This is a genomic window from Halanaerobium sp. DL-01 (genome assembly GCF_003338615.1).
Taxonomy (GTDB): Bacteria; Bacillota; Halanaerobiia; order Halanaerobiales; family Halanaerobiaceae; genus QPJE01.
The window spans coordinates 1-54296 of sequence record NZ_QPJN01000016.1; the positions used below are offsets into that span (position 1 = coordinate 1).

Consider the following 54296-nt stretch of genomic DNA (forward strand, 5'->3'; position numbering starts at 1 on the left):
TTATTCTGGAACAGGGGATTTTGAGCGAAGAAGAGCTTGAGGAAATTCTAAATCCATTTGAAATGACAGAACCAGGTATTGCTGGGAAAAATCTCCTAAACTGTGAGGAATCCGAATTATAATGGAAAATATAATTACTTAATAAATAAAAATTGAATTTTAAATTATTTGAAAATAGTTAATTTTCCTGAAAGAACCAATTTTTTTAAAGTAAATTTAATAATAAGAGTAAATGTTCAGCATAAATATTATTGAAGAAAGGAGTAATATTGAAATGCAAAAAGAAAAAACTTTATGGCAAAAGTATCGCTCAATTCCATTAGTTTACAGAATTGCAGTATCTTTTATTCTAGGTTCTATAATGGGACTTATTTTTGGAGAAGCAATGGTTTCCATAAAATTTTTAGGAGATATTTTTATCAAATTACTTAAAATGATTGTTATTCCAATTATATTTTTTACTTTAATAATGGGAATGAAGAAATTAAGTCCTTCTAGACTTGGTAGAATTGGTATTCAAACTGTTTTATTTTATAGTTTGACTACAGCTATAGCTATATTAATTGGATTGTTTATGGCAAATCTTATTGATCCAGGTATTGGTTTAACTCTTAAAACCAGTGCTGAGATATCGGCTGAAAAAGCTCCTGGTTTTCAGCATGTTATTATGAATATTTTCCCAGATAATGTTGTAGGAGCAATGGCGGAAGGAAATGTATTACAGACAATATTTTTTGCAATTATTTTTGGAATAGCTTTGGCTATAGTAAAAGAAAGTGGAAAAGCTAAAATTAAAAAAATTGCTGAATTATTATTTGATCTTGTGGAAACAATTTCAGAAGTAATGTTCAAAATAGTATGGGGAATTATGGAATATGGGGTATTAGGTATATTTGCTTTAATGGCTGGAGTTTTTGGGGAATCAGGATTAAATGTAATTATTCCCTTTGCAAAATTAATTTTTTCTTTACTATTAGCTGTAATAGTTCATATTTCAATTACATATCTTTTAATAATAGTAATAGGCTTTTTAAGAAAATCACCACTATCTTTTTTAAATGGTTCCAAAAATACAATGCTGACTGCTTTGAGTATTCGTTCTAGTAGTGGAACTTTGCCTGTGACAATGAATGATGCTGAAAATAATTTAAAAATTGATGAATCTGTTTATAGTTTTACACTTCCTTTGGGTGCAACAATTAATATGGATGGTACAGCAATGTATCAAGGTGTAGCAGCTATATTTGCTGCCAATTTAATCGGGCAGGCATTAACAATAGGAGAACAGATGACCATTGTTTTAACAGCAACCCTGGCGAGTATTGGTACTGCAGGTGTGCCTGGTAGTGGTTTAATTATGCTAACTATGGTTTTAACACAGTTAGGCCTTCCATTAGAGGTTGTTGGTTTTGTGGCAGGAATAGATCCTATTTTAGATAGAATAAGGACTATGAATAATGTAACAGGAGATCTTGCAGTAACTTCTCTTGTAGCAAAACTAAATGATGCTATTGATTTAGATAGTGGAACCTGGATTTAGTAATTAATTGTATTGTTTCTGATAAGTTCAGTAAATTTCAAAATACTTTTGTAGTCCTGGGAATTGATGCAGCTGTTGGTTTTTTTGGTTGAGACGTTTTCTTCTATAAATAGCAAGCTAATGCTTCTTCTTTTATCTATAATTTTATCGGTTTTACCATTATATTTTTGATCTGATATTATTAATCTATTAATCTTTCAGAATTGTAATAGTCAATGAAATTTTCTATATTTTCTTTAGCTTCATAAAATTTCTGATAGATTTCTTTTCTATAGACATTCTTATACACTGGATGCAGATTGCAGATTCAATAAAACGTTTTTTTCCATTGATAAAATTGGTTTGCATAAATTCCATGTAATGAAAGCTGTAAATTAAGATGTTGATCAGGTAAGATGCAATGAACAGAATAAGCAGTTTGATAATAAAGAACTCAAAAGACAATGCACATCTGTCTTAAATACAAGAAGAATTTAATTAAAGGGCAGAAAAAGAAACTAAAATCACTATCCGAAATGAATTTAAAAACAATGAGAGCCTATAATCTTAGATTATTTCTGCAGAAATTCTGGAATATAGATGATCTCACAATAGCAGCAAGTTATCTGAAGAAATAATAACTCTGGGCGATTTGCAGCCAGCTGGAACCAATGGTTGAGATAGGCTGATTTATCTATAGACACTGGCAGGGGATAATAAACGATATTGAAAGCCGAATCAATAATGGTATATTAGAGGGTTTAAACAGTATTGTTTAGACCAGAAAGAGAAAAGCCAGAGGGTTCAGGAATTTTAATAATTTCATGACAGCTATATATTTACAGTGTGGTAAACTTGAATTTGATTTATTTAAAGCATTTATTTAATATTAAAATTCAGGCTGACTTGAGGGTGTATTTAAATTTTACGTTACCACTAATGTTAATATATACCATTTAGGTTATCCACACTAAACAGTTAAGAGCCTATTTCCTCATTAAGCAGGCTTTTTTTATATTCAATTTTTTTCTGCTTCAATAAATTCTATCAGCTTTCTGTAAAAACTAATATCTTTAGAATCCATTTCTTTAAGGTAATCCACCAGCTGTTCCAGCTCTTTATTGTCAGTTATTTCTTTCAGCAGGGATTTTTCTTTAACAGCATTTTTTTCATTAAAATCCAGCAGTGTGTCAATACTGCACTGTAATGTATCAGAAATTTTTTTGAGAATTTCATAAGAAGGCTCCTGATTTTTGCTCTCATAACCGGCCACAGTTGATCTTTTTATTCCCACCAGCTCTGCCAATTCTTTTTGTGTTAAACCGCGTTTTTTTCTCATTTTTTTTAGGTTTTTACCAAAAGACATAAAAACACCTCTGATTTTGTCGAAGGATTAAATAAAAAAGAAAATTTATGTAATTTGACTTGACAAAGTTCTGAATTGACACTATAATATAATTAAAATGTGGTAATTAAGAACAAAATTGTTGTAATACTAAACTGCAGCAGTAGATAAAAAAATAGATTAAAGACTATAAAAGGACAGAGTTCTTCCCCGAACTCTTAAAATTAAGAAAGGAGGGATTAAGTTTAAATAATTAAAATGTGGGGTAACAGATTACAGCTGCCACTGTTCTGTTAGTCAAACACTCTCTGACAAATTATATCATATTAATTAGTTTGTGTAAATTTATCACTGTTACTTTTGCCAGAAGTATCAGAATATTGTTACATACTGAAAATTATAATTTAAGAACTAGGGCTCTGGGCCGGGAGATATATTTCCCCGGCCTTTTTACATGTATAAGTAATAAGTTTGGGTTAATAAAGTTTAGAAATAGAAAAGGGTGTTTTTATGTGCAAAAAAATGAAAGCTGTTGTCAAGGATAAACCTGGAAAAGGTGCTGTATTAAAGGAGGTTGATATTCCGAATTGTGGTCCTGAACAGGTTTTAGTAGAAGTGGAAAGTACTTCAATATGTGGAACAGATCTTCATATTTATGAATGGAATAATTGGGCACAGCAAAACATTAAAGTACCACAGATAATGGGACATGAACTTGCAGGTAAAGTTATAGAAAAAGGTGAAAGAGTTGAAAATGTAGAGATTGGGGACTTTATATCAGCAGAAACACATATTCCATGTGGACATTGTTATCAGTGCAAAACAGGTAAAAGACATATATGTAATGATATGAAAATTTTAGGAGTACACACAGATGGTGTATTTGCTAAATATGCAGTTATAAATAAAGTCGATGTGTGGGAAAATGATGATTCTATTCCTCCTGAATTTGCTTCTCTGCAGGAACCGATGGGAAATGCTATAGATACTATAAGTGCTGGCAATGTAGCCGGAAAAAATATTTTAATTACCGGAGCAGGACCGGTAGGTCTGCTTGCCATAGCTGTTGCCAGAGCATTTGGAGCAGCCATTATTATAGTGAGTGAAATTAATGATTACAGAAAAGAACTTGCGGAAAAAATGGGAGCTGATATTGTTGTTGATCCTACCAGCAGTAATTTAGAAAATGTAGTTATGGATAATACTAATGGAATAGGGGTTGATTTTGCAGCAGAGATGTCCGGAAATGAGAATGCTTTAAAGCACTCACTGAAATCAATTACTCCCGGTGGAAGTATGGCTGTATTAGGTCTGCCGGACGGCAGTGTTGATTTAAATTTAACCGATGATGTAGTTTTTAAAGGTATAGATCTGCACGGTATAACCGGCAGAAAAATGTTTAATACATGGTATACCGCAAAACGTCTGCTGAAAGAAGAACTTGTTGATCTCAGTCCTTTGATTACTCATACCTTTTCATTAGAAGATTTTGAAAAGGGTATGAAGCTAATGGAAGAAGGAAACTGTGGTAAAATAATTTTGAAACCCTGAGGAGGAATTTTTATGAATACCGAATTTCAAAGAGAATTACAAAATAGAATTTCAGATTTAAAAAAAGAAGGACTATATAATAAAATAAAAACTTTAGAGAGTCCACAGGGAGCATGGCTGGAAATTAACGGAGAAGAAGTTTTAAATTTCAGTTCGAATAATTATCTGGGACTGGCAAATCACAAAGAAATTGTTAAAGTTGCTCAGGATGCTCTCAATAAATTTGGAATTGGTCCCGGTGCTGTAAGGAGTATTGCTGGAACTATGACACTGCACAATGAACTCGAAAAAAAGCTTGCAGAGTTTAAAAAAACAGAGGCTGTTTTAACTTTTCAATCCGGTTTTAATGCCAATTTAGCTGTAATACCTGCACTTGTTGGCAGAGAAGATACTATAATTAGTGATGAATTAAATCATGCCAGTATAATTGATGGAACCCGTCTTTCTGGTGCTGAAGTAAAAGTCTATAACCACGTAGATATGAAATCATTGGAAGAGGTTCTGCAGTCAGATTGTAAGGGGAGAAAATTAATTGTGACAGATGGTGTTTTCAGCATGGATGGAGACATTGCTCCACTGGCAGATATCGTTGAGTTAGGTAAAAAATATAATGCTTTAGTTATGGTTGATGATGCTCATGGTGAAGGTGTTTTAGGGTCTCACGGACGCGGTATTGTTGATCACTTTAATCTTCATGGAGAAGTGGATATTGAAGTAGGAACTTTTTCTAAAGCAATTGGAACAGTTGGTGGATGTGTTGCTGGAAGTAAAGTACTTAAAGAGTATTTAAAACAGCAGGGAAGACCATTCTTGTTTAGTTCTGCAGTTACACCACCAGATATAGCAGCAACAATTAAAGCAGTAGAAATTTTGCAGAGAGATGATAAATTAGTCAGTAAACTCTGGGAAAATGGTGATAAATTTAAAGAAAAATTAAAAGAAGCTGGTTTTGATGTAGGCCACAGCGAAACTCCTATTACACCGGTTATGATAGGTGATGCAAAAACTGCTCAGGAATTGAGTGACAGACTATTTGAAGAAAAAATATTTGCACAGTCGATCGGTTACCCAACTGTACCGAAAGGGAAAGCAAGAATAAGGGTTATGATTTCAGCTGTTCACAGCAGTGATGATCTGGAATATGCTGTAGAAAAGTTCAAAAAGGTAGGTAAAGAAATGGATTTAATTTAGATAAAATTAATTCTAAAAAATTTTATAATCAACAAATTTAAAACTCCTTTCTTATTGAAGTAGAAAATTCAATAAGAAAGGGGTACTTAAATAATAGAAAAGAAAGAAAATTCTAAAATAACATATATAATAGTTAGTTAGAAACATTTTATTTATATTTTAATAAACTAGAAGCTTCCTTTTCTATTTTAGTTAATTAAAATACAGTAAAATCAAAATATTTTAAGGGGTGTCTAATTAATGAAAAAATTAGGTTTGGTTCCCAGGTTATTGATAGGTATTATAATAGGTATAATAATTGGTATGATTTTTCCTACCTGGATGTCTAGACTGATTTACACATTTACTCATATTTTTGGAGAATTTTTAAATTATATTGTTCCCTTTGTAATTTTAGCATTTATTATTCCTGGAATTGCAGAACTTGGTGATAAAGCAGGTAAACTTTTAGGTTCCACAGTTTTAATTGCTTATGGGTCTACTATTACTGCAGGTACAATTGCTTATTTAATTGCAAGCAGAATAGTACCTGCTATTGTAAAAAGTGCTTCTGTTGCTAATCCTGAAGAAGGGGGATTGGAGCCATATTTAAAATTGGAAATTCCACCATTACTTGGTGTGATGACAGCACTTGTAACTGCTTTTATAATTGGTCTGGGTATAAATTATATTAGATCTCAAAAAAATCTTCAAAACCTGTATGGATTTATGAATGAATTTAGAGAGATAATAGTATTAGTTATTGAAAAAGTAATTATACCATTTTTACCATTTCATATTGCCGGTGTATTTGCAAATATGGCACATTCCGGGACTGCATTTCAAACCCTTAGTGTCTTTGGTAGGGTATTTGCCTTAATTATAGCAATGCATCTTGGTTATTTGGTACTACTGTTCTCAATTGCTGGTGGATTTTCTGGTAAAAATCCATTTACAAGTTTAAAAAATATGATTCCAGCTTATACGACTGCTATTGGTACTATGTCGAGTGCAGCAACAATCCCAGTAACTTTAAAAAGTGCGAAAAAGAATAATATTAGTGAACGAGTTGCTGATTTTGTTATTCCCTTAGGTGCTACAGTTCATTTAGCAGGAAGTACAATTACATTAACAACCTGTGCCATTGCAGTAGTATTAATCCAGGGGGGAACACCAGTATTTGGACATTTCTTTCATTTTATAGTTCTACTTGGTGTAACGATGATTGCTGCACCTGGAGTTCCTGGTGGGGCAGTAATGGCTGCTTTAGGCCTTCTAACCTCCATTCTTGGCTTTGGTGAAGGTGCAACTGCGTTAATGATTGGACTTTATCTGGCTCAGGATAGTTTTGGAACAGCATGTAATGTTACTGGTGATGGAGCAATTGCTATAATAGTTGATTCACTGCGGAAAAAAAGTAGAGAAGGGGTAAATGCAGCGTAATGCAAAAAAGGTTGATTTAGATAATTCGTAGTATTAGTGTTTTTTAGAATATATAATACCAGGACATTTGTCCTAAATATAAATTTTTAATTTAGTTAGAATCATTTTTTAAAATTTTAAGGTTCATATGGTCAAAATAAGGAGATGAAATTTATGCATAATTTAAAAAAGGTTGATCCGGAAATGGTTGATATAATTGCTGAAGAAAAAAATCGTCAGGCTAAAAATATTGAACTTATTGCATCCGAAAATTTTGTTAGTGAAGCTGTAATGGAAGCAGCTGGTTCTATATTAACTAATAAATATGCAGAAGGATATCCTCATAAAAGATATTACGGCGGCTGTGAAGTAATAGATAAAGCAGAAGAACTGGCAATAAAAAGAGCAAAAGAACTCTATAATGCAGAACATGCAAATGTGCAGCCTCATTCAGGATCTCAGGCAAATCAGGCTGTTTATTTATCACATGTTCCAGTTGGTGGAACTATTCTGGCTATGGATTTAACTCACGGTGGACATTTATCTCATGGGAGTCCAGTTAATATATCCGGTAAATACTTTAACTTTGTCCATTATGGAGTAACAAAAGAAGAAGAAATTATAGATTATGATCAGGTCCAATCTTTAGCAGTAGAACATAAACCAAAATTAATTGTTGCTGGCGCAAGTGCATATCCGCGTGTGATTGATTTTAAAAAATTCAAAGATATTGCTGATTCAGTTGGAGCATTATTTATGGTAGATATGGCACATATTGCTGGTCTGGTAGCTGTTGGACTGCATCCTAATCCAGTAGAAGAGGCTGATTTTGTGACAACCACAACTCACAAGACACTTAGAGGTACCAGAGGAGGAATGATTCTCTGCAAAAAAGAATATGCAAAAGATATTGATAAGGCAATTTTCCCGGGCCTGCAGGGTGGTCCTCTAATGCACATAATAGCAGCAAAAGCAGTTGGTTTTAAAGAAGCACTGACAGATGAATTTATGGATTACCAGCAGCAGATTATTGATAATGCACAAACTTTAGCTCATGAATTAAAATCACATGGTATGCGGCTGGTTTCTGGTGGAACTGATAATCACCTTATGCTTGTGGATTTAACCAATATGAATATAACAGGTAAGGAAGCAGAAGAGGCGCTGGATAAAATTGGAATTACAGTTAACAAAAATACAATTCCCTTTGAGACAAGGAGTCCATTTGTAACAAGTGGAATCAGAATAGGTACACCTGCAGTTACTACCAGGGGTATGAAAGAAAAAGATATGAAAAAAATAGCTGAATTTATATTTGAAGCATTAAAAGCTTCAGATGATGAAAAAACTCTTAAAGAACTAAAAAATAAGGTACATAAATTTTCTGAACAATTTATCAACTAATTAAAATTAAATACTTAACATTCAGGCCGGGATATCCCAACAGAACAATAGTACCGGGTACAAATGAAATTTTTCACTTGTACCCGGTACTATTTCCTTTTTATGTACCCGGTACCTATCTTTTTTTTCTAAAAATACAGCAGGATTATTTTAACAAATGTAGAATTATACCATAATTGTACTAAAATAATTTTTTTAGGAGGTCAGCAGATGAGCAGAAAAGAATTAGGCAGGAACATATTTTTAAAAATGTCACTATTTATTTTTATTTCATTAATTGTTTTTTCTTTTACTATCTGTACTGCAGTAGAAGGTAAATCTAATAATACAGTGATGGGTGGTTCAGAATTTATTCAGGCTGTAGTGGATAATAATATTGATCAGATTAAAAATTATGTGGAGCAGGGAGGAGACCCAAATCTAAAGCTAACATATCAGGGAAAGGAAACCTATCCCCTCATTATGGCTGTAAGGACAGATAATATTGATCTGGTCAAACTGCTGCTTAATAATGGTGCAGATATTTCTATTACCAATTCTAAGGGACAAAATGCCTACCAGATAGCACAGAACTCCGAGGTGAATCCACTGCTGTTGGCAGAGTTATATAAAGCTAAAAGCAGGTGGGAAGAAGAAACTGGAGAGACTTTAACTGCTGATACTGGTAATTCTGATAAAAATGGACAATCTAACAGCAGTGCTAAAAATGAAACTAAAAAAATTGCAGTTACAAAAAAAATCAGAGATGAAAGAAAAAAAGAAGAGAATAAAATTATCGAAATTGTTACCAAAGAGAAAACTAAGATTTTCACCTATACTAGTGGTGAATCATTCACAAAAAGGATGGGCGGTTTTAATGATGCTATTTTCAGTCAGAATGGAAAAACTCTTGTCTTAGTTGAAAGTTATGATAAAGGTCACAGAACAGTCAATGGGAATAGGCAGTCAAGAGATTATCACAAATTCAGTCTTTATCGGCTCAAAAACGGAGTATATAAATTTATTGACAGTTTAAATTTTAATACTTTTGTAGATACAGGCGGCCGATCCTATAGAGAGAATTATAATATGGCATTATCTCCTGATGGAAGTCTAATAGCTATACACAGAGAAAATAATATTTATTTATATCAGGGGGATAATTTCAATTTTATTTCTACTTTACCAATATCAAACTCTGATGAAGGATATTATATCGCAATAAGCCCTGATAATAAATATATTTCGGGAATTTATAGTTCTCGCTCAGATGATGTTTATTATAATAAGTGGTCAATCAGCCGGAAAAGTAAAGTTGTTACTAGAGAAAGGATTAATTTAATTAAAAATAATGCTTCAGGAAGATATATATATAAAGGTCTTGATTATTCTCCTGATGGCCGTTATTTAATAATAAAAGGGTATTTATATGCAGACCCTGGAGATTATTATACGGTGGCACTGATTGATGCAGAAAGTTTAGAGGTAATAAATGATTTTAATGCCGCCCAAAAAAATGATGTAACAGCAGATTATGTATTTGACCTATATTTCGATGGGGTTGGCAAATATGCATTTCTGCACACCTATGACAGCCATAAATTATTTAATTTGAAAGAAAAAAGAATTGAAGATCTAAATTTTGAAGAGAGAATTAAGTTTTATGCAAGTGAAGATTTAGTTGACGGAAAATTTTATAAAAACTGGCTGGTAGGACTTTACAGTAGAAATGCTTTTTATGAGGTACTGCTGACCGAAAGTGATTCTGCTGAATATGCAAAAAAAGCAGTGAAAAATAAAAAACTAACATTTGATGAGAAGATTTATGGAATAAGCTATTTATATGATACTGATGAATGGGTGATCGCTGCCAGAGATGGGCTCCATTATATTGAAGCAGAAGATCAGGAAGAATATGAAGCAGCAAAACAGGCAGAAGCTGAAAAAGAAGCTCTGGCAGCAGAGCGAGATAAAAAGCTGGCAAAAATGGTGGCAGAAAGACAGAAAAAAAGAGAAAAAGCAGAAGCATTATACAAAGAAAGTCTTGAACTTATCAATGTTGGCTTTGTTGATCAGGGTTATAATAAATATATAGAGGCTGTTAAGACCGATCCTTTAACAGCCCGAAATATGGCCAGACTTGATCAGCTTTATAATATGCTGGGGACTATAGAAGTTTATCAGCTGGCAGAAATTTTCCGCTATCAAAAAGAAGTTATTTTAAATCAGGAGAAAACAGCCAAACTCGGATTTATTCCTGAGCTGAAAAATAATCAGTGGAAGATCAAATCAGTTACTGCAGGTACTCCAGCTGAAGAGGCCGGAATGGAAGTTGGTGACCACATATTATTATTTGATGAGCAGTATCCAGAAAATCAGGAGGAATTATTCTGGCTTTTAGAAGAAAAATCTCCCGGTGATCAAATTGGATTAACATTTATAAGTGCTGATGCAGAAGGTGATTATAAAGAAGATGCTTATTTTAGACTTGTAGAAGGATATAGAGAAAATTCAGCAGTGGCAAAGCTGACAAATAGGATATTTGACTATGGACTGCTTGCTTTTAGAAGTGGACACAACCATTTGACCAGAAAAAGTATTGAAGAGCTGGAAAAACTGGCGGAAAAATATCCAGCTGATTTTTATCCACAGCTAAAAGAAGTAAATAAAGACTCAATTATTATTTTGGAAGCTCTGCTTAAAACATCAGCTGACAGCAGCAGTGCCTACAATTATATGCTGGAAAAATTGGATGGAAGAAAGCTGAATGAAGTACTGCAGGGATATTTTAAATTTTCTATTACAGCAGAAATAATGGCACCACTTTATGCAGATAGAGTTAAATTGTCATATTTTACAGGTGTTCCGCAGGAAGAACTGCCGGAAGTAGAAATGTGGCCACAGCAGAAATTGAATTTTGTTGATTTGAACGGCAGCTTCATACAGGGCCAGGCAGCAGACCCGTATAAAAAATAGTGCAGGAGGCTTTACCGTATCTTTTGGAAGGAACAGCTGCATATCAGTCTCAGATTTACAGAGGTGCAATTCAGTCTGTAGGAGGATCACAGATGAAGGCTGTCCTTTCTCTTGGTATGACAAAATGGGAGGGAATAAGGCATATTATTCTGCCACAGGCTCTGAGGAAAGTTATTTCGGCCTTTTATTTCCACTTTACATCAGCTTTTTTTCTGGGTACAGTTCGCTGATATTCAACATCAGGATAACCGATTATCATAACTGTCACGAGCACTTTGTTTTCTTTAAGGTTGAGAAAATCTTTAATTTCCTGATTATCTTCTGCAGCTGTTACAGAAAAGCCGCTGAATACGACTCCCAAATTTAGTGCATTTGCCATCAATTCCATGTTTCCGGATGCAAGTGCAGCATTTACCGGAGATTCTGCAGAAACTGCTATCACGGCCGGAGCATTGAAAAACAGGTTTTGACCCTCCTCGGGGCAAGCCCCCGAGGATTCCTGCTTCTTAGAAGTAGTAATCCACCATCTCCACAGGCTTAAAATCCTGTTAGCCCAACAGTATATCCTCTAACTTGCCTTTTGTATTTTTAAACCTTCATCTAAGATGTTTTTGCTAGCATTAATATCTCTATCGTGTACTTTTCCACATTCAGGACACTTCCACTTTCTAATATTTTGCCTTTAACTTTTTGAGATTTACTGAATTTAACCCATCCCAATTTAGGCAGCTTAATCTTATTATCCTTTATTTCAATATTGGTAGTTCCACTTTTTCGAATAAACTTATTAGTTCGATAAGAATTTTTAATATTCTTTTTAGATTTAAACTGGGGAAAATTATATTTGCCGCTAAAAAAATTATTAAAAGCTTTATCTAAATCTTTAAGAGCATTTTGTAAAGCAAAATTTATCTGGCTCTTTAAGCCACATTAATTCTCTTTTTAATTGTGTTAGCTGCTTAGAATATTCAGTATATGTTTTATATTTATCTTCTTTAGCTTTTGCAAGAAAATGGTTATATACATACCTTGTACAACCAACTGATTTATTTATTAATATTTTTTGTTTTTTATTAGGATATAGCCTGAACTTATATCCTTTTTCTCTTATAATTTTTTTGCTTGTCATGCTTTCACCTCCTCACTAATATTACGTTACGTCAAATCTAATAGTTTTTTTAAAAATATTAATAGTTATCATAATTGTCAGGTTAGGAATCTGCATAAAATGAAGGAATCGCCTCCTCTGAGCTAGTAAATAGTAATTGAGAAGTCACAACCTTCTACACCTAGAAAGGAAGTGTTACCTTCCATCTTCACCTCCCTGACTTCTTCACTGTGTATTTTCAAAAGCAAAATTAAAGCTATCTGATACTACCCCGTATGGGTATATAGTATTTACATTAAACATATTATTTGATTTATTGTTTGTCAAGAAATTTTCACGAATGTGAACTTTCCTTTGTCAGTTTTAATAATTTTTACCCATTATTCCTATGAGGTATATTTAAGAATAAAAATTTTTCTCCCGTCTTCCAATTTGTAGGATACTGAGTTAAGATATATAATAAACTAAGGCAGCATTCAAGGGAAAATTTATTCAAAAGATTACAGGGAGGTTAAGTTCGAATTTTTAGCTGATGATATGGATGTTAAAATCTTTCGCGCTGAAAAACTTCTCTTTGACAGATCTATCAGGGAGAAGTTTTTTGAACTGCAGCAGCTTAACTGCTTTGTATTTATTAAATTTAAATAAAAAGGTGGGATTTATGTGAAATCTATTGATTTAATTGAAGATCTTTCCAATGCAAATGGTATTTCTGGATTTGAAGATGAGGTTCTTGAGGTGATCAGGGATTATGTCGGAGATGACCTTATGGTTAAAGAAGACAAGCTGAGAAATCTTTATCTGTATCATAAAAACTTTGATAAAACAAAGCCGGTGCTGATGCTGGATGGACACTCAGATGAAATAGGATTTATGGTCAAATCGATCAACAAAAATGGTACTCTTAAATTTATTACAATCGGCGGCTGGTATTCGCAGAATGTGCTGGCACATAAGGTTAGAATCAGAAATAAAGATGGGAAATATGTTAAAGGTATTGTAGCATCAAAACCACCTCATTTTATGACAGATGAAGAAAAAAATAAGGTTATTAAAATTAATGAGATGGTAATTGATATTGGAGCTGTAAACAGGGAAGAAGTTTTGAGAGATTACCGGATAGAAGCCGGTGCTCCCATTATCCCCGATGTTGAGTTTGAATATGATGAAGATAGAGAAATTATGACAGGTAAAGCTTTTGACAACAGGCTGGGTACCGCCTGTGTGGTTGAAATAATGAAAGAGTTAAAAGATGATCAGCTGGATATAAATATTGTTGGTGCACTATCGGCTCAGGAAGAAGTTGGTACAAGGGGAGCAGAAATTACGGCGCGAACTGTTAAACCAGATCTGGCAGTTGTTTTTGAAGGTACACCGGCTGATGATACATTTAAGGATGAATATGATGCTCAGGCAAAATTAAAAAGTGGTCCACAGATAAGGCATATAGATGTTTCTGTTATAGCAAGTCCGAGATTTACAAAATTTGCCCGCCGGACAGCTAAAAAAAATGATATACCTTTTCAGGATGCAGTGAGGGTTGGTGGAGGTAATGATGGAGGCAAAATAGCTTTAAGCAGTTCCGGAATACCAACTATTATTATAGGAGTACCGGCTAGGTATGCCCACACCCATTACGGGATTTCCTCTTTTGAAGATTACAAAAATACTGTCAGGTGGAGTACGGAGATCATTAAAGCTTTAAATAGAGATGTTATTAGTTCTTTTTAGATTTTTTCCGTGAAAAATCATTTCAATATATCAAAATTAAATATTTAGTCTTAATTTAAATAAAAAGCACCTATAATTGCATGCTTATGTTAGGAAATTTATTTAGAGAATCTGGAGTAATGATTTCCATTTTTGGTTAATTAAATGATTTTAGTAGTATGTAAATCATTTTTGTTTTAGATAATTATGCAGCTGAAGGAGGTGTTGATATGTAAAAAATATTTTATAAGAATTGTTCAGTATATAAGAAAAATGTTCAAAAAGATTTTACAGTACTTAAATTATTTAAGGGGGAAAATATATGAAAGCTTTAGAAGGAATTAGAGTAGTAGACCTTGGCCATGTTCTAGCAGCTCCGTTTTGTACAATGATTCTGGCTGATTTAGGAGCAGAAGTTATAAAGGTTGAGCCACCTTTTGGTGATGATTCAAGAGAATTTGGACCATTTGCTGAAAAAGGTGATGAAATTCAGAGTGGATATTTTATAAGTGTTAACCGTAATAAAAAGAGTACTTGTATTAATTTAAAGACTGAAGAAGGTAAAAAAATACTTACTGAACTGATCAAAAAATCAGATGTTGTAGTGGAAAACTTTCGTCCAACAACTATGAAAAAATTAGGTTTTTCCTATGAAGATATGAAAGAAATTAAGTCAGATATTATTTATTGTTCAATATGTGGTTTTGGACATGACGCTTTACCAGAATATGCTACAAAACCAGCTTATGACATGGTAGCCCAGGCATATAGTGGACTAATGAGTATTACTGGTCCAGTAGGAGGACCTCCCTGTAGAGTTGGATCTTCTGTTGGAGATATTTTTGCAGGACACCAGGGAGCTATAGGAATACTGGCAGCTTTACAATACAGAGAAAAGACCGGTGAAGGTCAACATGTCGATATATCTATGGTAGATGGATTAGTTTCTGTTCTTGAAAATGCTGTAGTTCGCTATACTATAAATGGTGAAATTCCAGGTCCATTAGGTGGAGCTCATCCCACTATTGTTCCTTTCCAATCTTTTGAAACAAAAGATGACTGGATAATTACTCCTATTGGTAACGATAAATTGTGGAAGGACTTCTGTAAGGCAATTGATAAAGAAGAATTAACAGATCATCCTAAATTTAAAACAAATCGTCTCAGAACAGAAAATAAGGATGAACTCATTCCAATTCTTGCAGAAGTTATGAAATCTAAAACTACCAAGGAATGGATTGACATTTTTGAAGAATATGGTTTACCATATTCACCACTAAATACAGTTGATAAAGTAGTTGAAGATGACAATATTAATTATCGGGGTATGATGAAAGAGGTAGAACAACCTGGAATTGGTAAAGTGAAGATTGCTGGTTCTCCATTGAAATTATCTAAGACTCCTGGAGAAGTAAGATCACATGCTCCAAAACTTGGCGAAAATACAGAAGAGGTTTTGAGTAAGTTGTTGAATTACAGTAATGAAGAAATTGAAAATCTTAAAAATAATGAAGTTGTTAAATAATTAAGTAGTTCAATAAATATAATCTGAGGGGGCAGTAATGCCCCCTCGGAAAAAGGAGGATCTTAAATGGAAATATTGGGAATGGGTTATGTGGCCTTGTTTATGTTAATTGGTTCATTTTTAGGTAGAATTTTAGGTCAGTTAATAGGTGTTGGCGGAGATGTCGGTGGTGTTGGTATTGCTATGCTTTTAATGGTGGTTACTACAAATTATTTAAAATCAAAAGGTAGACCACTCCATAAAAATACTGAACGGGGAGTTAAATTTCTCAGTGCTATTTACATTCCTGTAATTGTAGCCATGGCTGCACGCTTAAATGTTGTAGGTGCTCTTAGAGGAGGATTTGTTGCCTTGTTAGCAGGAGGAGTAGCAACTATAGGTGCCATGTTTTTAGTACCTTTAATTTCAAAATTGAGAAAAACAAATGATTAGAGAGGAGTGATAATAAATGTTTCAAGCAGCTTTAGAATCCTTTATGGGGGCAGATCATCTTATAATTGCAATTGCCTTAGTAGCTTTTATTATGTTAATTACTAAAAAAATATCTAAAATGTTAGGAGAAGAAAGAATTGCTTCTGCTTTGGCCATTATTACGGGTTTAATACTGGCATATATAGGAGGAAGAACAACAGGCGGTGATAGTGGTCTGGCTGATGTATATATTTTTGGAGGAGCAAGTGGATTAGGTGTGGGTTTGCTTGGAGGTAGTATGATTAGAGATTATACTATTATTTCAACAGCTTATGGTGTAAAAACTGAAAATTTAAAAAAAGCGGGTCCGATTGGAGTCATCTCTCTTTTTATTGGTGTTATATTTTCATTTATAGTTGGTGCCCTAATAGCCAGAATTCTAGGATATACAAATCCAGCTGAAATAACTACAATAGGTGCTGGAGCAGTAACATTTATAGTTGGACCTGTAACAGGAACATCTCTAGGAGTAAGTTCAGATATAATTGCTTTATCGGTAGCAGCAGGTCTTGTAAAGTCTATTTTGACTATGATAATAACTCCATTTATTGCTGATTTGATTAACCTAGATAATCCCACTGCTGCTATGGTATATGGAGCTTTAATTGGAACAACGAGTGGTGTAGCTGGTGGATTGGCTGCAACAGATAAAGAACTTGTTCCTTATGGGGCGATGACTGCAACATTTTATACAGGTCTAGGAACTTTGTTAGTACCCTCAGTAGGCTTTCTTCTTATGAGAATGTTATTTGCTTAGCTATTTAAATAGGGCAATTTTAAATTATTATCCTGGGTCACTTTTAGATTATCATATATATAAATTTTGTGTAAAAGACCAGATAAATGTAGTAGAGGAGTAGAGAGGTGTAAAAAAGACGTAGATTGTTTTTGTGATTTAAAAATGATAAATAATATTCTCAATATGTAAAAGCTCCCTCATTATGCGGGAGCTTTCTTTTTAGTTAAAATTGATATACACCTGTTTGCGACAGTATGGTGGCACAGTAATGTGTTATATTAATATTAGGTAAAAACTTCTTGTTTTTAAGAAGGTTTATTCTGATAAATCGAGAATTTTAATAAATAGAAAATAAAAGTATTTTAAGTATATGGCGACTTTGTGTGACTTTAATCGACAGAATATTTAGAATGAGGTGGTTTAAAATGCAGAGTAATTTCTCTTTTTTAAAGACTAAGTGGTCAAATTTAGCAGAAATAGCTGAACTGGCAGAAGAAAACTTATATCAGGACCCAAATACTACAATTGTCAAATTAAGGATGTTTACAGAACAGATTGTAGATTATATATATGCCTATGATAATTTAGAAGAACCTGAAGAAAACAGTTTTTTTAATAAATTAAAATTACTGGAAAGAGAAGAATTAATTCAAGGAGAAATTGAAGATGTATTCCATACTTTAAGAATTGAAGGTAATAAAGGTGTACATGAGTCTTTAGATTCGACTGAAACTGCTAAAACCCTGCTTTCTTTAAGCCATAAACTTGCTGTCTGGTTTATGCAGCTTTATGGAGACTGGAATTACGAAGCAGAAGAATTTAAACTTCCCGAAAAAAATGATGAGCAAAAAACAGACTTAACAGCACTTGAAAATAAATATGATAGTCTGATTGAAGAACTACAGCAAGAAATAGATGATTTAAAGAAAAGTCAGAACAGTCAGGAAATAGAAGGCAGAAAAGAAAAAAGTAGAGAAATAAGCAGCAATTTAGTATTTAATGCTGATGAAAATAATATTATTAAAATTAATAAAGATAACAGCATTGAAATTAGTTCAGAATATAAGTTTATAACTACAGATACTATTGAAGATAAAACACCAGCTTATAAAGACTCCTGGGATGCTGTAAGAAGAGCTTTTAGCGGCAGACAGTGTCTTGCCTACTGGCGTTATCCGCTTTTTTCTAAACGAGGCGAAAAACATAAAGAACCTGATATTACAATAATTGATAAAGATTTAGGTGTTGTAGTCTTAGAAATAATTGATATTAAATTAGATGAACTGACTAATGCTCAGTATGAGCGCTGGGATTTTAAAAATGGCAGCAGCCAGGAAGTGATCTATAAAGTTGAAGATAACTTATATGAACTAAAGGGTCTTTATCAGGGTAATAGAAACCTAAGAAGAATTAAAGAGAGTTCTGCAGTGATTTTACCTGAGATAACTAAAGAGCAATGGTTAGAACAAGACTTTGATGATAAAAAAATTATTTTTAAAGATCAATTAACACCGAAGAAATTTTTGAATAGAATTGAAGAAATTGATACTTTAGCAGGAAATGAAAAGTTGAGCAGTGAAGCCTGGAATGATATCTTAATGATATTAACAGGTCAGATTACTCACAGTGTTCAAAGTTCTACAGATATTAATTCCACTAATGAATCGGATAAATTGAAAAAGCGCAGTCAGATAAAACAGAAAATTAAAGAGGATCTTTATGAAGTAGATATGCAGCAGGAGGTAATTGGTAAAACAATACCACCCGGTCCCCAGCGGATTAGAGGAATTGCTGGTTCAGGTAAAACTGTACTTTTAGCTCAAAAAGCTGCTCATATGCATTTGAAACATCCTGACTGGAAAATAGCTTTAGTATTTTTTACCCGCAGCCTATATGATAGCGTCATCGAAGAGGTAAATAAATGGCTTAAAAGATTTAGTAATGGCAAGGTTGAATATGATCCAAATAATAATAATTTACAAGTATTACACGCCTGGGGAGCTAAGGATCAGCCAGGATTTTATAGAGAATTGTGTAAGGCTCATGGTAAAAAACCATTAAGTGCTAGAAGAAAAAAATTAGTAGATGGAGCCCCAAATGAAAAGTTAGTTCATGCCTGCAAATATTTGTTGGAAGATGTTGCTGAAATAAAAGAAATTTATGATGCAGTTTTAATAGATGAAGCTCAGGATTTAGTAGTTGATAATGAAGAAATAAAATATGAGAATAAACAGCCATTTTACTGGCTTGCTTATCAGAGCTTAAAAACAATCGATAAAGATAAGGATAAACGTCTGATCTGGGCTTATGATGAAGCACAGAGTCTGAATTCACTAAATATACCTACTGCACCACAGCTATTTGGGGATGATCCGCATTTTAAAAGATTGGTCAGTGGTTTTCATCCCGGTGGAATTAGAAAAAGTGAAATTATGAATAAATGCTACAGGACTCCTGGCCCAATTTTAACTGCAGCTCATGCAATAGGAATGGGGCTTTTAAGAAAAGACGGAATGCTTAGAGGCTATACAACTCAGGAAGACTGGGAAAATATAGGTTATGAAATAAAGGAAGGGAGCTTTAATCCAGTAGGACAGAAGGTAGTCTTACATCGTCCTAAAGAAATGACTCCCAACCGGGTACCGGAATTATGGCCGGATGATATTATAAAATTTAACAGCTATAATACTCGTAAGGAAGAGCTTAACAATTTAGTGGAAAAAATAAAATATAATATTGAAGTCGATGGCCTCTCACCAAGTAGAGATATTTTAGTTATTGCTTTAGGAGAGAGTAGAGAAGCATATAATCTAAAAGTCAGAGCTGCTAAAAGGCTCAATAAAGAAGGATTTGATATTTATATTCCTAAAGCACTGAAAAATAATATTTTTTATCCCAAATTTCCTAATGAAGATAGAAATAAATTTTGGAATGAGGGTGGAGTTACCTTTACAACTACTTACAGAGCCAAGGGTAATGAAGCTTATATGGTCTATGTAATTGGTCTGGATAAAATTGCAGAAGATGAAAGTAATTTTGCCTTAAGAAACCAATTGTTTGTAGCTCTAAGCAGAACTAAAGGCTGGTTAGAAGTTAGTGGCATTGGTGATTTCCCGATGTATGATGAATTTAGAAAAGTTATTAAAAGTGGCAATACTTTTGAATTTAACTTTCAGAGGCCGCTATTAGAAAAGAATGAAAAGAAAAAAGAAGCAAGACAAATAAAAATTAATGATATAGTTGAACTAAACGATGGAGAAAGAGCAAAAGTAATTGAAAGGAATGATAAACAGCTGATAGTTAAAGTATCTCAAGATGAGACTAGAGTTATAAAAAATAATGAATGCAAGTTTATAAAAGAAGGTAAAAAAGTTTATTAAATAATTATATTGGAGAGATGATATATGCAGGATATTGTAAAAAATGGATTAAATCTTTTTAAATATTTAGAAGAAGTCATTCGATTGAGTTATAAGGTAACCTATAATGTTGATAACTACAACAACCTTTTATTATACGAATATCAGTTTCAGTCTGAAGAATTTATTACTATAGAAAAAGAAACAGAATTATCTCCTCCAGTAATAACAATTAAGAGGCCAGATGAGCCAGAGAGACCGGAAATACCAGAAATATTAAAAGGATGGATTGAATTTGAAGAAAATGATAAATACATTCTGCCAACTAAAATAAATAAAAAATCTGTTGTTAATGAAACTGGAGAGGAAGAAGAGATATATTTTTCTGATGAGGATCAAAGAATTGAAAGCTATCAGAAGTATGTAAATAAATTAGAAAATTGGTTAGAAGAAATTGAGCCGGTTTTAAAAATCAGAGATATTTATAATAAGTTATTCCAGGAAAGAAAAGCTCTGGATTATCAGGATAATATTGAGTTTGTAGTTGGTTATGGTTTAATGCAGTGGCAGAAAGATAATTCATTCCTCAATTATCCAGTTATTACCCACAATATGACTATTAATTATGATGGTAAATCAAATGAAATAAAAATTACATATCCAGATGATGTAAGCTGGATGTTACAGGACGAGCAACTTTCAGAATTTACATCTATGTCAGAAAGAGAAAGTATAAAAAAGGTCTTCAATGAATTAGTGAGTTCAGATCCTACTGAAGAGGGATTTCTTGATTTATTATATTTTTTAAAAGGACTGGCTCCAGGTGCGGAAGTCAAAAAAATAGATAAATTAGATTCAGCTAAGATTAGTCAGGATTTAAAAATTTTTGACGGCTGGCTTTTATTTACCCGCAAAAAAACAATTGTTGAACAGATAAAGGATATTGATGAATTTAAAAAGGAAATAAAAAATGCTTCAGCTATTGATAATCCAATTTTAGAACAAATTTTAACTCCACCGGAAGATAAAAAAATTGATCACAGTCAAATTGATACCCACACCGAGTGGGACAGCACTTTGGATAAGAAGGTCTTATTTCCTAAGAAAATCAACCAAGAACAGGTACGAATTTTAGATTATCTGCAGCAGAGTCAGGGAGTTGTAGTCCAGGGACCTCCTGGTACTGGTAAAAGTCACACGATTGCCAATCTTGTCTCTCATTTTGTCGCCAGTGGGAAAAGAGTATTAGTGACCAGTGAAAAAGAACAGGCTTTAAGAGTGTTATCTGATATGCTGCCTGATGCTGTTGAAAAATTAAGTATGACTGTTTTATCAAATGATGATGACAGGATTAAGAGGCTGGAAAGAGTAATAGATAATATCACTAATATAGTTTCCAACTCATCTGAAGCCCAATTATTTGAAAAGAGATCAAATCTGGAAAAATCATTTGAACATAAAAGAAAGAAATTAGAGTCTATCAAAGCAGATATGAAAAAATTATCTAATGCTGATAAGGCAGTATTTATAGAACCAATGGATAAAGAATTATATCCAGCTGATGCTCAGAGATTTGTTAAAAATGAAGAACATAAATATGAATGGTTTAATGATTTTCCTGCCTATGAAATAGAAGAAAAAAGAACTAAATTTGAAGAGATCATAAAACTACATTCGACAAATATTCCTTCAGCTGAAAGTCTCAGTGAAGCTTTAAAAATTAGAAAAGATATTGAAGATAATCTGGAAGATTTGGTAAATTATAAGCTACCTGATCTAAATCAAATAATAACCAAAGCAGAATTTGAAAAGATTGCAGAAAACAAGTATGAAATTGCAAAAAAAGAAGCAGATATTAATAAATATTTTGAGGGCTTAGAGTTAAAAAATAATTTAGATGATTTAAAAGAAGCATATAATTTTACTCAAGAAGTAAATGAGATTTATTCTGATATTGAAGAAAGCTGGGCTCTGGAGTTTATTGAAAACAATAAAAAAGAGATGGATAATATTGAAAAAAGTTTAAAAGAAATAAATGAGTTAAATAATAAAATGCAAAAAGAGGCAGAAAAATTAAGTTTTACAGATAATATAGAGCTTAATGATAAATATGATTACGAGAGTTATCAGAAGTTTATTGATCAGGCTCTTGAGAGAGTTGAAAATGGGAAAAATGCCTGGAATGTTTTAAGCTTCTTTGGTCTATTAGATAAGGGGCAGAAAGAGGCTATTAAATCTGTCCGTTTAAATCAGGAACTTCCAGAAACAAAAGAGACTTGGAAAAAGATTAAAGCATATATTGAAAGCAAAATTATTCAAAAAGAACTTATTGTCAAATGGGATAATTTTGCTGCTAATTTTATAGATAATAATTTGCCTGAAATAAAAATAGAAGACAAGGCGAAAAAAGTGAATTCAATTGTTAACAAAATTGTTAATGCCTTTAACTATAATAAATCCTTAAAAAATCAATTAAAAATGAAATTAAATAAAGTGATCTATGGTTCTGGAAAAATAATTCTAAATAATCTAGAAAAAGAATTTACAAATATATTAGAGGTTTTAGAGCTTAAAATAGATAATTTAAAGTTGAATCAGGCTGATGATAAATATAGCAAGCAAAAAGAATATTTATTGAAATTTAAAAATAAAAATGTTCATCCTACAGCTTTAAAATTGTTTGAAATCTTAGAAAAAGATTTTGCAGAATTCAGAGATCATGTAGATAGCTGGGGAGAACATTATAATCAATTAGTTAAATTAGATAAAGATCAAAAAAAGCTGCAGGAAATGAAAAGTTATTTAGAGATTCTTAAAAAAGAAGCTCCTCTCTGGTATCAAGATTGGTTAGATTCTGAAATTGATTCTAATGAGCTTAAACCAGATAACTGGAAAGAAGCCTGGAAATTTAATATTCTAAAATCTTATCTAAAAGATATAGCAGATAAAAATGAGAAAATGTCTAAATTAGAAGCTGAACTTAAAGAAAATCAGGATAAGATTAGAGAATTAAAAGAAGACATTGTGGAAGTGACTACCAAAATTAGTTTGATCAATAATATTACTCAAAAGAATATAGGGGCCTTAAAAAGCTGGAAAAGTATGGTCAAAAAAATTGGAAAGGGTTATGGTAAATATGCCAGTAAATATGCTGCCAAAGCCCGTAAATATATGAAAGAAGCTAGAGATTCTGTACCTGCCTGGATAATGCCTGTCTATAAGGTTTCTGAGACAACAGTGAAAAAAATGTCAACTTTTGATGTTGTCATTATTGATGAGGCAAGTCAATCTAATGTAACTAGTTTACTGGCCCTTTTGCGAGCTAAAAAAGCAATTATTGTTGGAGATGAAAAACAGATTACTCCTTCTGCAGTAGGTAGAGATAAGCAGAAAGTTTTAGATTATATTACTCGTTATTTAGGTGATATTCCTTTTAGTGATAACTTTGACTTAGAAACTAGTATTTTTGAGTTAGCAGAAATATTTTTTGGGACAAAGAAATTGATGTTAAAAGAACATTTTAGATGTTTACCTGAGATTATATCTTTTAATAATGATCTTTTTTATCAAAATAAAATAATTCCATTAAGAAATCCGGCTCAGAGCGAAAAATTAGAGCCTGTTTTAGAAAATGTTTATGTAAAAGATGGTTATAGAAAAAATAAAGTTAATAAAGTAGAGGCAGAAGCAATTTGTAAAAAAATAGCAGAGTTAATAAAAAAAGATAAATATCGAGATAAAACCTTTGGTGTTATCTCTTTAACCGGAAGAGATCAGGCCAAACACATTTATAATTTGATTGATAATTATATTAGTACTAAAGATCAGGAAAGAATAAGATTCCATGCTGGAGATGCTTATGATTTTCAGGGTGATGAAAGAGATATAATTATTTTATCAATGGTTGTTGGTGGTCAGGATGATAATTATCGAGCTTTATCCGGTAAAACCTATGAACAGCGAATTAATGTTGCAACCAGCCGGGCTAAAGATAAATTAATCTTATTCCATTCCGTTCAATTGGGAACTGATCTTACCAATCCAGATGATCTGCGCTATAAATTATTGAATTATATTAAAAATGGAATTACAGAAAAAGATTTAGATGAAAATAAAAAGAAAAAATGTGATTCTGTATTTGAAGAAGATGTCTATGACTGGTTAACTGAACGCGGATATGAAGTTACACCTCAGGTAGAAGTAGGTGCTTATAGAATTGATCTGGTTGTTGAAGGAGAAAACAACAGACTGGCTGTAGAGTGTGATGGTGACCGCTGGCATCCACCGGAACAATGGTGGGCTGATAAAATGCGTCAGCATCAATTAGAAAGAGTTGGCTGGACCTTCTGGCGCGTATCAGGTTCTGCTTTTTATAATGATCCAGACCAGGCAATGAGTTCTGTAATTAAAATACTTAATTCTTTAAATATAAAACCTCAAAAAAGAAAAAAAGAATTTGAAGAAGAGTCTAAACAAATTGAAATAGATAATGAGAATCAGGATAGATTAAAAGAGCATAATCAAGTAAAGGATAATGAAAATGATGAAGTTGACTCTAATAGTTTTCAAGTTATCAGCAGCCAAAAAGAAATCACTGAAAATGAAGAATTAAATCTTAAGTTTGATTTTGGAGAAAGTAATGAAGAAGACTTTGATGAGTTTGATCTACATGATATTGTAGAAAATTATGATGGTAGAACAGGAAAAGTTTATGATATTAAAAATGATCATCTGATTGTTATTAATGAATCAGGCAAGGTTGAAAAGTGGAAGATCAAAGATGTTGATTTGATTAGGCCAAGCTGATTTTAGCAGAAAGGAGTAGTTATGAATTATCAAAAGATGAATCTAGATTTTGATAATCAAATTAATTATAAAAAATTAGCAATAGACTTTATTAAAGCGGAAACAGAAAAAGAAATTGATTCTATCTTAAATAAACATGAAATTTTTGCTGATGATAATAACTGGCGAAATTATGGTGACTTAGACAATAACTTTGGTACCATTGGTAATCAACAGAGTGATTCTACATTAGCTTTAGTAGAAAAAATAGTCAATAGTATAGATGCAGTTTTAATATCTGAAGCTAAAAAGAATGGTATAGATCCTAGTAGTGATGCTGCGCCTAAAACTATGAACCAAGCAGTTGAAAGGTTCTTTAATATTCAAGATGGTAAAATTTCTCTTCTTAGTTCAAAAGAACAAACTAAACTAGCTGAGAAAATAAACTTGATTGCAACAGGATCCCGTCAAAATCCATCTTATATTATTTATGATAAAGGTGAGGGGCAAAGACCAGAAGACTTTCCGGATACTCTATTAAGTTTACATAAATCAAATAAAGACAAAATTTTATTTGTTCAGGGTAGATTTAATATGGGTGGTACTGGTGCCCTTCCTTTTTGTGGTCAGAAAAATTATCAGTTTGTTATGTCTCGAAAACATCCTGAAATTGATAATTCAAATAATGAATGGGGCTTTACTTTAGTTAGAAGAAGGCGCCCCAAGGATGGAGAAAAATCTTCGGTTTATGAATATTTTGCACCAGATCAAAAAATTGCAAGTTTTAAAGCTGACAGCTTAGATATATTACCTGATAGCAAGTCTGGAAAATATAAGAACAAAATAAATTATGGAACTCTAATTAAGCTATATGAGTATGATATAACTGATAGAACTTTAATTACTTTTGATTTATATTATAGCTTAAACAGAATATTATTCAATATGCCAATTCCTGTCCGTTTAGTAGATGCTAGAAATTATAAAGGAGATCTAACTGAGACTACTTTAACTGGAATGACAGCTAGAATAGCAAACAATCCAGATATATATAATCTTATAGAAAAAGACTTTCCTATTTCTGAAGATCTTAAAATTAAGGGGTTAGGAACTGTTCATGTAAAAATTTGGTTATTTAAAGATGGTAAAGAAGAACATTTTCTAAAAGCTTCGGAAGCAATTATTTTAACAATAAATGGTCAGGCTCATTCAACTTATGATCGTAGATTTTTTACTAGAAAAAGAGTAAAAAAGGATTGGATTAAAAATTCATTGTTGGTTCATCTAGACTGCAGTGATTTTTCTAAAGATGTTCGAGAAGATCTTTTTATGGGTTCCAGAGATAGATTACGAACTGGGGATAAATTAAGTAAAAAGTTAGAAAAGGAATTAGAAAATCTATTAAAAAATGATGTTTTATTAAAAAAATGGAATATAAAAAGAAAAGAAGAAAAAATGAAAAAAACTTTAGAAAAGAAAGCTGAGGAAACAAAAGATCTTTTCCAGGAATTAGTTAAGAAAAACTCAGAAATAGCTATTTTATTTGGCCAGGGAAAGAAATTAGCCAATCCCTGGAAAATTGGAGATAACGAGGATCAATATGAAGGAAAAAGATTTCCAACATATTTTGAATTGATAAATCCTAAAAATGGTAAAAAGAATTGTCCAGAAAATAGTTACTGTCGAGTTGTTTTTGAGACAGATGTAGAAAATGAATTTTTAGATAGGCCTAATGATCCTGGTGAATTAAGAATTTCCAATGATAGTTTAATTAAGAGTAAAAGATTAAGAAATGGGAAGCTTACTCTAACAGTAGTTCCAGAATTAATTTCCTTAAAAGAGGGAGATAGGATTACGATTGATGTTGAACTAGACAGTTTTGGTGCTGCACCTACTTTTGCGAAGAGTTTAATTTTAAATATAACTGAAGCTGATAAAGGAAAGAAAAAGAAGACTAAAACTAATAAACCTAAAGATAAAAATGATAATTTAAATTTACCTAATATTTCTTTATTAGAAAAAGAGGATTGGCCTGAAAAATGGAGTGAAGATAGTACAATTTTAATTAAAGAGTCAGATAAAGACTTAGATATTTATGTAAATAGAGATAATGTTAATTTAAAGAGAACTTTAAAAACTAAAAAATTAGATCAGAGTGAAATAGAGCTCTATGAAGAAAGATTTAAAATAGCACTGGGTTTAATAGGCTTTTCTATCTACTCTCAGTTAGAAGATGAGCAGGATAAAGAAAAAGTGATTCAAAAAACTACTAAGCCCATTTCTCAGATTATATTGCCCTTGATTGAAGAATTGGGAGATTTATCAGATTTGATGTAGAATAAATAATAAATATTGGAGTGATTAAAGTGGGAAATAAAATACATGCAGAAGAAATGAAAATTGAAGAAGTGTTAACCGGAAATAGTGAATATTATAAAATACCTGATTATCAGAGAAGATTTTCATGGAAAAGAGAGCAGCTTGAAGATTTTTGGTTTGATTTAAATTCATTAGAAGCTGATGAGGAACATTTTTTAGGATCAATAGTTGTTATAACTGGAGCTCATAATATTGGCTTTAATGAACTAGAATTAGTTGATGGACAGCAAAGATTAACTACAATTATGTTATTATTAAAAAATATTCAAAAGAAGTTTAAAGATAATCAAGAATATAATGAAATGGCAAAAATGATAAATGCTAATTATTTATTTACCAAAAACAAAAAAGCTAAAAGGAGAATTCAGTTAGAATTGGGTAAATTAGATCATTCTGATTATGAAAATATTATGAATGATAATATGAAAAGCATTGATAATCAAAATTTAATTAATGCTTATAAATTTTTTGAAGAAAAACTATCTAAAATGACTGAAAAAGAAATTGAAGAAGTTTATGATAAATTATTAGAACAAATTTTAGTTGTGTTAATCCAGGCTCAAAATGAAAAATCAGCCTTTAGATTATTTGAAACTTTAAATGACAGAGGTTTAGAATTATCTGCCATAGATTTAATGAAAAATTATTTACTTAAAGTAGCAAATAATAATGAAGATGTGGATACAGACTTGATTAAAGAGAATTGGGAAAATATTATTTTGAATATTCAAGATGTAAATAGGAAAGTCAGATTTTTTAGGCATTATATAATGTCGAGTGAACCAGTAACTAACAGTAAAATTACTCAAAGAAGAGTTTATGATAGATTTAAAGAAATAATTAATGAAGATTTAGCAGATTATAATCTGACAATAGAAGATTATATAAAGGATATGGAAGAAAAATCTGAGTTGTATAGAAATATTAATAATGCAAATATTGGTGATGATTTTTTTACTAAAAATCAGAGAACAATTATAAATGATCATCTCAATAATTTTAATGCTATTGGTGCCTTGCCAGCTAGAACACTATTATTAAAAGCTTTTGATCAGACATTAAAAAAAGAGCTTTCAGTTCAGGATTTGACCTCTATTTTAGAATACATTGAAACATTTTCTATCAGGCGAATTGTTGGTCAATTAGCTACAGGTGAGTTAGATACAATCTATAATTATTTAGCAGTTAATGCTTTTAGTGAAGATAATCCTAAATTATTTATAAAAAATTATTTTGAAAAGAACATGCCAAGTGATTCAGAATTTGAAAATAATTTTAAAGAAAGAGATTTCAGAAATAATGATCAAACTAAATATATTTTGGACACTTTTGAGAAAAAGCATTTTATGAAAAATGCTGCTGGTAAATCAATTAAGGAAAGGTCAGAGGTACATATTGAACATATTGCACCGACAAGTTCTTTTACTGCTAAAAAGTATAAAAAATGGGCTGATTATTTAGATGTAGATAAAGCTGAATTTGAGAATTTAAAAACTAGAATAGGAAATTTAACTTTACTAGAATATAAGTTAAATATTAGGGCTTCAAATAAGCCTTTTCTACAAAAGAAAAAACGTTATGATGAATCTAGTTTTAAAATGACAGAAGAAATTATTAAAAATTATTCAGACTGGAAATCTAATTCTATTTTACAAAGAAGTGAAGAATTATCTAAAATTGCTGTTGATATTTGGTCTTTGTAATAAGATATAAAATAAAGGACTTAATAACAATTTCTTGAATTATTATTAAGTAAGGATTAAAAATCAAAAGGAGTGGTTTGGTGACACATATAGATGATTTGATTAAAATTAATAGAGATAGTCATTACAAACTTTTAACATTAGTAGGAAGTGAAGAAAATCATAAAAATAATATAATTGATTATTTAAAAAATAATGGCTGGGATGTTTATGATATTGAAGAAGTAATTTTAGATTTAGTAGAGAATATACCTGAAAACAAAATTGGTTTAAAAATTGGTGATAAGATAAAAGAATGGCTTAGTGATCAAGAAAATAAAATAGTAATTACTAATACAAGTATAATCTATTCTCCAGAATTAAATTTAATTAATCCTGTTGAAACATTTAGATATGCTATGCGAGGCGACAAGGAAGCCGTAATATTTATTGAAGGTAAAATGAGAGATGATAAAGTGATATATTCTACCCCGGATAAACAGGATCATAAAGATATTGATATATCTAGAATTGTCTCTGAAAGAATAACTGAAGTTGAGGTGAATTAATTAATGAAAGTTAAAGATTTATTACATTTAGAAGAATTGGATAAAGTTATTGATATTGATACATATATTGAAACTGAGGATAAAGCAAAAGATACAATTGAAAAATATGTAATAACAGATGATTTAAAAGTACATATTCAAAGGATAGCAGAAGATTTAAAAAAACCTAAGCATAAGTCTTATCAAATTATTGGTAACTATGGTTCAGGTAAATCCCATTTCTTAGCTATCTTAGCAGCAGTAATTGATAATCATAGATTAGCTGATAGTCTGCAGGATGAAGAAACTAAAGAAATTTTTAAGAAAAATTTAGATAGAGAATTTGCGGTTGTGCATTTTGAACTCCAACCAAGTCAACATACTCTAAGTGAATTTTTCTACGATAGATTAACAGTTAAACTAAAACAAAATTATGACATTGAAATACCAGAGATTGATGCTGGTGATATTTATGACCATAAAGAGAAAGTAAGAGAAATATTGGATATTATTAAATCTGAAAATCCTAAAATGGGATTAGTAGTAATTATTGATGAAATTTCTGACTTCTTAAAGTCAAAACCTAGTAAAGAGATGAAATTTGCTGACACTCAATTTATGAGAGTTTTAGCACAAGCAAGTAACCAAATGGATTTTATGTTCTTAGGTTCTATGCAGGAAAATGTATTTGAAAGTGATGAATTTATTGAAGAGGCTGAAAGCATCGGCAGAACTATTCAACGTTATGAGATTATTACTATCTCTAAAGATGATATTAAAAAAGTATTATCACAAAGAGCCTTAAAAAAAGATATTAGCCAAAGGGATCAATTAAAAGACTTGCTCGATGAATATGGTCAACAAATTCCCCAAGTCCAAAATAATTTAAATGAATTTGTTGAATTATATCCAGTTCATCCCTATATTATAGACGTCTTTAATTATTTACCTTATTTTGAGAATCGAGGTATTTTAGATTTCACTGTTAAAGAAGTGAAAAATATTTTAGATAAAAAATTTCCAGCCTTTGTAACTTTTGATAAAATTTATGATAAAATGGCTAAAGATCATAATATTAGACAACTAGATGAAATAGCTCCTGTAGTTAATGCTGTTGAAACTTTAAATAGTAAAGTTGATTTATTAAGACATCCATTACAATCAGATGCTAAAAAAATTATTAATGCTTTAGCGGTATTGAAAATTTATGGCAAGACAACAAATAATGGTGCTACACCAGCTGAGTTAGCTACAGATTTAATGGTTATTTCTGATACTGTTAATAACATTGAAAGAATTAATATGATATTAAAAAAATTAAGAGATGTTACTGATGGACAATTTATTAATAAAACTGATAATGGTTATTATTATTTGGATATGGATAGTAGTGTGGATTATGATGTAGTTATTCAAAGAAAAGCAGAAAACCTTTATGTTGGTGCTGAAGATAGTGTTTTATTAAACATTCTGAAAGATAATTTTTATTTAGACTCAGATTCAAATCATGACAGAGTATTTGATGATGATAGTTATTGGAAAGAAAAGAAATCTTTTAGAGAAGGTTCCTTTATTTATGATGATAATTCAGTTGTTTTAGATAAAGGAGATGGAGATTTTAATTTTGTTATAGTTTCTCCATATCAAAAATCAGCAACAATAAAAAGTGATTTTGATACTGCAATTTTAAATCTAGAATATAATGAGGAATTAGATAATTTACTTAGTAAGATAGCTGCAGTAAATTCTCTCAAAAGTGGCAGTAATTATCCGAAGAGTATAATGGATAAAAAGAAGAGAAATTTTTTAGAAGAGGCAAAAGAAAAACTACTTAAGTTGTTGCTGTTAACTAATATAAAAAATGGCGGGGATTATGATAGTACCAAAAAATTATTAGCACAAGAGCCAGACACTTTAAGTGCCTATTATGAAGCAGTTAAACCAGCTGTATTTGGACATGTATTTAATGATAAATATCCTGAGTATCCAGATTTAATAAGCCGATTATCTCGTGAAAATATTCAGGGAGAAGTAGAAAGAACAATAGATAGTATTTTAACTGGTAGGGAAGAGATTTCATTAAGTAATTCTCAAAATTTATTGTCTTCTCTCAACTTATTAGATGATAATAATTATCTAGATACCAGAAATTCTAAGTATGCTAATATAATCTTAGATAAGCTTAAAGATAATAAAGGTAAAAATATTAGTGTAAATGGACTAGTTGAAATGTTAGCAGAACCACCATTTGGTTTGCAAAAAGAATTAGCATATTTGATTCTGCTTGTAATAACCTATAACGGAGAGGCTAATTTAAAACACAATAATAGGGGTTCTGTAAGAACTTTAACAGCATCTGATTTAAAGCAATTTTTCAGTTCAGGTTTAAATAAATTTGATGAGGTATCGTATGTAAGTTTAGAAACTGATTTTCCTGTAGATGCAATTATTGATTTATTTAAAGTTTTAGATATTAATCCTGGCTTAGTAAGACATGAGAAAAAAAGAAATGATGCTTTAAGGGAATTTAAAGAAAAGACTATTGAGATTGAAGAAAAAATTGAAGAAGTTGATAAAAAACTTGATAGATTGAAAATGAAACCAAATGATTTTTTCGACATAAATAAACTAATTAAAAAAAGAGAAGGATTAAAAAATATTCCGATTGATTTATTTTCAAAGGTCAATACTATTACTGATTTTAAAAAGATTAGTTTGGATAAAGATGAATTAAAAGATCTTGAACAAGGACTTAAACTTTTAAAGCATTTATTAGGATATCTAAATGATTTTGAAGAGTTTATATATGATGAATATTTATATATGGAAAAATCTTTAAAGCTGATTAAAGAAAATGCTGATTTTTTTGAGGATGAATCCATTGATAAATTGAAAGAAATAGCTGCTAATTGTGAAGAATTGCTAGGAACAAACGAAGAGGATTTAATGTTATTATTGGAATATGATCAGAGAAGATTGTTAAAAGGAAAATTAAATCAATTTAAAGATAAGTATAAAGCTATATATTATCGTCAACATCGGAATAAAGTTGGCGAAAATATTGAATGGTCCAAATTAGTAGAAATAAATAATAAAAAAGAATTAGAGCGTTTAGAAAAGCTTAAAAATATTACAGGTATAAATACTAGAAAGTATAATAACTTAAAGGTAAAAATTAATAATTTAGAAAGAGTTAAATGTACAAAGTTGAAAGAAGAATATCTAGAAGAAAAAATCAAATGTCCGCATTGTAATTTCCCAGAAAATATAGATAGTGATTTTAATGATTTAAATGACATATTAGATGATTTATTTAATCAAGTAATAGAGATTGAAGAAGAGTGGGAAGAACAAATTATTTCTGAAATAAAAAATTATGAGGATAATATTTCTAAATTGACCAGCTCTGAACAAAATATTGTTGATGAAATATTAGAAAAGAAAGAATTGCCTCAAAATATAACAAATGAGATAATCACAGTATTAAATACTCTATTTTCAGAATTAAAAGAAGTAGAAGTAACTCCTAAACAATTAATGAAGATTATATTTAAAGATCAAGGCGTTTTAGATTTTGATATGTTTGATAAAAAGCTATCTGAAATAAAAGCTTGGATTTTAGAACATGGAGATAGAGATAATATTAGAATTAAGTTTAAAGAAATTGATGAGGAGGAATAAATAAAAAGCTGCATAAAGAGCGACTAAAAGCTGTTTATGCAGTTATATTCTTTGTATCTTTTTGTTTTTTTTCTTACTCTGTACATTGCATTTGTGACAGCTTTTAAATGAACTTTTGTTTTTTTAGCAATTTCTTTATATGAATAATCTTTTAAATATAAAATTAAACAATTATATTCTAAATCACTAAGTTCATTATTTAAATATTTTAAAAGGTTATTTATTTCTTCATCTTTTATAAAGTGATATTCTGGATTATTTGATTTATTATTTTCTATAATATCAAATAGATTAACTTTACTATCTTTGAATAATGACTTATTTAAAGATGTTGATTCATTAAATATTTTATGTTTTTTTCTGTTTTCTCTTTTGATTGAGCTTATCATATTTCTTTTGACACACAAAAATGCAAAAGTTTTAAAGGAATCATTTTTATTGTGATCATAATCTTTTATTGCTTTATATAATCCTATATATCCTTCTTGAAGTAAATCTTCATAACTAGAGTGAGGCAAATAGTATTTTTTTGCATAAAAATGGATTATATATTTAAATTTTTTAATTATAAATTCTATAGCTTCGTAGTTATTATTTTGAGCTAAATTTATAATTTTAAATAATGGTAAATTTTTATTAAAATGTATATGGGAGTTCATTATGAATTCCTCCTTAATATTTAATATTCTATACAAATTAAATTAATCCTTTAATTGGAGGCAAATAACAATGAAAGAAAAAGAGTTAAATAATTTGATGAATGATTTAAAAAAGTTAGATGGGTTTCCAAATGGTAAAGATAAAGAAATTTTAAAAATTTCCAATCCACCAGACTATACAGCGTTTCCAAATCCTTATGTTAATGATTTTATCCAGAAATATGGTACTTCTTATGATTTGAAAGCTAATAATTATGAGAAGAAACCATTTGTTGGTGATGTTAGTGAAGGAAAAAATGATTCAATATATAATGCTTATTCATATCATACCAAAGTTCCACATAAAGCAATAACAAAATTTATAAAACATTATACAAAAGAAGGAGATATTGTATATGATGGATTTTGTGGAAGCGGCATGACAGGTGTTGCAGCACAATCTATTAATAGAAATGTTATTTTATCTGATATTTCAGTTGCTGCAACTTTTATTTCAAATAGTTATAATAACCCTATGGAGTATAAAAAATTTAAAGAAAAAGTAGATAAACTTTTACAGGAAGTTGAAGAAGAAACTAAATGGTTATATGAAACAGAACATAAGAATAATGCTGAGAATACTCGTACAGGGAAAAAGGCAAAATTGTTTGATTTAGATAAAAATAAAGGTATTATAAATTATACAGTATGGAGTGATGTGTTTATTTGCCCATATTGTAATGAAGAATATATCTTTTGGAATACCGCTGTAAATAAAGATACTAAAAAAGTAAAAAAAGAGTATGAATGTCCTAATTGTAATGCAAAATTAACTAAAAGAGATTGTGAAAGAGTTAAAGAAAAATTTTATGATAGTTCTATTGATAAAAAAATAGAAATCGCTAAACAAGAGCCAGTCTTAATTAACTATTATATGGGAAAGAAAAGATTTGAAAAAGAGTTAGATGAAAATGATAAAAGAATATTAAAAAAAATAAATGAGACTGAAATACCTTATTGGTATCCAACTGATGAGTTACCATTAGGTTATAATACTGAACAACCCAAAAATTCTCATGGTTTTACTAACGTGCATCATTTTTTTACAAAAAGAAATTTATGGGCTTTAAGTACAATATGGAGTAAAATTGAAGATAATAATTTAAAAATATTATTATTAATATTATTAGCTAATAATTCTAAAATGAGTAGATATGGTTCCAGAACAGGAATTGTTACTGGGACATTATATGTTCCATCAACTATGAAAGAATTAAATGTTATAGAATATTTAAAAAGAAAGTTATATGGTCCTAAAGGAATTATGAAACCTGCTAAAAAGCTTAGTAATATTCTAAAAGGTAATTCTATAATTGAAACGAATTCAATTACTAATTCTAAAATAAATAAAAATTCAATAGATTATATTTTTACTGATCCTCCTTTTGGTTCTAATTTAATGTATTCTGAGTTAAATTTTATTTTAGAGTCTTGGTTACAAGTTTTTACAAATAATGAAACAGAAGCTATAGTTAATAGTTCTCAAAACAAAAATCTTAATGACTATACTTCATTGATGACACAAGGATTTAAAGAAATGTATAAAATTTTAAAACCTAACCGATGGATGACTGTTGTTTTTCATAATTCTAAAGCTAAAGTTTGGAATGCTATTCAGGAAAGTATAACAAGAGCTGGTTTTATTATTGCTCAGGTAAGTACACTTGACAAAAAACAAGGTAGTTTTAAGCAAGTAACTTCGGCTGGAGCAGTAAAAAATGATCTTGTAATAAACGCATATAAACCAAAAAAAGAATTTGAAGATAAATTCTTAAAAAATGCTGGTGAAGGATTAGAAGCTGATTTTGTAAAAGAACAGCTAAAACATTTGCCAGTTGGAGCTAATATAGAAAGAACAGAACAGATGCTTTATTCTAAAATGTTGGCTCATTATGTTGAGAATGGATTTAAGATAAAATATGATGCTAATAATTTCTATAAGTTATTACATGATAACTTTGTAGAATTAGATGGTTACTGGTTCTTAGAAGATCAAGCAGATGAATATAGTGAATGGAAAAGTTCACTTAAGCTCGATGAAATAGAAGACATTAAAAAAGGTAATCAGGTATTATTTGTTGTTGATGAAAAAAGTGCTTTAACTTGGATCAATAACTTTTTAGATGAACCAAAAGATTATGGAGAGATTTATACTAGTTATGAGCAAATAGCAACTCAAACTGATGATAAGATACCTGAATTAAGAGAATTATTAGATCAAAACTTTATTTTAGAAGACGGAAAATATAGAAGACCAAAAACTAGAAAAGAAAGAGAGAGTATAGAAAAAAGTAGAACTAAGAATTTAGAACGGGCCTGGAAGAAGTTATTGGACCGTGCTAAAAATGGTAGTAGAAAGATCAAAAATATAAGAAAAGAAGCATTAATCCATGGCTTTACTAAATGTTATCAGCAGGAGAACTATGAAGATATAGTGACTGTAGCAGATAGATTATATAAATCTACTCTAGAATCCAGTGGGGATATACTTGACTTTGTAGATATTGCTCGGATGAAAACAGAGTAAATTGAGGTGGAATTATGAAGCTAGGAAGTAAAGTAAAATATAAAGATAAATATGGTATTGGACAAATAATTTCTAAAGCTGAAATTTTCAATAATATTTATTTTGAAGTTTTCTTTAAAAAAGTTAATAAAACAATACAAGTAAAAAAAGAGGATCTGGAACTACTGCCAGATCCTTCTTCCCTATTAGCTGCAGGTTATAGTTCAGATCCAAATGCTTTTTATCTTAAAAATATGGCCCATAACTTAGAACAGTTTTATAATAACCAAGATGTAATATCTTCTGTAAATTTTAAGATTCAGCCCTTACCACATCAAATTTTAGCTTTGAATTTTGTGCTTAATAAATTCAAAACTAGATGTTTATTAGCAGATGAAGTCGGATTAGGTAAAACTATAGAGGCAGCTTTAATCTTTGAAGAACTAAAGTTAAGAGGAACAGCTAAAAGAGTATTAATCATTACACCTGCTGGATTAACTAATCAATGGCAGGAGGAAATGAAATTAAAATTTGATGAAGACTTTTATATTTTAAACAAAGATAAAGCTAATGCTTTGGAAGATCTTTATGGTGAAGAAGGTAATATATGGTTTGAATTTGATCAGGTTATAACTTCAATTGACTTTTTAAAATCTAATAAATTATCTGATGAAATTAGTGAAGCTGAATATAAGAGAAGAAAAGAACATAATGAGAAAATATACAATAGTTGTATTGATGGAGATTGGGATATAGTTATCTTTGATGAGGCTCATAAATTAACAAAATATAAATCTGGCCGTGAAACCGCCCGTTATAAATTAGGAAAAGAACTGGCAGAAGTTATTCCAACCCTTTTGTTATTAACTGCAACACCTCATAATGGTAAACCAGCAGTTTTTCAAAATATATTAAAATTAATTGATCCCCATTTATTTTATAATAGAGATAATCTTATTCCTGAAAAAGTCAAACAAGTAACTGTTAGAAATAAAAAAAGAGCAGTTGTAGATATGGAAGGTAAGCGCATATTTAAAAATAGACTTACCAATGAGGTTAGAATTTCTAGAAATAATAGCAGTGATGAAGCTGAAAAAAAATTGTATGATAATATTGTAGATTATGTTTCGGAGTATTATGATTTAGCTAAATTCGAGAAAAATTATCCAATGATTTTTCTATTAATGCTTTATCAAAGAATTGTTTCCAGTAGTAGTAGAGCAATTAAAAAGACTTTAGAAAAAAGATATAAAAAATTAAAAAAAGTAAAAGATATTTCTCGCAGATTAAATAGTCTTGATTTAGAGGATCTAGATGAGCTTAGTGGTGAAGAACAGCTTGAATTTATTGAAAGTAATATGGCTTTTTTAAAAAATGATAAATATCTAAATAAAGAAATTAATATAATCGAAAATTGTATTAAAAGTGCTGAAAAATCTTTAAATGGTAATGATGATGCTAAATTAAAGAAATTGCTTGAAATTATTGATTTTGCTAAGCAAAAAGAAAAAGATCCGGACTTGAAAATAATTGTTTTTACGGAGTTTATAGAAACACAGAATTATATTTTAGAATCTCTCGAAAAATTAGGTTATAAAACAGCACATATTAATGGCAAATTATCATTAGAGGAAAAAATATTGCAGAAAAATAAGTTTAAAGAAGAATCTCAAATATTAGTTTCTACTGATGCTGGTGGAGAAGGTATTAACTTACAGTTCTGCTCTTATATGATTAATTATGATTTACCCTGGAACCCTATGAAATTGGAACAAAGAATAGGAAGAATAGATAGAATTGGCCAAAAAGAAGATGTTAAAATCTTTAACTTTATTTTAGAAGATACAGTAGAAGAACATGTTAGAGAAATTTTAGAAAATAAGCTAAGAATTATAAAAGACCAATTTGGAGAAGATAAGTTTGGAGATGTTCTTTCAACTTTACAGGAGGATTTTAATTTTAATCAATTATATTTTGATGCTGTGATCAATGATGAGCTGGAAGAAGCAAAATTAGATCAAATTGGTGAAGAAATGTATAATAAAGCTAAAAATATAATTGAAGATGAAGATTATTTAATCCCATTTAATGAAAAGAATGAATTAAAAAAAGCTGATAAAAAAGTAATTGAAGAAGTGCCTAAAAAAGTTAAATCTTTCATAAAATTATTTTTCAAGTTAAATAATATGGAGTTAAATGAATACAGTAGGGATGAAAATATTTATTATTTCCAAAATAATTTTGCGAACGAAAAATTCAAAAATCATTTTTCTAAGGTGATCTTTAAGCCCAGTAAAGGTTTAAATACTGAAGAGGCAGATTTATTTAGTTTAAAACATGATTATGTTAAAGAAGCTATTAAAGAATCAAAAAAAGAAGGTTATGTATCTGCATTTGAAATAAATGATAATAGATTTGCAGGTAAAAGCGGATTATTAAGTTATTGGAATCTAAATATCACGAATAATTTCAACTATAATTATACTGAATTAATTTCAATCTTTATAGAAGATACTGAAAGATTCAACCGGCGAATTTCTAAAGCATTTGCTGATATAAATGATTTTAATAATTTTAATCTAGGTGTCTTACCAGATTATAGTCAAATAAAATGCTTAGAAGAATCGGCAAAAAAAGAAGCTGAAAAAGAGGCTGAAGATATATTTTTATCAGAGAAGTTAGATTGGACAGACAAATTAAAACAACAGAAATCACAGCTTGAAGAATATTTCAAACAGAAAAGGGAAGCAGTTGAAAATATAAAAGTTGAAAACATAAAAAAAGGAAAACTTTCAAATTTAGCTTCTGATTATGATTTAGAATTAGAACAATTAAAGGAGAAAGAAGAATTATTTCCTAAATTAGATTGTGTACAGTTAGCTTATGTAGAATTTAAATAAGATATAGGTGATATTATGGAGAAATGGTATAATAAGATAATTGAAAAATTAAATGAATATCAACATGAAATAATATTTGTTATAGATGATGACGATTTACTAGCTAATGATTTTTTAGCTGATCAGCTGTCAGAAAGTTTTAATGAATTTTATTATTATACAATGGAGTTAAAACTGAGAAAAAAGATCAAAAATATTAATTCTTCATTACTAGTGATAGTAGAATCAGATAAGAATTTATCAAGTTATTTTTTGGATCATTTTCGAATAGTCAAAATTTCTTTAGAAGATGTTTTCCCTTTATTAAATAAAAGAGCAATTGATTGGATTTCTAATTCAGAAATAAGAGCTCTTTATAATCATTATCAGAATAACTTCAAAAGATATGAAAAGTTAAATTACAATGAAACATTAAAATATGTTTTAAAAAATTTATATAGTTTTTCTTTACCAATTGATAATTTAGAATCACTAATTTCATTATTAATTAAATATTATTTTAATCATGAAAAACTCAAAGGTGCAATAAGAAAAATAGTTGTAGAGGATGGTAAAAAATTAAATGTAAATATTAATAATCTAACTAATCAAAAAAAATTTTTTAATTGGTTGGAAGACCAATGGTATCAGTATATTATTAATCAGAATTCTAAGTTAGATTTTGATGATAAAAAAATTCAATATATTTTAGATAATTGTTTTGAACAAGGCTATATGGAAAAATTAGATTTAATAAAAGAAAATATTGATATTGATTATGTTACAAATAAAATAAAAAATAATTTTAGTTTTAACAGTGGTATTATTAATTTTAATAAATTGACTGTTAAAGAATTTTTTCATAAAGAATATGATTTGTTAAGTCGTTTATTAGACCAAGAAATTAATAGCATTGTTTGGGGTAATATTGCAAAAAAATGGTCACATTTAGTTTATTTAAATGAGAATAATAAACTTAATAATGATTTAAATGAGCTTTCAAAAAGAGTTGATAATAATTTTTTGGACTTTATTACCAATGATTATAACGACTTAGTTTATGATCAAAGATTTAAATATGCTCCATTGAACAATAAAATACTTCCTTACTTACTAAAGAATGATCAAAAAACAGCACTTATTTGTCTAGATGGGATGAGTTATAAGGATTGGTTTGTGATAAAAAATTATTTAGATAGTAATTTAGATTTAAAATATCACAGCCATTTTTCTTTTGCAATAATACCAACTATAACTTCTTATTCACGTCGGGCGATTTTTTCAGCTAAAACACCATTAGAAGATGATGGTAGATATGATGAGGAGAAGCTATTCAGAGAAAATGTATTAGAAAGTAAGAAGATAAAAAATCAAAATATATTCTTTGAGAGAACTAATGAACCGAAGATTTTTGAGTTATTAGGTTATGAGTATATTGGATTAATTTATAATTTTGTTGATGAAATTGCTCATCAAGCTACAAGTGAAAGTTTGAAATTTAATAATTTGGAAAACTTTCTTGATGAAAGTGAATTTTCAGCTGTTATTAATAAATTAATTGAAAATAACTTTAGAGTGTATTTATGTTCAGATCATGGGAATTTATATTGTGAAGGAAATGGATTTAATCCCAGTAGAGATTTAATAGAGAAAAGAGCATCTCGCTCAGTATTATATAGAAGTCGAAAATTAGCAGAAAATGAAGAATTTGAAAATAGACTGGTTTTAAATTTCCCTAATATTATTGGTGAAGAATACATATTAACTATGAAAAACCGAAGAAAATTCGGCAACAGTGAAGCAGGTTTTACTCATGGAGGAGTAAATATTGAAGAAGTAATAATACCATTTATAGAGGTGATTGGATGAAAGGCTTTGATAGACCGTTAAAACCAGAATGGATTTATAAGACTATTGATATTTTAGAAGTTGGAGATACAATTTATAAAAAGAGAGATAAAATTGATAATATTTTAGTTGAATTAGATGGTAAAACTGGGAAAAGAAAAGTAATTACAGTTATGGGAAGATATTTCTTGAAAGATATTGATAATTCAAGGGGGAGGAAAGTTACAGATAATTTGATATTCAATATGGTGAAAGAAGAATCATTTGAAAGAGCTAAACCATTAATGCTTTTTAATTTATTAGTGAAAGCTCCAATATTACAAAAGTTTTCAAAAGAAATTTATAGAAATTATAGTAGCAAAGAAACCATTGATTCTAATTATTTAAGAGAAAAGGCTTATCAAAATATTGGAGAAAGAGATATTGCTCGCCGTTCATTAAGAAACTTTTTAAATACATTAGTTGACTTTTCTCTAATAGAAGTAGAAGGTAATAATTATACTTGGAAAGATAAATTTCAAGTTGATGAGGAATTAATGATAAGTTTTTTAAAATTATATGGCAAACACTATGTTGATTCTCCACAAATATCATTGCTAGATTTACCTAAACATATCTTTTTCTATTTTGAAACACCTGATTTGATGAAACTAGCTCAAAAATATAATAATGTATATTGGCAGTATGTGCGAAGGATTAATGCTGCTTTAATAACTATGAAATAAGTTTTTAGATTGGAGTTAAGATAATGGATAAAGAATTAATAGAAAAAATAATTAAATTTCGAGATGACCGTAATTGGTCTCAATTTCATAATCCTAAAGATTTGGCTATTTCTATTTCTTTAGAAGCAGCTGAATTATTAGAACTATTTCAGTGGAATAATTCTCAGGAAACTATGGAAAATAATTATCAAGAACTACAGGATGAATTAGCAGATATACTAATTTATTGTACTTTAATGGCAGATAAATTAGATATAGACTTAGATGAAGCTGTAAAAAAGAAATTAGAAAAGAATCAAAAGAAATATCCTGTAGAAAAATCATATAACTCAAAAGAAAAATATGATCAATTATAATAGCTTAAATAAATAAGGAGCATAAAAATGGCTGATAATGATAAAAGAATCTATTTAATCATTGGAGAAAAAACAAATTTTAATAGAACTATAAAAAGCTCTGTTGATATTAATGAATTATATGAGAAAAACATGATTTCAGAAGCTACATATAATGATTTAATTTCAATTTATCCTGATGCTGAAATGAAATGCTGGGGATTTCCTGATAACAAAAACAAAGATAACGTTTGGGCCAGGATGAACGAAGATGATCTCTGTTTAATGTACAATGATGATCAGATTGTAATGTCAGGTATCTTTAAATATCGTTTTCATAACCAAGAAGTGGCGGAATATATATGGGAAAGTGATGGGACTCCCTTTGAATATATATTTTGTTTAAATGATGTTCATATTTTAGATATACCCTCTGAAAAGGTATTAATGGATGAATTTGGATATAAAAGCCTCTCTATCATGGGAGCCAATCCTTTAGCAAATAGCAGACTAGAAAAAGTATTAGATAAATATGGTTCAATAGACAACTTTAGAAAAGAAATAGAAAAAAATAATAGAGATAAAATACTGTATTCTTCAAACTTCTGGAGAATACTTGCAGAAAATATTTTTCTTAAAATTATTGATAAATCAGTACTACATAATAATGAAACTGGAATTCCAAAAGATATAATCAAATATTTTGAAATAGAGGATATTGAAGAAGGTAGCAATAAAGAAATTATTTTGAATTACAATGAGGAAGAGTATTATGCTAGGTTTGAACATATAAGCTTAGACCGCTATCGGATCATGTGGAGACAGGACTTTGCTAATGTTTTAAAAGATGAATTACCTTTTTGGTATCAAAAATTTGAAGAAGATAGCAGCTATGGAAGTGGTCAGGAACGACCAAAACTTAAATTTCTCAAAAAAAATAGTAATGAATACGAAATTGAATTAATTAAAGGTGAAGAGACTGATATTACATATAATAAATTTGATCCAAATGTCTGGTGGGTTAACCAAGGTCAAACTATGGAAGCCGAAAAAAGTGAAGGAATACTCTGGGCACCAATAGAAAGTAAAGGTGGGACAACTCAGTATCATTGGGAGACAATGACTGAAGTTAAACCAGGAGACATAATTCTCCATTATGCCAATGGGTCCTTAAGATATGTAAGTCAGGTTAAAGAAGGAGCAGTTAAATCAGAAAAACCGACAAGTATGGAAGCAGATGACTGGAATAGAGAAGGTAGATTAATTAAAACTGAATATTATAAACTAGAACCTACAGTTAATTTAGGTCAATTCAATCAAGAAATAGTAGAATTAGATATTAAAAAAGGCCCAATCAATAAATTAGGTGGAGTTAATCAAGGGTATTTATTTTATTTTAGCAAAAAAGCATTAACAATTATTCAAAATAAAGCTAAAGAAACTAATTGGCCAGAATTTGCTCTTTTAGAGGAGGATCCAATGGTAGCAGAAATTAATCAACTAACCACTAAAGAAATACTAACTCAAATCAAAAACTACATTAAAGCTCAGGGCTATACCTATCCTGATAACCTAATCGAAAACTTCTATCTTTCTCTAAAAACAAAACCCTTTGTCCTGCTGGCAGGAATATCAGGTACTGGTAAAACAAAACTGGTAGAACTATTTGCCGGGGCTATTGGCTGCAGCTCAGAAAATGACCGCTTTAAATTAATTTCAGTTAAACCAGACTGGAATGACAGTGCCGATCTCTTAGGATACAGCAATATTAGAGGAAACTTTCAGCCTGGCCCGATATTAGAAACAATCAAAAAAGCTGCTGCAGATCCAGCTAATCCCTATTTAGTTTGTCTTGACGAAATGAACCTGGCTCGAGTGGAATATTATTTTAGTGATTTTTTATCAAAAATGGAGACCCGACACTATGATGGTGATCAGATTAAAACAGATAGATTACTAAATGAGAATGACTTTGATCCAAATGATAAAAATAATTCTAAATCTAAATACTCTAATCTATATATACCGGACAACCTCTATCTAATTGGAACGGTTAATATGGATGAAACGACTCATCCGTTCAGCAAAAAGGTATTAGATAGAGCAAATACAATTGAATTCAATCAGATTGATTTAACAGCCTTTTTAGAGGAAGATTATTCAGTGCAGGCTCAGAGCTTAAAGGTAAATAATCAATTTCTAAAAACTGAGTATTTAAATCTAAAAGATCTGCTGCCTGCTAAAAAAGATGAAGTCCAAAGAACAACTGAAGAACTGGAAAGATTAAATAAGATTCTTAAAAAAGCAAACTTACAGGTAGGCTACAGAATCAGAGATGAGATTAATTTTTACATAGTCGAGGCTTTGGATAAAGAATTATTAGATAAGAATACTGCCTTTGATAAGGAAATTCTGCAAAAGGTATTACCCAGGATCCAGGGTAGTTCAGCCATCATTAAAGAAATACTGCTGGAATTATTTGATTTCTTTAGTGGAAGCAGCTTCAGTCAAGAAAACGGTCAGCTGTCTAATAGAGTCTGGAATTATTATCAGGCAAATCAGGAAAGCTTTAAGTATCCGGAATCAGCAGAAAAAACAGCATATATGCTGCGGCGCTTTGAAGAAGATGGTTTTACTTCTTACTGGCTGTAAAAATATATAAGATTCCAGGCTAAATTGGGTAATAAAAATTAGTTGTTTTTAAAGCTTTTACTTCAATAAAATTAAAAATGAATAGAGAGACAGTTTTCTTAAATTAATGATAAGCAATAAATTTAAATATTTTTTTGATATCAGTCTGACATAATGTTGTCACACTTCTGTGATATTATAAAAATAACAGAAGAAATATTGTATTTGATTCAGGTATTAAACTTTAAATTATTTTTTAAGAGGTGATCCAAATGGCAAAGTTCGTTTCTTTTCTCTACAAGCTGGCCAGAATTGCAAATGATGCAGAAACTTTAAGCAGCGGCAGTCCTAAAAGAATTGCTAAACGAGCCAAAAATAAAGTTATCGGTAGATCAATCATTAAAAAATTAATGAAATAGGGGGATATTTATGGAAGAAATCTTAGATGAAGTAAAAATTGGTGAAAAGTTAACTGTAGGAGTAAATGCTTCTAATGAAGAAATTGGTCTATTTATTGCTTCAGAAGATGTTTCGGCAAGCTGTGCCTTTAGAAAAGAAGAGTGGGATAAATTTGTGGAAGCAGTAAATAAAGCTGACAAAAAAATAGAATAGAGAGAAATAAAAATAGGGCTGTAAGTTTTCATTGAACTTTACAGCTCTGTAATTTTCAGTATATCTTCATGCATATGCTAAACTAAAAGTGTACCCAAAATAATGTTGTGAATGTCAAATAATATTTTACGCTTTTCGCTCAATAAGATTTTACACCTAAGATTTTCCAAAAATGGTTTCTCTGTGAGTTAATCTGCAGCTATCAAACTAATAGAGCTTAATAACAAATGAGTTTTAACTTTTTTAGCTCCCATTACAGTTAAGTTCTCTAAATTTAGATGCTCTTTTAATCTGGAAAAAGTTCTTTCAACACTGGTTCTTTCGTTGTAGATCTTTCTCCAGGTTCTAGAATCCCTATGTGGAGTTGAAATATATCTGGGGTTCTCTTTTGGTCTGGTTTTAGTTACTCGACCATAGTTGCTGTTAGAACACCACTTAGTTCCATGAATACAATCAACTTTACCACATACATGTGGGCATCTAAATTTATTGACCCCTTTGTAATGACCCCAGTAATACATTTTGTGTCCACCACTACAGACTGGTGTTCCTTTAAAATCATAGAAACCAGCTGGTGGCTGTTTAGCATTACGCTTGTTAATTGGGATAATGGTCTGAGATTCCTGCTCAAAGAGAATATACTCATAGATATCAGTATAGTCATAACCTGAATCCATAGTCCAGTATTTAGGTTTAGTTAAATCTCTTTCAGCTAAAAAGTCATTAACCTTTTCAACTAAAGATATTGCCTGAGTTTTATCTGCATGATTGGCTGGAGTCAAAGTTAAAGCAATTGGTAATTCTGAGTTAGTTTCAACTGCAGCATGTATCTTCCAGCCAAACCAGGTTATCTGATTTTTATGGGAGTCGAATTTAGTACCCCAATCAGGGGTAGAATTATTTTCCTTATCTATCTTTGACCTTGGTTTAGCTCGTTCATAGGATTCCAGTTTTGAAGCATCAATAGCCATTGTCTCAGTGTCCAATAAGTCAAAATCTATACATTGATCCAAAAGATTATTCATCAGTATTTCCAGTTCATCAGTCTCAGATAATTTGCTGTAATATCGGCTAAATGTTGCTTCACTGGGACCTTACCAGTGGTAGAAAAACCGCAGACATATCTGAGATATGGACTTCTATCAATTTTACTTACTAAGTCTGCTCTGGTGGGAATCTTTTCGATCTGTTGGACCAGAAAAGCTCTTAAAATAGCTTCTGGATTGTATCCAGTTGGTCCTCCATTAGACTTAGGCTTAATCTTTTCAACAATAGGTTTTAAATCAATAGGATCTAAAATACAAATTAATTTGTCTGTTTCCGATAAATTCAGCAATTCTTCAAAGGGAAAGAGACATTCTTGTCGAATAGTATTAATAGGCTTCACCTTCTTTCTGTTTTTTTAGGTGTTACTATTAAATTCGACAAGAATGGGGTGAAGCCCTTTTTATATCATTAAAATCTTTGTTATATCAAGGCTTATTTTTATGAAATTCACTTAATATAACTGAATTTATTCATTTCAATCTCCAATTATGGCATACTATACCTATAACCTATACTATAACAGAAGATGATTTTAATGTTTAACAATATAAATTTATTCACCCAGCCTTTATTAATGGCACTGCTGATAACTTTTCTCAGGATAAGGTTGTCTTTGATCAATTTCTATAAATTAGAATAACACAATAGGGAGATGTTAACATTATGAACAATTGGTTTTATCATGGAAATAATATTGATACAAAAATTAATAAGTCAAAACCATATAAAGGAATTAGACAGGAATTAAAAGATTTTAGAAAAAATTATTATTTATCCTTTAAAAATAATTTGATGTCTATTACTGATATCAATAAAGAAGCAGTGTATAGTAAAGTTGAATTAATAAATAAATATTATAAAATTGCAGAATCATTTGAAAGAAAACATAACATTAGTTCCCAATCAAAATTCAGATCCACTATATTAGAGGAATTTATGGGTTATCTTTTTAAAGATATACCTGAAATAGAGGGTATGGGATTAGAGTTTAATAATAAAAATATATTTGCTGGGATTAAATTAGATCATAATGGCAATATAAATATTCAAACTAAAGATGTAGATTTTTGTATTGGTAAAAATTTCGATATTTATGTTGACGCCCAAAAAAACAAATATGAAATATTTATTCCTATTGTTGCAATTGAATGTAAAACTTATTTGGATAAAACAATGTATAGTGAAGCACAGTTTTCAGCTCAAAAAATAAAAAATGGTACTCCTAATGCTAAAACATATATCATAATGGAAACTAATGAAGTAGCTCTTGATAAATATTCACCGCAAAGTCCAATTGATGAATTATATGTATTAAGAAAGGAGACTGGTAAAAACATAAGCAAAGAGATTACATATACTTTCTTTAAAGAACTTCATGAAGATATAAGACAGGTTAATAAATTAAATGAAATAATACTGCCGGGTAAAATTCTAAATCCTGATGTAGGATAGTTATTAGAAAATTACATTTAAAAAAAGCAGAAAATTATTGGTTGAGAAAATTTTTTCCACCAATAATTTTAGTTTATTATAATCTATAATTTTTTTCTCATTCAAGATTCAATTTTAACTGTTTAGGTACTTTTTTTACTCTTTCACGAGCTTTTTTAGTATATTCTTCAGATATATCTATTGAAATATATTTTCGGTTTTCCTTCTTGGCTACTGCGGCAACAGTACCTACTCCACCGAATGGATCCAAAATTATATCTTCTTGATAGCTAAATAATTTAAGTATTCTTCTGGCTAGTTCTTCTGGGAACATTGCAGGATGATCATATTCTTTCATATTTCTTTCGGGTGCAATACTCCATTTTGAGTATACCCATTCTTTAAATTCATCAGCAGTTATGTCTATATTTTCTTTTTTACCAGTTTTTTTGATATCGCCTTTACAGTAAACTTCAACAAATTCCCATGTATATTTAAAATAAGGGCTTGAAGGACTTTTCCAACTTCCCCAGGCAGTATATTTACAATTGTAATTATTTTTCTCCCATAATATTTCTGTTTTCCAAATCATCTTTTTATCTATGAAATATTTACCTACGATATGATGAAGTGGAATGTAATCAGAAAATAAGGGTTGAATATTTACAGCAAATCTACCACCATATTTTAGAACTCTAATACATTCATCAAAAATAGCAAAGAGTTGATCTAGATACTGCTGCCACTTTATTGAATCATCGGTTGCTTCATAATCTAATCCAAAATTATACGGTGGTGAAGTAAAAATAAGGTCAATTGAATTATCAGGTATTGTTTTTAGATATTCTAAACTATCAGCGCATACAATTTGATTAATCTTTTCTTCTGTTAGCTTATTATTTTGTTTTTTAAAATTATTATCTTTTGCATAATAATATTTACCTCTAGCTGTTTCTTTTTTCTTTCTGTTTTTTACTTTGCGTTCTTTATTATAATCAATATATATTTTTTTACCATTATCAATACCATAACTTTTATTTTTATTAATTTTTTGTTTAATAACTTGAAAATATTCAGGTTTTTCATTGAAAAAACTTTCAAATTTATTTATATCAAAACTATTAAGATATATTAAAATGTCATTATCATTATTCTTTTTAAGGAACAACTCATTTTCATCAAAATATTTATTTATTTCACTTAAAATATTTTCTGAACTTTCTTGTTTAAAATTTTTCTTTTTGATTTTTATTTTGATATAATTGTTTTTGTTCATTATTTTAATCACCTTTCAGTAGAATCATCAAATTTTTTTATATATTGTTCAATTGCTTTATTCACAAGCCAGCTTATAGATCTATCTTTTTTTTCAGATATTTTACCAAGTTTATCCCAATTTTTTTTATCATCTTCGGAAATATATATGTTTTTTCTCAAGGTCAACACTCCCTTTTCTTTTATGCATATATTATAATATGATATGCGTATAAATTCAAGCATTTATATAATTTTTTTGAGCGTATATTTAGCTTCATTTATATTATCAGGAAAATTTATATAAAAGGAAAAATTTAAAAGGAGTAGATACGATGCCACAAATCCCTATATGGTAGACTAGTTGTCGTGGGGCACAAAAAAAATCTGTGTATAATAGAGTAACGACAATAAATCCTAAGGAGAATTACAATGCCAAGAAAAGTTTATTCTAAAAAATTAAAAGAGTCCATATTTAAAAGACTGGCTCCACCTAATGCTGAAAAAGCACCTGATATAGCTAGAGAAACTAATATACCCGTTAATACTCTCTACACCTGGAGATCTAAAGTTTTAAAGAGTAATCCAACCAGCAATAAAAAAGCAAGTAAATGGTCTTCCGGTGATAAGTTTCAGGCTGTTTTAGAAACTGTAAGTCTCTCAGAACTAGAAACTGCTAAATACTGCCGTGAAAAAGATATCTATGTAGAAGATCTAAAAACTTTTTTTGGTAAAGACAGTACGGTATTTATTTAAAATTTTTTAAATTGTTTTTAATTGTATGGTAGATAGTTTGTGAGTTATTTGATATACTGTTTGTGTGGCTGATTTCCTTTTGCTTTTGTCAAGCGAAAAATGTACCACCCTACCAATCGAATTGTGTACCACCTAGTTCAAAAAAGAGAAGGAGAAGAAATTACTCCTTCTGTAGTTAAAATTACTGGGCTTTCTTTGTTTTCTTCTGCTGATCTAAGAGCCGATGACTAGATCCATTAAATAACATTATCTTGCTGTTATGAATCAGTCTATCAATAATTGCAGCAGTCATTCTTTCATCATGAAATACTTTAGCCCATTCAGCAAATTCAAGATTGCTGGTTAAAAATATAGATCCTTTTTCATATCGTTCTGAAAAGATTTGAAACATTAGTTGTGTCGCCTGATTTGATAATTCAACAAAGCCCAATTCATCAATTAATAATAAATCTAATTTACTGATCTTCTTTAAAAATTTGAGCAGCTGCTGTTCTTCCTGCATTTCAATCAGTTGATTACACAAACCAGCTGCAGTAAAGAATCCAACTGTTTTACCCTGTCTGCAGGCCTCAATACCTATTGAAATCAGCAAATGGGATTTGCCAGTACCTGGTGATCCTAGAAATATTATGTTGGTATTTTGATCAATAAATTTGCAGCTAAATAGTTCCATAACTTCAGTTTTGGATAAAAAGGGAGCTTCAGAAAAATTAAACTGTTCGATTGTCTTTAAATTAGGAAATTTAGCCTGTTTTAAAAGTCTATTAAATCTGTTGTTTTCTCGCATGATAACTTCATATTCAACAAGATTACTAAAAAATTGCTCATGATCCCAGCTTTTATCTCTGGCCTCTTTTAAGATATCATCATAGCATTCTACAATACCTGGCAGGCGGCAAAATTTAAGCTGTTCTCTTAATTTATCATCCATTTATCTCACCACCTTTTACCAGTAAAGAATCGTACTCGCTTAAGGGAAGATGAGTAGTGTGGATATGCTCAATATTAAGTTCTTTCAGGATATCATCTGCTAAATACTGTGTACCAGTGGTACACTGAGTTTGGTAACGCAGTACACTTAATACATCCTGATAGCTGTATCTGTTTTTCTGATCAAGTTCTTTTAAAATTCTAGCGATAGTTGGAACTGAATATTCTTCTGTCAGTCTCAAAATATCAATGAATTCTCTGGTTCCTTTAGATTTTGATCCTAAATGAGCCTGAATTAATCTATGATATTCAGTATATATTTCTGGCAAATTCCAATCCTGGATTACTTTTGCCTGTTCATAGGCTCTAGCTTTCTTTCTAATTACGCTCAAATAGTGATAAGGGTTAAGAACTTCTTTGTTTTTACCGAATAATCTATCATGTTCGGCAACCACTTTATCATTGTAGACCAGTCTGATTTCAAATGGATATAGTCTGGCCTGTAGTCTTTTACCAACATATTCAGTCGGTACAGAATAACGGTTGGTATCTATATGAACCAGCTGATAGCTGTTAACTTTAACATCTTTAAGACGGGCATACTCATAAATTTCTGTTAGAGGAAGAAAATCTTCTGCTAACAGCCTTTTCTCCCAGGTTTCACCGAGATGTTTTCTGGTCCTGAGTCTATGCTGACATTTTTTAAGCAGCTTCTGATTTGTATCTTCAAAACTGATAAATTCTGGTCTTGGTAAGAAGTAATTATTCTGGACATATTTTACTTAATTCTCAACTAATCCCTTTTCGTTACCCTTGCCAGGTCCACAAAACTCTGCTTCAAAAGAGTAAAATGATTGTATTTTAAGGAATTCCTGCTGCAGTATACGATCCTGTTCTTTAAGAACTGTTTTTACTGCTGGTTTAAGATTATCAAAAATAATCTTTTTGGGGATACCACCAAAAAATTTAAAGGCTGAACTAAGTCCATCAAAAAAGAATTCTGTCTGTTCTCTCGGATAGGTTTTAACAAATTCACCTTTGCCAGAGCATAATTTAGCACAGAAGGCATGCTTTTTGACTGGTACTCCATTTCGTTTAGAGTATACTTCACCAAAATCAACCTGCAGGGAGCCACTAATTGGGACCAGTTTCAGATAGGCTTCCTGCTGGTGTATATGAAGTTCTTCTTCCTCCTTTCTGCACTGATAGGTAAAGGAAGAATAAGTACCTGAATAGCCTTCTTCACAAAGCAATTCATACATCCTGAGTTTTGTTAGTTTTTGTCCTTTAGGAGCTTCATTGTTTTCTTTAACCATTACTTTTATTCGCTTTTTAAAATCACCATTTACTGGCTGAGGTCTGTCTGTACTTAACCTGTACTTTTGTTCTGGGTTTGCAATAGCTCTAGTTACAGTATCGCGATGTATTCCAAGTTCACTTGCAATAGCTCTTTTACTTTTCTTTTGATTAAAATATAGAAACCTAATATAATTATATTGTGCCATCTCTTTCACCTTTCTTACCTCCTGTTTATAATGATTATTGGATAAATCAATTATACAGGAGATGGTGTTGAGGTGGTACACTTTTCGATTAGCAGAACATTATTTTTGGTACACTTTTAGTTTAGCATATGCATCCTTTCTTGGGTATTTATTTTTCATTAAAGATATTATATCAAAAAAGGAGGTCAGCTGCATTTTTATTTAGTTTTCTTGTAAAATGGTGATGATATAATTAGAATGAAATCAATATTGAAAAAACGCATTAAAAGGACTGATAAATATGCTGATCCAGGCAACTAAAAAGTTGAGAGATGAATTAAATCTGGAAGAATTTGAGCAAAAAGAAAGACCTGCTTTATTTTCCTGGCATGCTAATTTTTTAAGAATTAATCGGAGAAAAACAGTAGTTTTAGTTAATGATGCATGTGATTATACTGTGATATTATATGGTGTGAAAAAAGATGATCTTAATCATTTTCCAGACCGGGTCAAAGAGGGAATAAAAAGATCTTTTGAGCGTGAAGGAATTAAGGGAAGTTTAATAGAAAAATATTTATCTCAATTTGAAGATTTTTTCTATCAGAAAGCAAAAAATAGAAGTCATATAGCCAGAATGAATAATTCCTGTAAAGAGGCCAAAAGATTTGCTGATAGATTTAATGAAAATGAAATTTATCAGCCTCAAGTAGCAAAGAATATAAATAATATGCTCCGCAAAAATGATAATAAAGATTATTTTTATCCTGATAAATCTCTGCAGCAGGAATTAGCAGAATATTATGGAGAAAAAGATGTAATCGAGACTAAAGCAGCTGTTTTAAAAGTTGAACTTGAACTGGGTAAATATGAAGCCTGGAGAAAAGTAATAGTACCCCTAAGTTATACCTTTAGAGAGCTGCATAATGTTTTGCAGAAGCTCTATAACTGGCAGGATTACCATCTGCATGAATTTTTTGTCTACAGTGAAGAAAAAGATGATACTAAAAATTGGAACCATGGAGAATATCACCGGAACGGCTATAAGGCTATTTTGAATCTAACAATAAATCAGGATAATTTAGAATATAATAAGTATGAATTGAACTATCAAGATGAAGATTTTGAACTGGCGGTAGAAAATGAAGTTAAATTAAAAGATGTTTTGCCTGCCAGAATAAAATACATTTATGATTATGGTGATAATTGGCAGCATTATCTAGAAACTGAAAAAATCATAGAAGATTATAAGTCAAATCAGCCGACCTTTTTAGAAGGAGATGGAACTGCTCCCCCGGAAGATGTAGGAGGAGTAGGTGGTTTTGATGAATTTATGCAAATCATATCAAATCCCGAGCATGAAGATTACGAGTCAATGCTGGAGTGGGCTAAAAATCAGAGGTTTAAAGAATATGACCCGGAAGAAATAAAAACTAAGCTTGAGCGTCATTTTTAAATATATAAATTAAAAAATCGGAGAGATAATTTTTATGAAAGGTAAATGCAAAATTTGTGGTAATGAATATACTCAATCAGGAATGTCCAGACATTTAAAATCATGTCTAAATAAGAATTATGACAAAATAGTTGCAGAAGAACAAGCTCAGAAAACTTTATATTATCATATTTATATTAAAGGGACATATAGGTCAGAATACTGGCTGCAGCTGCAGGTCAAAGCAGACGCTAAATTAAGTGATCTTGACAAGTTTTTGCGTGATAGAAGTTATAGTCTGCTAGCAAACCTCGTGGGCTTGCCCCGAGAAAATAGCAGACGGTTTTGAATTTCAATTATTATGTTTAGCTAATA

At 30.3% G+C, this 54296-nt stretch carries 43 protein-coding genes; 30 read left to right on the plus strand and 13 right to left on the minus strand.

What is annotated here, in order from left to right; genetic code table 11:
• The first annotated feature begins 274 nt into the window (after positions 1–274).
• Positions 275–1540: a dicarboxylate/amino acid:cation symporter gene (locus DER71_RS06920; protein ID WP_114458212.1), complete on the plus strand. Its 1266-nt coding sequence runs from the start codon at positions 275–277 to the stop codon at positions 1538–1540.
• Positions 1541–1721: 181 nt separating this feature from the next.
• On the opposite strand, the gene DER71_RS12500 is transcribed toward DER71_RS06920, so the two are convergent.
• Complete coding sequence (locus DER71_RS12500) at positions 1722–1829, minus strand: IS3 family transposase (RefSeq protein ID WP_158531798.1); 108 nt, start codon at positions 1827–1829, stop codon at positions 1722–1724.
• A gap of 154 nt (positions 1830–1983) precedes the next feature.
• On the opposite strand from DER71_RS12500, the gene DER71_RS12505 reads away from it, so the two are divergent.
• On the plus strand, positions 1984–2157 hold the full coding sequence (locus DER71_RS12505; protein WP_114458214.1) for a transposase: 174 nt from the start codon (positions 1984–1986) through the stop codon (positions 2155–2157).
• A gap of 380 nt (positions 2158–2537) precedes the next feature.
• Here DER71_RS12505 and DER71_RS06935 read toward each other — a convergent pair whose 3' ends face one another.
• Positions 2538–2885, minus strand: coding sequence for a helix-turn-helix domain-containing protein (locus tag DER71_RS06935; protein ID WP_114474448.1), 348 nt, complete (start codon positions 2883–2885; stop codon positions 2538–2540).
• Positions 2886–3374: 489 nt separating this feature from the next.
• Between DER71_RS06935 and tdh the strand changes: the two genes are divergently transcribed.
• The 6 genes from tdh (at position 3375) to DER71_RS12225 (ending at position 11596) form a co-directional block, all read left to right on the plus strand.
• Positions 3375–4415 (plus strand): L-threonine 3-dehydrogenase, encoded by a 1041-nt coding sequence (tdh, locus tag DER71_RS06940; RefSeq protein WP_114474449.1) that lies wholly within the window; start codon positions 3375–3377, stop codon positions 4413–4415.
• Between the two features lie 6 nt (positions 4416–4421).
• Positions 4422–5606 (plus strand): glycine C-acetyltransferase, encoded by a 1185-nt coding sequence (locus DER71_RS06945; RefSeq protein ID WP_114474450.1) that lies wholly within the window; start codon positions 4422–4424, stop codon positions 5604–5606.
• A 240-nt stretch (positions 5607–5846) separates the two neighbouring features.
• Positions 5847–7028 (plus strand): dicarboxylate/amino acid:cation symporter, encoded by a 1182-nt coding sequence (locus DER71_RS06950; RefSeq protein WP_114458218.1) that lies wholly within the window; start codon positions 5847–5849, stop codon positions 7026–7028.
• A 153-nt stretch (positions 7029–7181) separates the two neighbouring features.
• Complete coding sequence (glyA, locus tag DER71_RS06955; protein WP_114458219.1) at positions 7182–8411, plus strand: serine hydroxymethyltransferase; 1230 nt, start codon at positions 7182–7184, stop codon at positions 8409–8411.
• Positions 8412–8621: 210 nt separating this feature from the next.
• On the plus strand, positions 8622–11366 hold the full coding sequence (locus tag DER71_RS06960) for an ankyrin repeat domain-containing protein (protein ID WP_114474451.1): 2745 nt from the start codon (positions 8622–8624) through the stop codon (positions 11364–11366).
• A gap of 92 nt (positions 11367–11458) precedes the next feature.
• Positions 11459–11596 carry a hypothetical protein gene (locus DER71_RS12225; protein WP_233487023.1) on the plus strand — a complete coding sequence of 46 codons (138 nt, stop codon included), beginning with the start codon at positions 11459–11461 and terminating at the stop codon, positions 11594–11596.
• Here the strand turns inward: DER71_RS12225 and DER71_RS06970 are convergent.
• The 3 genes from DER71_RS06970 to DER71_RS12230 all read right to left on the minus strand — a co-directional run bounded on the left by DER71_RS06970 (position 11551) and on the right by DER71_RS12230 (position 12495).
• Positions 11551–11931 carry a nitroreductase family protein gene (locus DER71_RS06970; protein ID WP_114458221.1) on the minus strand — a complete coding sequence of 127 codons (381 nt, stop codon included), beginning with the start codon at positions 11929–11931 and terminating at the stop codon, positions 11551–11553. The genes DER71_RS12225 and DER71_RS06970 overlap by 46 nt on opposite strands.
• Positions 11932–11934: 3 nt before the next feature.
• Complete coding sequence (locus DER71_RS12510; protein WP_369834951.1) at positions 11935–12039, minus strand: zinc ribbon domain-containing protein; 105 nt, start codon at positions 12037–12039, stop codon at positions 11935–11937.
• A 210-nt stretch (positions 12040–12249) separates the two neighbouring features.
• Positions 12250–12495 carry a helix-turn-helix domain-containing protein gene (locus tag DER71_RS12230; RefSeq protein ID WP_233487385.1) on the minus strand — a complete coding sequence of 82 codons (246 nt, stop codon included), beginning with the start codon at positions 12493–12495 and terminating at the stop codon, positions 12250–12252.
• A gap of 642 nt (positions 12496–13137) precedes the next feature.
• Between DER71_RS12230 and DER71_RS06985 the strand changes: the two genes are divergently transcribed.
• The 10 genes from DER71_RS06985 (at position 13138) to DER71_RS07030 (ending at position 33353) form a co-directional block, all read left to right on the plus strand.
• A complete protein-coding gene (locus DER71_RS06985) occupies positions 13138–14205 on the plus strand; it encodes a M42 family metallopeptidase (protein ID WP_114474452.1) in 1068 nt (355 codons plus the stop codon).
• A gap of 301 nt (positions 14206–14506) precedes the next feature.
• On the plus strand, positions 14507–15709 hold the full coding sequence (locus DER71_RS06990) for a CaiB/BaiF CoA-transferase family protein (protein WP_114474453.1): 1203 nt from the start codon (positions 14507–14509) through the stop codon (positions 15707–15709).
• Positions 15710–15775: 66 nt separating this feature from the next.
• Positions 15776–16141, plus strand: a complete 366-nt coding sequence (gene madL, locus DER71_RS06995) for a malonate transporter subunit MadL (RefSeq protein WP_114458224.1) — start codon at positions 15776–15778, stop codon at positions 16139–16141.
• 16 nt (positions 16142–16157) lie between these two features.
• Positions 16158–16937 (plus strand): malonate transporter subunit MadM, encoded by a 780-nt coding sequence (madM, locus tag DER71_RS07000; RefSeq protein WP_114458225.1) that lies wholly within the window; start codon positions 16158–16160, stop codon positions 16935–16937.
• A 407-nt stretch (positions 16938–17344) separates the two neighbouring features.
• Positions 17345–20299, plus strand: coding sequence for a DEAD/DEAH box helicase (locus DER71_RS07005; protein ID WP_158531799.1), 2955 nt, complete (start codon positions 17345–17347; stop codon positions 20297–20299).
• 24 nt (positions 20300–20323) lie between these two features.
• Positions 20324–25084, plus strand: coding sequence for an AAA domain-containing protein (locus DER71_RS07010; RefSeq protein ID WP_114474455.1), 4761 nt, complete (start codon positions 20324–20326; stop codon positions 25082–25084).
• 21 nt (positions 25085–25105) lie between these two features.
• Positions 25106–27400: a hypothetical protein gene (locus tag DER71_RS07015; RefSeq protein WP_114474456.1), complete on the plus strand. Its 2295-nt coding sequence runs from the start codon at positions 25106–25108 to the stop codon at positions 27398–27400.
• Between the two features lie 29 nt (positions 27401–27429).
• Entirely contained in the window at positions 27430–29145 is a 1716-nt protein-coding gene (locus tag DER71_RS07020; protein WP_073159270.1) for a DUF262 domain-containing protein, read from the plus strand.
• An 80-nt stretch (positions 29146–29225) separates the two neighbouring features.
• Positions 29226–29693, plus strand: coding sequence for a BREX-3 system P-loop-containing protein BrxF (brxF, locus tag DER71_RS07025; protein WP_089720567.1), 468 nt, complete (start codon positions 29226–29228; stop codon positions 29691–29693).
• A 3-nt stretch (positions 29694–29696) separates the two neighbouring features.
• Positions 29697–33353: a DUF6079 family protein gene (locus DER71_RS07030; RefSeq protein ID WP_114474457.1), complete on the plus strand. Its 3657-nt coding sequence runs from the start codon at positions 29697–29699 to the stop codon at positions 33351–33353.
• Between the two features lie 23 nt (positions 33354–33376).
• On the opposite strand, the gene DER71_RS07035 is transcribed toward DER71_RS07030, so the two are convergent.
• Positions 33377–34048 (minus strand): sigma-70 family RNA polymerase sigma factor, encoded by a 672-nt coding sequence (locus DER71_RS07035; RefSeq protein ID WP_147269414.1) that lies wholly within the window; start codon positions 34046–34048, stop codon positions 33377–33379.
• A gap of 34 nt (positions 34049–34082) precedes the next feature.
• On the opposite strand from DER71_RS07035, the gene DER71_RS07040 reads away from it, so the two are divergent.
• The 8 genes from DER71_RS07040 to DER71_RS07070 all read left to right on the plus strand — a co-directional run bounded on the left by DER71_RS07040 (position 34083) and on the right by DER71_RS07070 (position 45587).
• Positions 34083–36578 (plus strand): DNA methyltransferase, encoded by a 2496-nt coding sequence (locus tag DER71_RS07040; RefSeq protein WP_114474458.1) that lies wholly within the window; start codon positions 34083–34085, stop codon positions 36576–36578.
• A 14-nt stretch (positions 36579–36592) separates the two neighbouring features.
• Positions 36593–39457: a DEAD/DEAH box helicase gene (locus tag DER71_RS07045; protein WP_114474459.1), complete on the plus strand. Its 2865-nt coding sequence runs from the start codon at positions 36593–36595 to the stop codon at positions 39455–39457.
• A 15-nt stretch (positions 39458–39472) separates the two neighbouring features.
• A complete protein-coding gene (gene pglZ, locus DER71_RS07050) occupies positions 39473–41305 on the plus strand; it encodes a BREX-3 system phosphatase PglZ (RefSeq protein WP_114474460.1) in 1833 nt (610 codons plus the stop codon).
• Positions 41302–42009 (plus strand): hypothetical protein, encoded by a 708-nt coding sequence (locus DER71_RS07055; protein ID WP_114474461.1) that lies wholly within the window; start codon positions 41302–41304, stop codon positions 42007–42009. Before pglZ ends, DER71_RS07055 begins: the two co-directional genes overlap by 4 nt.
• 23 nt (positions 42010–42032) lie before the next feature.
• Complete coding sequence (locus tag DER71_RS07060) at positions 42033–42365, plus strand: nucleotide pyrophosphohydrolase (RefSeq protein ID WP_114474462.1); 333 nt, start codon at positions 42033–42035, stop codon at positions 42363–42365.
• A gap of 27 nt (positions 42366–42392) precedes the next feature.
• The gene (locus tag DER71_RS07065) at positions 42393–44996 is read left to right on the plus strand and encodes an McrB family protein (protein ID WP_114474463.1); all 2604 of its coding nucleotides are present in this window, start codon (positions 42393–42395) and stop codon (positions 44994–44996) included.
• 251 nt (positions 44997–45247) lie between these two features.
• Positions 45248–45394: a hypothetical protein gene (locus tag DER71_RS11945; RefSeq protein ID WP_158531735.1), complete on the plus strand. Its 147-nt coding sequence runs from the start codon at positions 45248–45250 to the stop codon at positions 45392–45394.
• A 10-nt stretch (positions 45395–45404) separates the two neighbouring features.
• Positions 45405–45587 carry a hypothetical protein gene (locus tag DER71_RS07070; RefSeq protein WP_114458242.1) on the plus strand — a complete coding sequence of 61 codons (183 nt, stop codon included), beginning with the start codon at positions 45405–45407 and terminating at the stop codon, positions 45585–45587.
• A 188-nt stretch (positions 45588–45775) separates the two neighbouring features.
• Here DER71_RS07070 and DER71_RS07075 read toward each other — a convergent pair whose 3' ends face one another.
• Complete coding sequence (locus tag DER71_RS07075; RefSeq protein ID WP_114474464.1) at positions 45776–46612, minus strand: transposase; 837 nt, start codon at positions 46610–46612, stop codon at positions 45776–45778.
• On the minus strand, positions 46612–46923 hold the full coding sequence (locus DER71_RS07080; RefSeq protein ID WP_158531800.1) for a transposase: 312 nt from the start codon (positions 46921–46923) through the stop codon (positions 46612–46614). Before DER71_RS07080 ends, DER71_RS07075 begins: the two co-directional genes overlap by 1 nt.
• 374 nt (positions 46924–47297) lie before the next feature.
• Here DER71_RS07080 and DER71_RS07085 point away from each other — a divergent pair, with 374 nt between their 5' ends.
• Positions 47298–48086, plus strand: a complete 789-nt coding sequence (locus tag DER71_RS07085) for a Bpu10I family restriction endonuclease (RefSeq protein WP_114458244.1) — start codon at positions 47298–47300, stop codon at positions 48084–48086.
• A 97-nt stretch (positions 48087–48183) separates the two neighbouring features.
• Here DER71_RS07085 and DER71_RS07090 read toward each other — a convergent pair whose 3' ends face one another.
• Both DER71_RS07090 and DER71_RS11950 read right to left on the minus strand, forming a co-directional pair.
• Positions 48184–49341 carry a site-specific DNA-methyltransferase gene (locus DER71_RS07090; RefSeq protein ID WP_114458245.1) on the minus strand — a complete coding sequence of 386 codons (1158 nt, stop codon included), beginning with the start codon at positions 49339–49341 and terminating at the stop codon, positions 48184–48186.
• Between the two features lie 8 nt (positions 49342–49349).
• Positions 49350–49502: a hypothetical protein gene (locus tag DER71_RS11950; RefSeq protein ID WP_158531737.1), complete on the minus strand. Its 153-nt coding sequence runs from the start codon at positions 49500–49502 to the stop codon at positions 49350–49352.
• Positions 49503–49751: 249 nt separating this feature from the next.
• On the opposite strand from DER71_RS11950, the gene DER71_RS07095 reads away from it, so the two are divergent.
• A complete protein-coding gene (locus DER71_RS07095; protein WP_114474466.1) occupies positions 49752–50075 on the plus strand; it encodes a hypothetical protein in 324 nt (107 codons plus the stop codon).
• Positions 50076–50256: 181 nt separating this feature from the next.
• On the opposite strand, the gene istB is transcribed toward DER71_RS07095, so the two are convergent.
• From istB to istA, 3 genes are all read right to left on the minus strand, one after another.
• Positions 50257–51006 (minus strand): IS21-like element helper ATPase IstB, encoded by a 750-nt coding sequence (istB, locus tag DER71_RS07100; RefSeq protein WP_114459018.1) that lies wholly within the window; start codon positions 51004–51006, stop codon positions 50257–50259.
• The gene (locus DER71_RS07105; RefSeq protein WP_114474467.1) at positions 50999–51460 is read right to left on the minus strand and encodes a hypothetical protein; all 462 of its coding nucleotides are present in this window, start codon (positions 51458–51460) and stop codon (positions 50999–51001) included. The genes istB and DER71_RS07105 overlap by 8 nt, the downstream gene beginning before the upstream one ends.
• 327 nt (positions 51461–51787) lie before the next feature.
• Positions 51788–52510, minus strand: a complete 723-nt coding sequence (gene istA / locus DER71_RS07110) for an IS21 family transposase (RefSeq protein ID WP_233487386.1) — start codon at positions 52508–52510, stop codon at positions 51788–51790.
• A 280-nt stretch (positions 52511–52790) separates the two neighbouring features.
• Between istA and DER71_RS07115 the strand changes: the two genes are divergently transcribed.
• The gene (locus DER71_RS07115) at positions 52791–53942 is read left to right on the plus strand and encodes a plasmid pRiA4b ORF-3 family protein (RefSeq protein WP_114458247.1); all 1152 of its coding nucleotides are present in this window, start codon (positions 52791–52793) and stop codon (positions 53940–53942) included.
• Between the two features lie 34 nt (positions 53943–53976).
• Positions 53977–54270 carry a hypothetical protein gene (locus DER71_RS07120; protein ID WP_114474469.1) on the plus strand — a complete coding sequence of 98 codons (294 nt, stop codon included), beginning with the start codon at positions 53977–53979 and terminating at the stop codon, positions 54268–54270.
• Positions 54271–54296: the final 26 nt, after the last annotated feature.

What these genes read in the sequence shown, in the direction of transcription:
- DER71_RS07070 (WP_114458242.1), top strand. Translation starts at nt 45,405, where the DNA reads ATGGAAGAAATCTTAGATGAAGTAAAAATTGGTGAAAAGTTAACTGTA.
- DER71_RS06920 (WP_114458212.1), top strand. Translation starts at nt 275, where the DNA reads ATGCAAAAAGAAAAAACTTTATGGCAAAAGTATCGCTCAATTCCATTA.
- DER71_RS07040 (WP_114474458.1), top strand. Translation starts at nt 34,083, where the DNA reads ATGAAAGAAAAAGAGTTAAATAATTTGATGAATGATTTAAAAAAGTTA.
- tdh (WP_114474449.1), top strand. Translation starts at nt 3,375, where the DNA reads ATGTGCAAAAAAATGAAAGCTGTTGTCAAGGATAAACCTGGAAAAGGT.
- istB (WP_114459018.1), bottom strand. Translation starts at nt 51,006, where the DNA reads ATGGATGATAAATTAAGAGAACAGCTTAAATTTTGCCGCCTGCCAGGT.
- DER71_RS06960 (WP_114474451.1), top strand. Translation starts at nt 8,622, where the DNA reads ATGAGCAGAAAAGAATTAGGCAGGAACATATTTTTAAAAATGTCACTA.
- istA (WP_233487386.1), bottom strand. Translation starts at nt 52,510, where the DNA reads ATGGCACAATATAATTATATTAGGTTTCTATATTTTAATCAAAAGAAA.
- madL (WP_114458224.1), top strand. Translation starts at nt 15,776, where the DNA reads ATGGAAATATTGGGAATGGGTTATGTGGCCTTGTTTATGTTAATTGGT.
- DER71_RS07120 (WP_114474469.1), top strand. Translation starts at nt 53,977, where the DNA reads ATGAAAGGTAAATGCAAAATTTGTGGTAATGAATATACTCAATCAGGA.
- DER71_RS12230 (WP_233487385.1), bottom strand. Translation starts at nt 12,495, where the DNA reads ATGACAAGCAAAAAAATTATAAGAGAAAAAGGATATAAGTTCAGGCTA.
- pglZ (WP_114474460.1), top strand. Translation starts at nt 39,473, where the DNA reads ATGGAGAAATGGTATAATAAGATAATTGAAAAATTAAATGAATATCAA.
- DER71_RS06990 (WP_114474453.1), top strand. Translation starts at nt 14,507, where the DNA reads ATGAAAGCTTTAGAAGGAATTAGAGTAGTAGACCTTGGCCATGTTCTA.
- DER71_RS07115 (WP_114458247.1), top strand. Translation starts at nt 52,791, where the DNA reads ATGCTGATCCAGGCAACTAAAAAGTTGAGAGATGAATTAAATCTGGAA.
- DER71_RS07090 (WP_114458245.1), bottom strand. Translation starts at nt 49,341, where the DNA reads ATGAACAAAAACAATTATATCAAAATAAAAATCAAAAAGAAAAATTTT.
- DER71_RS07095 (WP_114474466.1), top strand. Translation starts at nt 49,752, where the DNA reads ATGCCAAGAAAAGTTTATTCTAAAAAATTAAAAGAGTCCATATTTAAA.
- DER71_RS12505 (WP_114458214.1), top strand. Translation starts at nt 1,984, where the DNA reads ATGCACATCTGTCTTAAATACAAGAAGAATTTAATTAAAGGGCAGAAA.
- DER71_RS11945 (WP_158531735.1), top strand. Translation starts at nt 45,248, where the DNA reads ATGGCAAAGTTCGTTTCTTTTCTCTACAAGCTGGCCAGAATTGCAAAT.
- DER71_RS07065 (WP_114474463.1), top strand. Translation starts at nt 42,393, where the DNA reads ATGGCTGATAATGATAAAAGAATCTATTTAATCATTGGAGAAAAAACA.
- DER71_RS06950 (WP_114458218.1), top strand. Translation starts at nt 5,847, where the DNA reads ATGAAAAAATTAGGTTTGGTTCCCAGGTTATTGATAGGTATTATAATA.
- DER71_RS07030 (WP_114474457.1), top strand. Translation starts at nt 29,697, where the DNA reads ATGAAAGTTAAAGATTTATTACATTTAGAAGAATTGGATAAAGTTATT.
- DER71_RS07075 (WP_114474464.1), bottom strand. Translation starts at nt 46,612, where the DNA reads ATGAATAATCTTTTGGATCAATGTATAGATTTTGACTTATTGGACACT.
- glyA (WP_114458219.1), top strand. Translation starts at nt 7,182, where the DNA reads ATGCATAATTTAAAAAAGGTTGATCCGGAAATGGTTGATATAATTGCT.
- DER71_RS07055 (WP_114474461.1), top strand. Translation starts at nt 41,302, where the DNA reads ATGAAAGGCTTTGATAGACCGTTAAAACCAGAATGGATTTATAAGACT.
- DER71_RS06935 (WP_114474448.1), bottom strand. Translation starts at nt 2,885, where the DNA reads ATGTCTTTTGGTAAAAACCTAAAAAAAATGAGAAAAAAACGCGGTTTA.
- DER71_RS07060 (WP_114474462.1), top strand. Translation starts at nt 42,033, where the DNA reads ATGGATAAAGAATTAATAGAAAAAATAATTAAATTTCGAGATGACCGT.
- DER71_RS07045 (WP_114474459.1), top strand. Translation starts at nt 36,593, where the DNA reads ATGAAGCTAGGAAGTAAAGTAAAATATAAAGATAAATATGGTATTGGA.
- DER71_RS07005 (WP_158531799.1), top strand. Translation starts at nt 17,345, where the DNA reads ATGCAGAGTAATTTCTCTTTTTTAAAGACTAAGTGGTCAAATTTAGCA.
- DER71_RS07010 (WP_114474455.1), top strand. Translation starts at nt 20,324, where the DNA reads ATGCAGGATATTGTAAAAAATGGATTAAATCTTTTTAAATATTTAGAA.
- DER71_RS12225 (WP_233487023.1), top strand. Translation starts at nt 11,459, where the DNA reads ATGAAGGCTGTCCTTTCTCTTGGTATGACAAAATGGGAGGGAATAAGG.
- madM (WP_114458225.1), top strand. Translation starts at nt 16,158, where the DNA reads ATGTTTCAAGCAGCTTTAGAATCCTTTATGGGGGCAGATCATCTTATA.
- DER71_RS07015 (WP_114474456.1), top strand. Translation starts at nt 25,106, where the DNA reads ATGAATTATCAAAAGATGAATCTAGATTTTGATAATCAAATTAATTAT.
- DER71_RS07085 (WP_114458244.1), top strand. Translation starts at nt 47,298, where the DNA reads ATGAACAATTGGTTTTATCATGGAAATAATATTGATACAAAAATTAAT.